Annotated in this window: 46 protein-coding genes, 1 tRNA gene and 1 pseudogene; 16 read left to right on the plus strand and 32 right to left on the minus strand. The window is 69.3% G+C overall.

What is annotated here, in order from left to right; genetic code table 11:
- Window positions 1–360: 360 nt before the first annotated feature.
- The 4 genes from Ahu01nite_RS10180 to Ahu01nite_RS10195 form a co-directional block, all read right to left on the minus strand.
- Window positions 361–1587 (minus strand): M48 family metalloprotease, encoded by a 1227-nt coding sequence (locus Ahu01nite_RS10180; RefSeq protein WP_239158759.1) that lies wholly within the window; start codon window positions 1585–1587, stop codon window positions 361–363.
- Window positions 1588–1733: 146 nt separating this feature from the next.
- Window positions 1734–2957 carry a threonine ammonia-lyase gene (gene ilvA / locus Ahu01nite_RS10185; protein WP_203836219.1) on the minus strand — a complete coding sequence of 408 codons (1224 nt, stop codon included), beginning with the start codon at window positions 2955–2957 and terminating at the stop codon, window positions 1734–1736.
- Between the two features lie 42 nt (window positions 2958–2999).
- The gene (locus tag Ahu01nite_RS10190) at window positions 3000–4361 is read right to left on the minus strand and encodes an amidase (protein WP_203836220.1); all 1362 of its coding nucleotides are present in this window, start codon (window positions 4359–4361) and stop codon (window positions 3000–3002) included.
- 31 nt (window positions 4362–4392) lie between these two features.
- The gene (locus Ahu01nite_RS10195; RefSeq protein ID WP_203836221.1) at window positions 4393–5544 is read right to left on the minus strand and encodes a cystathionine gamma-synthase; all 1152 of its coding nucleotides are present in this window, start codon (window positions 5542–5544) and stop codon (window positions 4393–4395) included.
- A 24-nt stretch (window positions 5545–5568) separates the two neighbouring features.
- Between Ahu01nite_RS10195 and Ahu01nite_RS10200 the strand changes: the two genes are divergently transcribed.
- Window positions 5569–6030 carry an HIT family protein gene (locus Ahu01nite_RS10200; RefSeq protein WP_203836222.1) on the plus strand — a complete coding sequence of 154 codons (462 nt, stop codon included), beginning with the start codon at window positions 5569–5571 and terminating at the stop codon, window positions 6028–6030.
- 11 nt (window positions 6031–6041) lie between these two features.
- The gene (gene msrA / locus Ahu01nite_RS10205; RefSeq protein ID WP_203836260.1) at window positions 6042–6695 is read left to right on the plus strand and encodes a peptide-methionine (S)-S-oxide reductase MsrA; all 654 of its coding nucleotides are present in this window, start codon (window positions 6042–6044) and stop codon (window positions 6693–6695) included.
- On the opposite strand, the gene Ahu01nite_RS50320 is transcribed toward msrA, so the two are convergent.
- Both Ahu01nite_RS50320 and Ahu01nite_RS10215 read right to left on the minus strand, forming a co-directional pair.
- The gene (locus Ahu01nite_RS50320) at window positions 6696–6908 is read right to left on the minus strand and encodes a hypothetical protein (RefSeq protein WP_239158760.1); all 213 of its coding nucleotides are present in this window, start codon (window positions 6906–6908) and stop codon (window positions 6696–6698) included.
- A gap of 121 nt (window positions 6909–7029) precedes the next feature.
- Window positions 7030–7404: a hypothetical protein gene (locus tag Ahu01nite_RS10215; RefSeq protein WP_203836224.1), complete on the minus strand. Its 375-nt coding sequence runs from the start codon at window positions 7402–7404 to the stop codon at window positions 7030–7032.
- Window positions 7405–7626: 222 nt separating this feature from the next.
- Here Ahu01nite_RS10215 and Ahu01nite_RS10220 point away from each other — a divergent pair, with 222 nt between their 5' ends.
- The 3 genes and pseudogenes from Ahu01nite_RS10220 (at window position 7627) to Ahu01nite_RS10230 (ending at window position 8773) form a co-directional block, all read left to right on the plus strand.
- Window positions 7627–7791 carry a hypothetical protein gene (locus Ahu01nite_RS10220; RefSeq protein ID WP_203836225.1) on the plus strand — a complete coding sequence of 55 codons (165 nt, stop codon included), beginning with the start codon at window positions 7627–7629 and terminating at the stop codon, window positions 7789–7791.
- A gap of 10 nt (window positions 7792–7801) precedes the next feature.
- Window positions 7802–8351 (plus strand): annotated as a pseudogene (locus Ahu01nite_RS10225) (hypothetical protein).
- A gap of 98 nt (window positions 8352–8449) precedes the next feature.
- A complete protein-coding gene (locus Ahu01nite_RS10230; protein ID WP_203836226.1) occupies window positions 8450–8773 on the plus strand; it encodes a hypothetical protein in 324 nt (107 codons plus the stop codon).
- Between the two features lie 161 nt (window positions 8774–8934).
- Here the strand turns inward: Ahu01nite_RS10230 and Ahu01nite_RS10235 are convergent, their stop codons facing one another.
- On the minus strand, window positions 8935–9117 hold the full coding sequence (locus Ahu01nite_RS10235) for a hypothetical protein (RefSeq protein WP_203836227.1): 183 nt from the start codon (window positions 9115–9117) through the stop codon (window positions 8935–8937).
- A gap of 80 nt (window positions 9118–9197) precedes the next feature.
- On the opposite strand from Ahu01nite_RS10235, the gene Ahu01nite_RS10240 reads away from it, so the two are divergent.
- From Ahu01nite_RS10240 to Ahu01nite_RS10260, 5 genes are all read left to right on the plus strand, one after another.
- Complete coding sequence (locus Ahu01nite_RS10240) at window positions 9198–10619, plus strand: CYTH and CHAD domain-containing protein (RefSeq protein WP_203836228.1); 1422 nt, start codon at window positions 9198–9200, stop codon at window positions 10617–10619.
- 76 nt (window positions 10620–10695) lie between these two features.
- Window positions 10696–11649: a polyphosphate kinase 2 gene (gene ppk2 / locus Ahu01nite_RS10245; protein ID WP_203836229.1), complete on the plus strand. Its 954-nt coding sequence runs from the start codon at window positions 10696–10698 to the stop codon at window positions 11647–11649.
- A gap of 289 nt (window positions 11650–11938) precedes the next feature.
- Window positions 11939–12868, plus strand: a complete 930-nt coding sequence (locus Ahu01nite_RS10250) for a ribonuclease Z (protein WP_203836230.1) — start codon at window positions 11939–11941, stop codon at window positions 12866–12868.
- On the plus strand, window positions 12840–13361 hold the full coding sequence (locus tag Ahu01nite_RS10255) for a GNAT family N-acetyltransferase (protein ID WP_203836231.1): 522 nt from the start codon (window positions 12840–12842) through the stop codon (window positions 13359–13361). The genes Ahu01nite_RS10250 and Ahu01nite_RS10255 overlap by 29 nt, the downstream gene beginning before the upstream one ends.
- A 176-nt stretch (window positions 13362–13537) precedes the next feature.
- Window positions 13538–16282: an AfsR/SARP family transcriptional regulator gene (locus Ahu01nite_RS10260; protein ID WP_203836232.1), complete on the plus strand. Its 2745-nt coding sequence runs from the start codon at window positions 13538–13540 to the stop codon at window positions 16280–16282.
- A gap of 266 nt (window positions 16283–16548) precedes the next feature.
- Here the strand turns inward: Ahu01nite_RS10260 and Ahu01nite_RS10265 are convergent, their stop codons facing one another.
- The 3 genes from Ahu01nite_RS10265 to Ahu01nite_RS10275 all read right to left on the minus strand — a co-directional run bounded on the left by Ahu01nite_RS10265 (window position 16549) and on the right by Ahu01nite_RS10275 (window position 18746).
- Entirely contained in the window at window positions 16549–16824 is a 276-nt protein-coding gene (locus Ahu01nite_RS10265; protein WP_203836233.1) for a hypothetical protein, read from the minus strand.
- A gap of 156 nt (window positions 16825–16980) precedes the next feature.
- A complete protein-coding gene (locus tag Ahu01nite_RS10270; protein WP_203836234.1) occupies window positions 16981–18339 on the minus strand; it encodes a cystathionine beta-synthase in 1359 nt (452 codons plus the stop codon).
- Window positions 18340–18389: 50 nt separating this feature from the next.
- The gene (locus Ahu01nite_RS10275) at window positions 18390–18746 is read right to left on the minus strand and encodes a YkvA family protein (protein WP_203836235.1); all 357 of its coding nucleotides are present in this window, start codon (window positions 18744–18746) and stop codon (window positions 18390–18392) included.
- Window positions 18747–18915: 169 nt separating this feature from the next.
- Between Ahu01nite_RS10275 and Ahu01nite_RS10280 the strand changes: the two genes are divergently transcribed.
- The 3 genes from Ahu01nite_RS10280 (at window position 18916) to Ahu01nite_RS10290 (ending at window position 22515) form a co-directional block, all read left to right on the plus strand.
- Entirely contained in the window at window positions 18916–20091 is a 1176-nt protein-coding gene (locus Ahu01nite_RS10280) for an SGNH/GDSL hydrolase family protein (protein WP_239158761.1), read from the plus strand.
- Window positions 20092–20278: 187 nt separating this feature from the next.
- Window positions 20279–21085: an SGNH/GDSL hydrolase family protein gene (locus Ahu01nite_RS10285; RefSeq protein ID WP_203836236.1), complete on the plus strand. Its 807-nt coding sequence runs from the start codon at window positions 20279–20281 to the stop codon at window positions 21083–21085.
- 185 nt (window positions 21086–21270) lie between these two features.
- A complete protein-coding gene (locus Ahu01nite_RS10290) occupies window positions 21271–22515 on the plus strand; it encodes an acetyl-CoA C-acetyltransferase (RefSeq protein WP_203836237.1) in 1245 nt (414 codons plus the stop codon).
- Between the two features lie 105 nt (window positions 22516–22620).
- On the opposite strand, the gene Ahu01nite_RS10295 is transcribed toward Ahu01nite_RS10290, so the two are convergent.
- From Ahu01nite_RS10295 to Ahu01nite_RS10310, 4 genes are all read right to left on the minus strand, one after another.
- Window positions 22621–23220: an HAD family hydrolase gene (locus tag Ahu01nite_RS10295; RefSeq protein ID WP_203836238.1), complete on the minus strand. Its 600-nt coding sequence runs from the start codon at window positions 23218–23220 to the stop codon at window positions 22621–22623.
- A gap of 105 nt (window positions 23221–23325) precedes the next feature.
- Window positions 23326–23643, minus strand: coding sequence for a hypothetical protein (locus Ahu01nite_RS10300; protein WP_203836239.1), 318 nt, complete (start codon window positions 23641–23643; stop codon window positions 23326–23328).
- A 59-nt stretch (window positions 23644–23702) separates the two neighbouring features.
- The gene (locus Ahu01nite_RS10305; protein ID WP_203836240.1) at window positions 23703–24521 is read right to left on the minus strand and encodes a Bax inhibitor-1/YccA family protein; all 819 of its coding nucleotides are present in this window, start codon (window positions 24519–24521) and stop codon (window positions 23703–23705) included.
- Window positions 24522–24603: 82 nt separating this feature from the next.
- The gene (locus Ahu01nite_RS10310; protein ID WP_203836241.1) at window positions 24604–25587 is read right to left on the minus strand and encodes a small ribosomal subunit Rsm22 family protein; all 984 of its coding nucleotides are present in this window, start codon (window positions 25585–25587) and stop codon (window positions 24604–24606) included.
- A 74-nt stretch (window positions 25588–25661) separates the two neighbouring features.
- On the opposite strand from Ahu01nite_RS10310, the gene Ahu01nite_RS10315 reads away from it, so the two are divergent.
- Window positions 25662–26987 (plus strand): ATP-binding protein, encoded by a 1326-nt coding sequence (locus tag Ahu01nite_RS10315; protein ID WP_203836242.1) that lies wholly within the window; start codon window positions 25662–25664, stop codon window positions 26985–26987.
- Between the two features lie 27 nt (window positions 26988–27014).
- On the opposite strand, the gene Ahu01nite_RS10320 is transcribed toward Ahu01nite_RS10315, so the two are convergent.
- The 17 genes from Ahu01nite_RS10320 to eno form a co-directional block, all read right to left on the minus strand.
- Window positions 27015–27098: transfer RNA gene (locus Ahu01nite_RS10320), tRNA-Leu, on the minus strand.
- A gap of 76 nt (window positions 27099–27174) precedes the next feature.
- Window positions 27175–28524: an NAD(P)/FAD-dependent oxidoreductase gene (locus Ahu01nite_RS10325; RefSeq protein WP_203836243.1), complete on the minus strand. Its 1350-nt coding sequence runs from the start codon at window positions 28522–28524 to the stop codon at window positions 27175–27177.
- A 126-nt stretch (window positions 28525–28650) separates the two neighbouring features.
- A complete protein-coding gene (locus Ahu01nite_RS10330) occupies window positions 28651–29214 on the minus strand; it encodes a hypothetical protein (protein WP_203836244.1) in 564 nt (187 codons plus the stop codon).
- A 1-nt stretch (window position 29215) separates the two neighbouring features.
- On the minus strand, window positions 29216–30550 hold the full coding sequence (locus tag Ahu01nite_RS10335) for a DUF58 domain-containing protein (protein ID WP_203836262.1): 1335 nt from the start codon (window positions 30548–30550) through the stop codon (window positions 29216–29218).
- 32 nt (window positions 30551–30582) lie between these two features.
- A complete protein-coding gene (locus Ahu01nite_RS10340; RefSeq protein ID WP_203836263.1) occupies window positions 30583–31569 on the minus strand; it encodes an AAA family ATPase in 987 nt (328 codons plus the stop codon).
- A 37-nt stretch (window positions 31570–31606) separates the two neighbouring features.
- Window positions 31607–32212: a hypothetical protein gene (locus Ahu01nite_RS10345; RefSeq protein ID WP_203836245.1), complete on the minus strand. Its 606-nt coding sequence runs from the start codon at window positions 32210–32212 to the stop codon at window positions 31607–31609.
- Complete coding sequence (locus Ahu01nite_RS10350; protein ID WP_203836246.1) at window positions 32209–32907, minus strand: DUF4129 domain-containing protein; 699 nt, start codon at window positions 32905–32907, stop codon at window positions 32209–32211. Before Ahu01nite_RS10350 ends, Ahu01nite_RS10345 begins: the two co-directional genes overlap by 4 nt.
- Before the next feature lie 58 nt (window positions 32908–32965).
- Entirely contained in the window at window positions 32966–33703 is a 738-nt protein-coding gene (locus Ahu01nite_RS10355; RefSeq protein ID WP_203836247.1) for a uracil-DNA glycosylase, read from the minus strand.
- Between the two features lie 26 nt (window positions 33704–33729).
- Entirely contained in the window at window positions 33730–34686 is a 957-nt protein-coding gene (locus tag Ahu01nite_RS10360) for an HAAS signaling domain-containing protein (RefSeq protein ID WP_203836248.1), read from the minus strand.
- Window positions 34683–35012: a PadR family transcriptional regulator gene (locus Ahu01nite_RS10365; RefSeq protein WP_203836249.1), complete on the minus strand. Its 330-nt coding sequence runs from the start codon at window positions 35010–35012 to the stop codon at window positions 34683–34685. Before Ahu01nite_RS10365 ends, Ahu01nite_RS10360 begins: the two co-directional genes overlap by 4 nt.
- A gap of 55 nt (window positions 35013–35067) precedes the next feature.
- The gene (locus Ahu01nite_RS10370) at window positions 35068–35226 is read right to left on the minus strand and encodes a hypothetical protein (RefSeq protein ID WP_203836250.1); all 159 of its coding nucleotides are present in this window, start codon (window positions 35224–35226) and stop codon (window positions 35068–35070) included.
- Entirely contained in the window at window positions 35216–35797 is a 582-nt protein-coding gene (locus tag Ahu01nite_RS10375; protein WP_203836251.1) for an RNA polymerase sigma factor, read from the minus strand. Before Ahu01nite_RS10375 ends, Ahu01nite_RS10370 begins: the two co-directional genes overlap by 11 nt.
- A 513-nt stretch (window positions 35798–36310) precedes the next feature.
- A complete protein-coding gene (locus Ahu01nite_RS10380; RefSeq protein ID WP_203836252.1) occupies window positions 36311–37243 on the minus strand; it encodes a Ppx/GppA phosphatase family protein in 933 nt (310 codons plus the stop codon).
- Between the two features lie 9 nt (window positions 37244–37252).
- The gene (locus tag Ahu01nite_RS10385) at window positions 37253–37747 is read right to left on the minus strand and encodes an amino-acid N-acetyltransferase (RefSeq protein WP_203836264.1); all 495 of its coding nucleotides are present in this window, start codon (window positions 37745–37747) and stop codon (window positions 37253–37255) included.
- A gap of 8 nt (window positions 37748–37755) precedes the next feature.
- On the minus strand, window positions 37756–38256 hold the full coding sequence (locus Ahu01nite_RS10390; RefSeq protein ID WP_203836253.1) for a DUF501 domain-containing protein: 501 nt from the start codon (window positions 38254–38256) through the stop codon (window positions 37756–37758).
- Window positions 38257–38880: an FtsB family cell division protein gene (locus Ahu01nite_RS10395; RefSeq protein WP_203836254.1), complete on the minus strand. Its 624-nt coding sequence runs from the start codon at window positions 38878–38880 to the stop codon at window positions 38257–38259. It abuts the gene before it with no gap.
- 110 nt (window positions 38881–38990) lie between these two features.
- Window positions 38991–40274, minus strand: a complete 1284-nt coding sequence (gene eno / locus Ahu01nite_RS10400; RefSeq protein ID WP_203836255.1) for a phosphopyruvate hydratase — start codon at window positions 40272–40274, stop codon at window positions 38991–38993.
- A 167-nt stretch (window positions 40275–40441) separates the two neighbouring features.
- Between eno and Ahu01nite_RS10405 the strand changes: the two genes are divergently transcribed.
- A complete protein-coding gene (locus tag Ahu01nite_RS10405) occupies window positions 40442–41059 on the plus strand; it encodes a hypothetical protein (protein ID WP_203836256.1) in 618 nt (205 codons plus the stop codon).
- Window positions 41060–41103: 44 nt separating this feature from the next.
- Complete coding sequence (locus tag Ahu01nite_RS10410) at window positions 41104–41775, plus strand: hypothetical protein (RefSeq protein WP_203836257.1); 672 nt, start codon at window positions 41104–41106, stop codon at window positions 41773–41775.
- On the opposite strand, the gene Ahu01nite_RS10415 is transcribed toward Ahu01nite_RS10410, so the two are convergent.
- Window positions 41753–42017 (minus strand): hypothetical protein (locus Ahu01nite_RS10415; RefSeq protein ID WP_203836258.1); only part of this gene is annotated, 265 nt, incomplete at its 5' end. The two genes, Ahu01nite_RS10410 and Ahu01nite_RS10415, sit on opposite strands and share 23 nt — an antisense overlap.

Consider the following 42017-nt stretch of genomic DNA (forward strand, 5'->3'; position numbering starts at 1 on the left):
AAGGGACCCCGGCTGCGGTTGGGCCGACATGGGTGACAGGACCGGGCCGGCACGGGTGACAGGACCGGCTAAGGGACCCCGGCTGCGGTTAGGCCGACATGGGGTGACAGGACCGCGCCGGCTTGGGTGACAGGGCCGGCTAAGGGGTCCCGGCTGCGGTTGGGCTGGGCTGGGGCGGGCTGAGAACTTGGAGAGTATTGCGGGCGGGCCGGCCAACGACAGAGGGCCCGCTGACGGCGGGGCCCTCAGACTGGTCGGTCAGATCGAGGCGCAGAGCGACGGTATCTGCGACGCCGCACCCGCCGTCCCAGCAGGCCACCAGCTTTCGCCAGTGGTGCGAGAACGCGCTGAGACCGAGGGTCAGAAAGCCTGAACGGCGAGTTCACGGCGGATCTGTTCCGCTATGGGGTCCAGTTCGGTGTCGATGCGGGCGGATCGGGGTTCCGTCAGGGTGACAGCGGCGGGGTGGGCGGGGCGGCGTTGGAGCATTGCCGCGCGCATTCCGGTCGGTGGGTGGGAGGCGAAGAGGGACACCTCGTCGCGGCGGCTGAGCTGGCGCAGCAGGGGCAGGCGCGGGGCCGAGCTGGTCCGGGCTTCGGCTGCCGCGGCTTTCCAGGCCGGGAGGCCACGCCTGGCCCTGGCCTCCCGGGTGATCACCGTTTCGAGGGAGTCGTGGAGCAGGAGCGTGTCGAACAGGGTGGCTGCCGCCGCGGTGCCGGCGGCTCGGGCGGCGAGTTCGTCGGCGAGGTATTCGGCACGTTGGGAGTCGCGGAGGCCGAGCCAGACCACGAGCAGGTGGAGCAGGAAGACGATGCGCGAGAAGAACCATTGGATCGCGGCGACCACGATTTCGAGCACGGTCGTGGCGGTGCCACTTTCGCGGGTCAGCGCGGAGAGTTTGCCGAGGGTGGTCAGTGCCATGTGGACCAGGGGGCCGCGGCGGATGTCGCCGTTGGCGAAATGGCCCAGCTCGTGGCCGATGAGCGCGACCTTTTCCTGATCGGTCAGGGCTGACCAGAGCGGCAGACCGAGGACCAGGACCCGGTGGCGGCGCAGGCCGATGGTGGTCGTGTAGGCGCCGAGGGAATCGTCCACCCCGATGATGTGGGGTTGCGGTGCTCCGATGGCTTCGGCGACGTGGGTGACGAGGGCGGCGAGTTCTGAGGATTCGGGGAGCTCGTGAATCTCGGAGGGTAGGCCGCCGAGGCGGGGGCGCAATGCGATGGCCAGGGCGAGCAGGGCCACTCCCGGCAGGATGGTGAGTTTCGGGAAGTCGTACGTGATCAGCCAGATCCCGCACACCGCAAGCGCTGCCACAAAGAGCAACAACACCACAGCAACAACCATGATGAGTACGCGCGGAGCAGTCCACTTCCGCGCGTCGAGCGGCCGTTGCACGAGAGCCGCGAATTCGCGTTCGGTCAGGCGCCACGCGGTTCGGTGGGTGGCACGGTCAACCCACAGCCAGCCGAGCTCGGGGCGGCGGCGGTCCGGTTCGAAACGGCCGAGGTTCCATTCGCAGGCGGGGCACCAGGGTTCGGCGCCCCGCATCGACACCGTTTCTTCGCTGCATTCCTGGCAGTTCACGACGCGAGATCATGCCCGAAAACCGTCGCGCACGCTGCCCCGCGAAGTCAGCGCACGCCGCCCCGCGAAGTCAGCGCACGCCGCCCCGCGAAAACAGCACGCGATGCCCCGCGAAATCAGCGCGCGCTGCCCGGAAAACAACCTGCTCAGGGCGTACCTGAAAGGGGGGTGACCAGGTAGCCGGAGTCCCGGAGGGAGCCGATCAGGGTGTTGGTGTGGTCCGGGCCGCGGGTTTCGACGGAGAGCTGGACCTCGACCTCGCCGAAGTTGAGGTGCGGGTTGTGCCTGGTGTGGACGATGTCGACGATGTTGACGCGGTGGCGGGCGATCTCCGAGAGCAGGCCGGCGAGCTGGCCCGGTTTGTCGCCGGTGCGGACCGAGAGGCGGACGAAGCGGCCCGCCGAGGCGAGGCCGTGCTCGATGACGCGCATCAGGAGCAGGGGGTCGATGTTGCCGCCCGAGAGGATCGCCACCACCGGGGGCTTGAGGTCGATCTTGCCGGTGAGCAGGGCCGCGACCGCCGCGCCGCCGGCCGGTTCGACGACCATCTTGTGCCGTTCGAGCAGGACGAGCAGGGCTGCCGAGAGGTCCTCGTCGGTGACGGTGACGATCTCGTCGACGAGTTCGTTGACGTGGGCAAAGGTCAGGTCGCCGGGGCGCATCACGGCGATACCGTCCGCGATGGTGGCCGATTCCGTGAGCGTGACGGGGGCGCCCGCCGACAGTGACGGTGGGTAGGCGGCGCAGCCGGCGGCCTGGACGCCGATGATGCGTACGTCCGGCTTGAGGGCCTTGGCCGCGACCGCTACGCCGGAGATCAGGCCGCCGCCGCCGACCGCGGTGATGATGGTGCCGACGTCGGGGCGCTGCTCGAGGATTTCGAGGCCGACGGTGCCCTGACCTGCGATGACGTCGTGGTGGTCGAACGGGTGGATGAGGATCGCGCCGGTGCGGTCGGCGAATTCGCGGGCGGCGGCCAGCGAGTCGTCGACGGACGTCCCCGCGTACTCGATGGCGGCGCCGTAGCCCTTGGTCGCCGTGACCTTGGGCAGCGGCGCGCCCTCCGGCATGAAGACTGTGGCCTGCGCGCCGAGCAGGCCCGCCGCGAGCGCGACGCCCTGGGCGTGGTTGCCGGCGCTCGCCGCGACCACCCCACGGGCCCGCTCGGCGTCGGTGAGCCGGGAAATCCTCGTGTACGCGCCGCGCACCTTGTACGAACCGGCACGCTGCTGGTTCTCGCACTTGAGGTACGCGGGCATGCCGAGGACGGTGCTGACCGGCACCGAGTGCTCGAGCGGGGTGGTCTTCACGACGTCGCCCAGCACCTTGCGGGCCGCCTCGACGTCGGCGAGCGAAAGCAGGTCACTCATGAGGGAGATCGTCGCACCCGTTCGGTGATCTTGAAAAGTGGATCAGACGAATGCCTGCCGGGTCCACGGCCGGGCGACCTCCAGCTGCCCCGCGATCGAGAGCAGGAGCAGCTCCGAATCCGGCGGGCCGATCAGCTGCACGCCGACGGGCAGTCCGTCCGGGCGCAGGCCCATCGGCACCACGATCGCGGGCAGACCTGCCACATTCCATGGCGCGGCGTACGGGGCGTAGCTGACGTTCGTCCGCATGTTGGCGAGCCAGCTGCCGCTCGCATGCCCGCCGGCCGGTGGCGGTGAGGCTGCCAGGGCCGGGGTGAGCAGCACGTCGATGCCGTTCTCCTCGAAGAACGCGATGCTCTTGGCGCGCCACGCGTCACGCGGGCCCTGCCTCGCCCAGCCTCGGTTCCAGGCAAGCTTGCCCAGGCGGATGTGCCGCCGGGTGCGGGGCTGCAACTTCGACAGATCAAGGCCTTGAGACTCACGGTACGCGCACGCGAACCAGGTCATCAGCCCCGACAACCCCAGCGACGTGGTGTAGTCGGGCTCTGCCTTCACCGTGTCGTGTCCCGCGTCCACGAGCAGCTTCGCGGCCGTCGACACCGCTTCACGGTTCGGCTCGTCCGGGCGTACACCCTGGACCGGAGAGCGCAGGCCGACGCCCACCCGCAGCCTTTCCGGCGGGGTTAGTTTTGCCGGGGAGCGACCGGCGAGAACGCTGAAGCCGAGCGCCGCGTCGGCGACGGTGGTCGCCAGGATGCCGTGCTCGACCAGCCCGAGCCAGTCCTCGCGACCCAGGTCGACCGGGATGACGCCGCGGCCCGGCTTGAGCCCGATCAGGCCGCAGTTGGCCGCCGGGATGCGCACCGAGCCGAGACCGTCGTTGCCGTGCGCGATCGGCACCAGACCGGCCGCGACCGCGGCGGCCGCACCACCGGACGAGCCGCCCGGGGTGCGGTCCAGCGACCACGGGTTACGCGTGGCCTCGTCGGGGTCGTCCGTGGTCGCCCACAACCCCATCTCGGGCATGCGGGTAACGCCGACCACGACGGCGCCCGCGCCCCGGAGCCGGCGGACAACCTCGTGGTCGTCCTCGGCGATCCCCGTGCGCGCCGCAGCCGAGCCGTGCCAGGTCGGCAGGCCGGCGACCGGCGTGTTCTCCTTGACCGCGACCGGCACCCCGGCCAGCGGCAGGTTCGCCAGATCCTCCTGCTCGTCGACCTTCTCGGCCTCGACGATCGCCTCCGTCGCGCGCACGACCCGGAACGCCGACAGCGCCGGGTCGGAGATCGCGATCTGCTCCAGGTGGTCGGCGACCACCTGGGTGGCCGTCGTGTCGCCGCGACGGACAGCACGGGAGATCTGCTTCGCCGTGGCACCCACCCACGTGGTCGCCAGGTTTTCCATGGCCCGTCTCCGCCTGTGGTCTCTAGTAGATCTAACCGAGCGCCTGCTCGAGGTCGGTGAGCAGATCGTCAGCGGTTTCGATGCCGACAGACAGTCGCACGAGATCGGCGGGGACTTCAAGCGGTGAGCCCGCCGCGCTGAGGTGTGTCATCTGCCCGGGGTGCTCGATGAGCGATTCGACGCCGCCCAGCGACTCCGCGAGGACGAAGAGCTTTGTCCGGTTGCAGATGTCGATGGCCTGCTCACGGCCACCCTTCGCCCGGAACGAGATCATGCCGCCGAAGCGCGACATCTGCTTCGCCGCGATCTCGTGTCCGGGATGCGACTCAAGACCGGGATACAGGACCTCGACGACCTTCGCGTGGCTCTGCAGGAAACCGACGATCCGCTCCGCGTTGTCACAGTGCCGATCCATCCGTACGCCGAGAGTCTTGATCCCCCGCAACGTCAACCACGCGTCGAACGGCCCATTGATGGCGCCCATCGCGTTCTGGTGGAAAGCGAGCTGCTCCCCGAGCCCGTCCTCGGCGGTGACCAGCGCGCCGCCGACCACGTCGGAGTGCCCGCCGAGGTACTTCGTCGTCGAGTGGATCACCACATCGGCGCCCAGCCCGAGCGGCTGCTGCAGGTACGGCGAGGCGAACGTGTTGTCGACCGCGAGCACCGCGTCGTACTCGTGGGCCAGCCCGGCCAGCGCCGCGATGTCCGCGATGTTGAGCAGCGGATTCGTCGGCGTCTCGGCCCAGATCATCCGCGTCTTGCCGGGCCGGAACGCCGCCCGGACCGCGTCGAGATCGCCCAGCGGCGCGGCGGTCCAGTCCAGCCCCCAGTTCTCGGCGACCTTGCTGAACAGCCGGAACGTGCCGCCGTACGCGTCGTCCGGGATCACGACGTGGTCACCGGGCCGGCACAGCGTCCGCAGCAGGGCGTCCTCGGCGGCGAGCCCGCTCGCGAACGCGAGGCCCCGGCGGCCACCCTCGATCGCGGCCAGGCACTCCTGCAGCGCGTCACGGGTCGGGTTCCCCGATCGGCTGTACTCGTATCCCAGCCGCGGCGAGCCGACAGCGTCCTGGGCGAACGTGCTCGTCTGGTAGATCGGCGGCACGACAGATCCGGTCCGCGGGTCCGGTTCCTGCCCCGCGTGGATGGCCAGAGTGTCGAAGCCGTACTCATTACCCGTCATGAGGGGCAAGGCTAGTCTGCGCAGATGGCCGCATGCCTCTTCTGTGGGATCGTGGCGGGCACGGTTCCCGCGTTCAAGGTCGTGGACACCCCGGACGGGGTGGGCTTCCTCGACGTACGCCCAGTCTTCAAAGGCCACGTCCTGCTCGTCCCCCGCCCCCACGTGTCGCAACTCACCGACCTGCCCGCGGACCTTCTGCCCGGCTTCTTCACCCTCGTGCAGCGCGTCGCCGGAGCGGTGCCCCAGGCTCTGGGCGCGCAGGGCACGTTCGTGGCGAACAACAACGTCGTGTCGCAGTCGCAGCCACACCTGCACTTCCACGTCGTCCCCCGGACAAAGGGTGACGGACTACGCGGTTTCTTCTGGCCGCGCACCAAATACACCTCCGACGACGAGGCCCTTTCCTATGCGGCTCGCATCGGCTCGGCGCTCGCCTCGTCGTCGGGTAAGGATGACGAGGGGGTTGTTGTTACACCGAGCGGATGAAGGGAGTCACCGTGTTCCTGCGGTACAAGAAGCTCGAGCTGCCCACCCCCGACAAGGCCCTCCCGGGACGCTTGATCGAGATCCCGGTGGCCGACACGCACACGGTGCTCGGAACCCCTCTGAAGGGCCCCTGGCCGGCCGGCCTCGAGACGGCTGTGTTCGGCATGGGCTGCTTCTGGGGCGCCGAGCGCATCTTCTGGGAGATCCCCGGCGTCTACTCGACCTCAGCCGGGTACGCGGGCGGCTTCACCGAGAACCCGACCTACGAGGAGACCTGCTCCGGCTCCACCGGCCACACCGAGGTCGTCCAGGTCGTCTACGACCCCGCCGAGGTCACCTACGAAACCCTCCTCAAGGCCTTCTGGGAGAACCACAACCCCACCCAGGGCATGCGCCAGGGCAACGACAAGGGCACGCAGTACCGCTCGGCGATCTACACCACCACGCCCGCACAGGCCGAGATCGCCCAGGACAGCCTGGAGGCCTTCCAGCCGATCGTGAAGAACGCCGGCCACGGCGCGATCACGACGGAGATCAAGCCGCTCGGCGCGTACTACTACGCCGAGAACTACCACCAGCAGTACCTGGACAAGAACCCCGGCGGCTATTGCAACCACGGCCCCAACGGCATGACCTGCCCCATCGGCGTCGCCAAGACCGCCTGATCAGTCGGTCACCTTCGGGTGGGACGGGCTTGCTGTAACCACCCAGACGATGCGGCTGTCCGGATCGGGGCAGTACCAGATCCGGCTTCCCGCGGTTACCTCGTACTGCCAGCGCTCCAGTGTTTTACCGCCGACTTCGTGCGAAGCAAGTTTTCCGCGAAGACGATGCTGCCGCGCCGGGTTCTCCGGCGCGGTAGGTCGCTCCGTCAGCACGATCCATGCTTCCCAAGTATTCGATCGTGCCGTCTGACACAACTGCTCCCAGCCCTTAGCCGCTTCTGAGGTCGCGAAGCGCGCCTCCCAGCCGCCAGGCCGCCCGGGAGGGGCTACGCGGTCACCGCGCTTGGGCGACATCTTCGTCCTCTTCTACCGGCGCCGGCACCGGGCCGTAGTCTCCCGTCAGCGGCGTCGTGAGCTCCGCGAGGAGCTTCGGGTCGGCATAGACAGCGGCGGTGGCCCGCCATTCCCTGACCGTCTGGGCAAGGACTGACCACTGACCCAGCTCCGCAGAGATCCGCGCCGACTTCGTGAAGTCAGTCACGAACTGAGGAAGCTCATCCTCGGGTAGCAGCGTGAGCCACGGAAACTCCTCCGCCAAGGCCTCGACCGCGGCCGCAGTCGGCAGGTGGGCGAGGATGTTGCGAAGCGCTCGAGCGGCGGCGAAGGCTCCCTCACCGGCGGCATTCGCCCGGTCCTCGCGCATCAGCAAGAGTGATGCACCGTCCCTGCGTCGCACCCGCACGTCACCCGAGTCCGCCAGGGCAGCGACACCCTTGGGGTCACGCTGCAGCTCGCTCCATTGCACTTCCCGGGTTCCACTCACAGCTCAATACTGAACTTTTTCAGAACTCGCCGCAACCCGGTCATCCACGCACCCGAACGCCGACCCGGCCCGAACACGGACAGCAGGATCGTTGATTACTGCCGCACGGTGCTCATTGAGGCCACCAAGCCGGATGACCTGCATGGATACCTCGATCGGGCGACGCTGGTCCGGCTATGGCCGATGTTGTGGCTCCCGGCAGACCTGCGCAGCACCTGGGAACGGCGTTTCCCCGAGCTGGGGCCGACGGGAACGGGTTCGGCAGCCGCGTAGGGTCCGGGGCATGGATCCCAGGCATCGACGCTTGGCCGCGATCGCTCTCGAGGCCGCGGGCGGGGAGCATGGACTCGCGCTGGCCGGCGGTTATGCGGTTCGAATGCAAGGCATGGGTGGCTGTCGATGCACGAGCGGAGACCTTCGCCCGGCTTCTTGTCACCCGCGACGACGAGCCCGGAGCAGCTCCGCAAAAGGTGGAGCTCGCCGCTGACTGGCGTGCGCATGCCCCCGTTTCGCTGGATATCGGGGCCAGTGTTGCACCCCGATGATGCTGTCGGCAACAAGATGGCAGCCCTCTATGGCCGTGCCCTTCCGCGCGATTTTCTCGACATCGAAGCGGTCCTGCTGAGCGGGAAGTACACCAGAGAAGACTTGTGCGGCTGGCCGAGGCGGCCGACTCCGGGTTTGACCGGCAGATGTTCGCTGCGGCGCTCGGGGCCCTGCAGCAGATCAGCGATACCGCGTTTGCCGCTTACGGCGTGGAGCAAGCCGCTGCCGGCGTGATGCGGGAACGGTTTTCTGAATGGCGGGGTGAGCTGCTCGGAGCGGTGGGGTAATCCATGTGGGTGGAAAAGATCGACAGCTGACGAAGCGTGATCACACACTGGAAGAACAGGGCGTTTCGGGAGGTCGGGTCGGTCGGAGGTGGGGATTGATGCCCAGGTTCCATAGTGCTGAGGAGCATGCTGCCTGGATTGTTGCTGAGGCGCTGATCGAGCAGGCCCGGGCGATGATGCACCAGGCGGAGAGCGCGCTGGAGAAGTGGCGGGTGGGGAAGGCGCTCACTTTGGAGCAGTGTGCGCGGAAAGGGATCAGCCAGACCGATGCCGAGATTCGGTGGTCCGAGACGGTGAATGCTCGGAATGCTTTGAGTGACAACAGTTTTCATGTGTCGCTGGCGACCATGTATTACGGGGCGGCGGCGGCTGAATACTCGCGGGCCCATTATTTGCATACGCGTTATGGCACGCGGATCTAGCGAAGAGAAAAGCGCCGCTTCGACCGGGGCGGCGGTCTTGGCGGCGCTTCTCGTCGGCTGCGAAGTCCGGCGCCCGCACGGGGGACGGGAACCGGGGCTTCGGGTGCCTGTTGTCCAGTGTGCAAGATCAGGCTGAGAAAACGCTGAGGCGAAGCACCGGATCAGCTGGGAGTCGGCGGTGGGTCCGCGGGGGCCGGGTCTGCCGGGGCGGTGGTGGCCGGCGGGCGGGCTGCGGCGTCGGTCTGGGCGGGGCCGGGGCCGGAGAGGGTGAGGCCGAGGACGGCGCCGGCGCTGAGCAGGCCGAGCCCGGCCAGGGACACCTTGCGGCGTTCGGGTTCGTTCACGCGATCCAATATGACGGGCGGGGCTGTGCGTTGGCTGAGACGCTGGAGTAAATCCCGTCGAGATCGGTAAGACTGTCTCTATGCAGACGGCGACGGAGACCGAACGTAAGTATGACGTTCCCGCCGGTTTCATCCTGCCCGATCTCACGGGCGCGGTGGCCAGCCTCGGCGAGGCGGAGGTCCACGACCTGGATGCGACCTATTTTGACACCGCGGATCTCCGGCTCGCCCGTAACAAGCACACGTTGCGCAGACGGACCGGTGGCAACGATGCGGGGTGGCATCTCAAGACGCCGGGGACCGGGTCCAGCCGTAAAGAGCATCAGATGCCGTTGGACGATGAGAACGTCGTGCCTGCCGAGCTGACCGGGATTGTGCGCTCGATTGTGCGTACCCGTGAATTGAAGCCTGTGGCCCGGCTCCGCACGCACCGGATCGAGACGCCGCTGCGGGACGGTGACGGCCGCACGCTGGCTCTGGTCGCGCAGGACGAGGTCGGTGCCGAGACCGACGCGGGTGAGCAGCGCTGGCAGGAGCTCGAGGTCGAGCTGGTCGACGGGGGCCCCGAGCTGCTCGATGCCGTCGAGGAGTTGCTGCGGGCCGCGGGCGCCACCCCGGCTGCCGGGCCGTCCAAGCTGGCCCGGGCGCTCGACGACCGGCTCAGGAAGATCAACCGCAAACCCAAGAAGCTCAACCCCGTCCTCGGGTACGCACGGGAGCAGCGCGACACCATCGCGGAGCAGGACGCCGCGGTGCGCGAGGTGGAGCCGGAGGCCGTGCACAAGATGAGGGTCGCCACCCGCCGACTGCGGAGCACCCTGAAGACGTTCAAGGCCTCGTTCAACCAGGAGCGCGCGGAGCCGCTGAAGGACGAGTTGAAGTGGCTCGCCGACAGTCTCGGCGCCGTCCGGGACGCGCAGGTGCTCTCGCAGAAGCTGGGCAGGGCCGCGGAGCCGTTCCCCACCGTTGCCCAGGAGCTGCGGGACAGGTTCGCCATCGCGGTCGAGCAGGGCAAACAGCAGCTCCACACCGATCTTGACTCGGACCGCTACCTGGCCCTGCTGGACGCGATCGACGACCTCGTCGACGACGCGGTGACGAAGGGGATCGAGGACGCGGGGGCGCTGGGGCGGGCCGCCAAGGCGCTGCGCAAGGCGGATCAGCTGCTCGACGAGGCGACCGCGGACGACGGCGAGCTGCACGAGGCCCGCAAGAAGTACAAGCAGGCCCGGTACGCCGTGGAGGTCTTCGCCGAGGACGCGGGGAAGCCCGGCAGGCAGCTGGTGAAAGGTCTGACCGAGCTGCAGGACGTGCTCGGCGCGCATCAGGATTCGGTGGTCGCGCGGGAGGTGCTGCAGGACGCGGCGTGGGAGCGGCCGAACGCGTTCGACTACGGCATCCTCTTCGCCCGTCAGGAGCAGGTGGGCGAGGAGACCCGGCTCGGACTGTCCGAGGTGACCGAGAAGTCCCGGAAGGGGAGCCTTCGCGCGTGGCTCAGTTGATCGTTAACCCTGCGTCCATGTTTCGGTCACCTCTTGCGAGTTGGGGTGTCGCGGCGACTGGGTAAGAACCTTGTTCATGCAGGCCGAGGAGCACCAGTTCGACGATGAGTTGACCACCCCGCCCTACTCGGGGCCGATCGCCGAGCTCGGCGGCTACCGGGTCTCCGACAACGATGACGACGACCCGGTGCTGATCAACGCGGACGGCAGCGCCGTGGACACCTGGCGCGAGGACTATCCGTACGACGAGCGCATGCCGCGGATGCAGTACGACCACGACAAGCGGCTGCTGCAGATCGAGCTGCTCAAGCTGCAGAACTGGTGCAAGACCACCGGCGAGCGGATGGTGATCCTCTTCGAGGGCCGTGACGCCGCGGGCAAGGGCGGCACCATCAAGCGCTTCATGGAGCACCTGAATCCGCGCGGCTCGAAGGTGGTGGCGCTGGAGAAGCCGAACGAGCGCGAGAGCAGCGAGTGGTACTTCCAGCGTTACGTCCAGCACCTGCCCGCCGCCGGCGAGATCGTGCTCTTCGACCGGTCCTGGTACAACCGGGCGGGTGTCGAGCGGGTGATGGGCTTCTGCACCCGAGCCGAGTATCTCGAGTTCATGCGCCAGGCCCCTGACCTGGAACGGATGCTCGTCCGCTCCGGCATTCACCTGGTCAAGTTCTGGTTCTCGGTCTCTCAGGGTGAGCAGCGCACCCGGTTCGCGATCCGGCAGGTCGACCCGGTCCGGCAGTGGAAGCTCTCGAAGATGGATCTCGAGTCGCTGGACAAGTGGGGCGACTACACCGAGGCCAAGGAGGCGATGTTCTTCTACACGGACACCGCCGACGCGCCGTGGACCGTCGTGAAGAGCAACGACAAGAAGCGGGCCCGGATCGAAGCCATGCGCTACGTGCTCGACCGCTTCGACTACACCGGCAAGGACACGGACATCGTCCGCACCCCCGATCCGCAGATCGTGGGCCCCGCGTCGCTGGCCGTGGAGGGCACCGAGATGTCCCCGCGCGTATTCCCGCGGCTGTAGTGACCTTAAAAGCGTTGTCGCCGAGCCCCTCGCGTGGTTAACGTAGCCGTACACGTGAAGGGAGGTGGTCCGAAGTTGCATAGCATCGGGACTCGTGAGGTGGCTGTCCGCTAGCCGCTGTCCTCGACAGCTTCGAAAGTTCGTGTAGTACGTCGAGACCGTGTGGCAGCGGTTCGGCGAGCACCAGGCAGCCACCCGACCCCCGGGGATCCGGCCTTGTCCGACCGGACCACCCGCTCGTGAGAGCGTGTGGAAGTCCCCGGGGGTCGCCTTAATTTCGGGACAGAAAATGCGCGAGCTGACGATTCTGGGCACGGCCAGTCAGGTGCCCACGCGGCATCGCAACCACAACGGCTATCAGCTGCGCTGGGACGACGAGGTGATCCTCTTCGACCCGGGTGAGGGCACCCAGCGCCAGATGCTGATGGCCGGGCTCGCCGTAACCCCGCTCACCCGCATCTGCATCACACATTTCCACGGCGACCATTCTCTTGGGCTGCCCGGCATCATCCAGCGCATCTCCCTGGACAAGGTGCCGCACCCCGTCCGGGTGCATTTCCCGGCCGGCGGGCGTGAATACCTCGACCGGCTGTGGCACGCCACCAGCTTCTACGACGTCGCCGATCTGCGGCCCGAGCCGGTCGGGCCGGGTTTCCGGGTCGAGACCTCCGCGGGCACGCTCACGGCGCTGCCGCTGCGGCATTCCATCGAGACGTACGGCTACCGCCTGGTCGAGCCCGATGGACGGCGCATGGTGGCGGCGCTGCTCTCGGCGTACGGAATAAGCGGTCCCGCCGTGGGTGAGTTGCAGCGGACCGGGCGATCCGGCCGCGTCTCCCTCGACGACGTGAGCGTGCCCCGCCCGGGCCAGAAGTTCGCGTTCGTCATGGACACCGGGCTGTGCGACAGCGTTTTCGCCCTGGCGGAGGGCGCCGACCTGCTCGTGATCGAGTCGACGTTCCTGGCCGAGGACGCAGCGATGGCCGCTGAGGTCGGCCACCTGACCGCAGGCCAGGCCGCGTCGGTGGCACGGCAGTCGGGGGCGCGCACGCTGGTGCTGACCCACTTCTCCCAACGGTACGCAGACAGCACGCGTTTCCTCGACGAAGCGCGCGCGGAATTCGACGGCGACATCGTGCTCGCGGAAGACTTGATGCGGGTGAAAGTCCCCCCGCGTCTAAGTTTGTCCCATGAGCCTGCTTCTGCGTCCCGTAACTGACGACGATCTGCTGGGCATCGGCGACCTGCACTACCGGTCACGGGCATCGGCCTACGCGGACATTCTCACGCCCGAGGCGCTGACCTTCGGCTCGCCGGCGGCGCTCGGTGAATGGTGGACCGAGCGGTGGAAATGGGAGGCCGACAACCACCGGATGACCGTCGCGATCGCGGGCGGGCGGCTCGCCGGGTTCACCTATCTGGGTCCGAGCGAGCAGGACGGGACCGGTGAACTGGGCGCTATCCACGCCGACCCCGATTTTGTGGGGAAAGGGGTCGGACGGGCGTTGATGGTGGACGCGCTGGGTGCGCTCACGGCGTACGGAAATCGGGCAGTGCTCTGGGTTCTGGAAGGCAACGCACGGGCCCGCACCTTTTATGAAAAGGGTGGGTGGGCAGCGGACGGCACCACCCGCGTGGAACCGATCGGCGCCGAGCCGGTGCTGCAGATGCGTTATTCGCGAAGCGTGGGGCCCGGGGCCGGACCGGCCTGAGGGGGCGTAATGGCCGGTCCGGCCTGGGGCGGGGACCGGCCGGTACCCCCCGATTGTCGCGTCGCCTTGTGGGGCGAGCAACGCACACGCACCGGCCGATCACCCGGCGAGCTAGCTAATCCGGCGGCGCCACAGATTTTTCATAGGGCGGCACGGAGAGATAGGTTTCGCTGATCATGATCAGAGACGGGGGCCGGCGCGGACGAGGGTTCTGGGTGCTCGGACCCGTCGAGGCGAGGGGGCCGGAGTCGGCCATCGCGTTCGGTGGTGAACGGGCCCGGAGCCTGCTGGCCTGCCTGCTGCTCAACGCCGGGCGGGTGGTCTCGGTCGAGCAGCTCATCGACGCCGTGTGGGACGACCAGCCACCGGCCGGCGCGCGGATCCAGGTGCAGAACAGGGTCTCGACGCTGCGCAACAGGCTGCGCGAGGGCGGGCTCGGCGACGAGGTGATCCTGCGCCACTCCCCCGGATATCTGCTGCGGCTCGACGACATCCCGTTCGACCTGGCCGCGTTCGACGCGGGTGTGGCGCGTGCCGAGGAGCTGGGCGCCGCCGGGCGGATCGCCGACGCGAGCGCCGAGCTGGCCACCGCCCTGGAGTTGTGGCACGGTCCGGCGCTGAGCGGGCTCGACACCGCGTACCTGCGGACCGCCGCACAGAACCTCGAGGAACGACACCTGCGGGCGCTGGAGACCCGGTTCGGCTGGGAGCTCGATCTCGGCCGGCCCACGGAGGTCGTCGACGACCTGGCCATGCTGGTCGATCAGCATCCGTTCCGGGAACGCTTCGTCGAGTTGCTGATGCTCGCGCTGACCGGGGCCGGGCGGCGGTCGGAGGCTGTCGACGCGTACCAGAATCTGCGCAAACGACTCGCCGCCGAGCTGGGCCTCGATCCCGGAGTGGCCGTGCAGCGGGTTTTCCGGACCGTCCTCAACGGGCCGGTCACCGCGTCGGGCAACCGCCGGCCCGCACCCGCCCAGCTGCCCGCCGACCTGCCCTTCGCCGGCCGCACCCAGCAGCTGGGCGAACTGGACGCACTGCTGAGCGCCCGGTCCTGTGTGGTCATCACCGGCACCGCGGGGGTAGGCAAGTCCGCGCTCGCCGTGCATTGGGCCCGGCGGGTCGCGAGCCGCTTCCCCGACGGCCAGCTCTACGTAGGACTCCGGGGCTTCTCCACCCGCGGTCAGCCACTGCCGGCCGAGGAGGCGCTGCTCGGGTTTCTCGACGCGCTGGAGGTCCCGCCCGAGGACATCCCCGCCACGCACCAGGGCCGGATCGGGCTCTACCGCAGCCTGCTGGCCGGGCGGCGGATGCTGATCCTGCTCGACGACGCCCACGACGCCGACCAGGTGCGCGACCTGCTGCCCGGCGCACCCGGCAGCCTCGCCGTGGTGACCAGCCGCGACCCGCTCGCCGGGCTGGTGGTGAGCGAGGGCGCCGCGCAGCTGGCATTGCGGCTGCTCGACCCGGCCGAGGCCCGCGTCCTGCTCGCCCAGCGGATCGGTGCGGACCGGCTCGACGCGGAACCATCGGCGGTCAGCGCACTGATCGAGGAGTGCAGCCGGCTGCCGCTCGCCCTCGCCGTCGCGGCGGCCCGCGCGGCGAGCAGCACTTCGCTGGCTTCCTACGTGGATCGGCTGCGCGCGGCCCGGGGGACGCTGGACGCGTTCGCCATGAGCGATCGGGCCACCGACGTGCGGGGCGTGTTCGCGTTGTCGTACCGCACGCTCAGCCCGGATGCGGCGCGGCTGTTCCGGCTGCTGCACCTGCGGATCGGCGGCTCGATCTCCGCGGCGGCGGCATCTGCGCTGCACCGCTCGTCCCTGGACGAATTGGTGGATGCGCACCTGGTCTCCCGCATCGGGGACGATCACTACACGACGCATGACCTGCTGCATGTGTACGCCGGCGAACTGGCTCGTGAAACCGACACCGAGGCCGACCGGACCGCTGCCTGGCACCGCCTGCTCGACCACTACCTGCACAGCGCGGCCGCCGCCGACCGGATGATCTTCCCGGCCCGGCAGCGGATCGACCTGGGCCCGCCCGCCGACGAGTGCGGGCCGGAGGAGTTCGCCACCGATACGGGTGCGACGGCCTGGTTCGCCCGCGAATACCCGGTCCTGCTGGAAGCCGTCCGGTTGGCTGCGGAGACCGGGGAGTTCCGGCGGGCCTGGGAGCTCGCGTGGGCGCTGACCACCTATCTGATGCGCAGCGGGCACTGGCACGAGTGGGCCGGCGCGCATCGCATCGGGCTGACCGCGGCGCAGCGTGGTGACGACCTGGCAGCCCAGGCGCGCAGCCACCGTGACCTGGCCAACGCGTCCATCCGGCTACGCAGCTACGACGCCGCGCGGGCGAATCTGCAGGCAGCGCTGGACATCTACGAGCAGACCGGCGACCTGGACGCCATGGGCCGCACCTTCGGCGGGATGGGTTGGGTCGAGGAACGGGTCGAGCGCTACCCCGAGGCCCTGGCGCTGGCCGAACGCAAACTCGAGCTGGTGACCCGGGCCGGGCTCACCGGCCAGCTTCCCGGCGCCTACAACAACCTTGGGTGGTACAAGGCGCTCGTCGGCGAATACGAGGAGGCGATCGACCTCTGCAAGCGGGGTCTCGAGCTCTACCTCGCGCAGGACGACAAGTTCGGGGAGACCTACACCCGGAGCAGCCTCGGCTACGCGCTGCTGCATGCCGGGCGGCACGACGAGGCGATCACGCAGTACCGGACGGCAATCGACCTGGGCGTCGAACTCGGTGACAAGTCCGCACAGGGTGACGGCCTGCATCGGCTGGGCGACGCGCACGCCGCGGCGGGCCGGACCACGGCCGCCCGGGAAAACTGGCGGCGGGCGCTGTCCGTTCTTGATGAGATCGACCCGAAGGAGGCCGAGACCGTGCGCGGGAAGCTGGCCTTCTAGCAGGTTGGAGGGCGGAAGTGCGTGACCGAGTGAATGCGGGGGAACCTGTGGTCACGCACTCCCGCCTACCGCGCCCGCCCGAACCGGTTGCTGCGCCTGGCCGGAGGCGCCGACCGGCGGAGGCGTGCCGGTCGGTCGGTTCTGGGCGGGTCCGGGGTGCGGGACACCGGCGCGCTGGCGGGGCTACGCACGGCATCACCGCGGGTAGGCGTCGATCCGGAGGCTCTTGCCGGGGGACGGTCGAGCCACGTGGACGACGCCCGTCGTCAGGTCCGGCGTCTGCGTTTGTCGTCCTGCATGTTGGGCAGGTCGCGCATGCTGTTGAGGTCATGGCGGACCGTCCAGGCCTCGCGCCACGGGCGCCGGGAGGCCAGGTCGGCACGCTCGGCTATCCGGCGTGGCGCGCAGGGCCAGCGCCATCCACACCAGACACAGTTGCCGTCATGCCCGGCTTCAGAGTGCCGCCCGAGCATCCGCTGGGCGTCCTGCCAGAGCAGGCGGTCCACAACACCGGCCGGCGCGGACTGGTCGACGATGACCATTTCTCCTCAAACCTCCCCGATGCGTCGCTGGTGTTCCTACCCATACAACGCCCGGCAGCCCCACGCCGATCGGACTGAGTGTGCGACCTCGACAACTATCAGTGACGACCGATGCCCGCCACGGTGATCGGCAAGGATCTGCCGATCACCGTGCCTTCAGCTGAGGTGGGCCAGGAGATCCTGGCGGGTGAGGACGCCGGCGGGCTTGCCGTCGACCAGCACCATCGCCGCGTCGGACTTCTCCAGCAGGGCGACAGCCTCGCTGACGGGCTGACCGCCACCGATCATCGGGAGCGGCTCGCCCATGTGGCGCTCGATCGTGTCGTGCAGGTGGGCCTGACCGGTGAACAGGGCGTCAAGCAGCGCCTTCTCCGCGATGGAGCCGGCCACCTCACCCGTCACGACCGGGGGCTCCGCCTTGAGGACGGGGAGCTGGCTGACGCCGTACTCGCGCATGTAGTCGATCGCGTCGCGGACCGTCTCGGTCGGGTGGACGTGCACGAGCGGGGGCATCGAGCCGCTCTTCGAGGCCAGCGCCGCCGACACCGTGGGCGTGCCGTCGGTGGCCGAGAGGAAGCCGTACCGTGCCATCCAGCCGTCGTTGAAGATCTTGGAAAGATAGCCGCGGCCGCCGTCCGGGAGCAGCACCACGATCACGTCGTCGGGGCCGGCCTTGCGGGCGACCTCGAGCGCCGCGACCACGGCCATGCCGCAGCTGCCGCCGACCAGCAGGCCCTCCTCGCGGGCCAGGCGGCGGGTCATCTCGAACGAGTCCGAGTCGGACACCTCGATGACGCCGTCGCTGATGTCCCGGTCATAGGTGGTCGGCCAGAAGTCCTCACCGACGCCCTCGACGAGGTACGGCCGGCCGGTGCCCCCGGAGTAGACGGAGCCCTCCGGGTCAGCGCCGATGACCTCGACCGTGCCCTGCTCCTTCAGATACTTCCCGACGCCGCTGATCGTGCCGCCGGTTCCCATGCCCGCGACGAAGTGGGTGATCCGGCCCTCGGTCTGCTTCCAGATCTCGGGGCCGGTCTCCTCATAGTGCGAGCGCGGGTTTGCCGGGTTGCTGTACTGGTCGGGCTTCCAGGCACCCGGGATCTCGCGGGTCAGCCGGTCGGAGACGTTGTAGTACGACCGCGGGTCCTCAGGGGCAACTGCAGTCGGACAGACAACAACCTCCGCACCGTACGCCCGGAGCACGTTCTGCTTGTCCTCGCTGACCTTGTCGGGGCAGACGAAGACGCAGCGATAGCCCCGCAGCTGAGCCACCAGGGCGAGCCCCACACCCGTGTTGCCGCTGGTGGGCTCGACGATCGTCCCACCCGGTTTGAGCAGGCCCGCCTTCTCGGCGTCCTCCACCATCCGCAGGGCGATGCGGTCCTTCACCGACCCGCCCGGATTGAAGTACTCCACCTTGGCCAGAACCGTCGCCGCGATGCCCTCGGTGACGCTACGCAGCCGGACGAGGGGGGTGTCCCCGATGATCTCGACGACGTTGTCGTAATACCGCACGTCAGTGTGCCCTTCTCCGTGCCGACCTTATGGTCAGGTCAGCCTACGGGTCAGGGACGCACCGTCCCGGGTAGGACCGCATCTCGATGCTTCTCCCACTCCAGGAAACGCTCGGTCTCACTGAGCACACTGCCCGCGAGCCACGTGATCATGACGGCGTCGTCAGCGAGCCCGACGACGAACAGGAAGGCCTCGGGCACAAAATCCAGGGGCGAGATGACGTACGCCGTAGCAGCGGCCATCATCGCCACCCGCATCCCGCCGTCGTACTCCCGGCGGGCCGTAGCCTTGATCATCCGCGGCACCGCAGCCAGCCGGGTGCTCAGCGAGGGACCACCCCGCGCGCCCGACATCAACTGCTTGGCGAGCGCGGTGAACGCAGCGGTCCGACGCAACGTTCTAGCCATGTTGTCCCCTTTCGCTGCTTCCAGCATGACGGGCGCGCGCTACATCCGCGCGTTCGGCTGCGGGTCATATTTCTGTCGCACTGTCGCGTTACGTTTAAAGACTCCAGGTACCCCCTGGAGCCGGGTCGCAAGCGGCGAGGGAGGGTGAGAGTTGCAGAAGGTGCGCACTTTGACAGCGGAGGATCGGCGGAGGATCAGACTCGCCGGTCAGGTCGCGGGCGGGGTCACCGGCGCCGCAGCCGGAATCACCCTGCTCTCGGCGGGCGTGCTGCTACGCCAGGCAGCCGGGGCACGACGCATCATTCCCATGGCCGAAGCGCCCCCACCCCGTGGCGACGGACTCTACGGGCCGAAATTCCCCGGCAGGGCGCTGAGCATGGTCATCCTCGGCGACTCGTCGGCAGCCGGCTACGGCGTGCACCGCCCCCGCGAGACGCCGGGCGCACTGCTGGCCACCGGTGTGTCACGCCGTCTGCGCCGCCCGGTCCGCCTGCACCGGCTCGCCGTGGTCGGCGCGGTCTCCGCGGCCCTCACCCACCAGGTCGACGCCGCCCTCGAATACGAGCCCGAAGTCGCGGTCATCATCATCGGCGGCAACGACGTCACCCACGTGTCGGCGCGCGCCGCAGCCGTCCGCCACCTGGGCGACGCTGTCCGTCGCCTGCGCGCCACCGGCTGCAAGGTCGTCGTCGGCACCTGCCCCGACATGGGAGCCGTTCAGCCGATCAAGCCGCCGCTGCGCTGGCTGGCCCGCTCCTGGAGCCGCCAGCTCGCGGCCGACCAGACCGTCGCCGTGGTCGAGGCCGGCGGCTGGGCGGTCTCCCTGGTCGACCTCCTCGCCCCCGCCTTCGTCGCCGACCCGGTCCGCATGTTCGGCTCGGACCACTTCCACCCCTCCGTCGAGGGCTACGCCCGCGCCGCCGCCGTCATCATGCCCACCCTGATGGCGGTGCTCGGCGAGGACGACCGCACCCCGGCCCCCGGCACCGAAACCGTCCGCTCCCTGCCCGAAGCCGCTCAGGAAGCGGTCCGCACGGCCGGCACCGAGGTCAGCGCCGTGCAGGTCAACGGTCGCGAGCACGGCCCGGCCGGGCGCTGGGCCCAGCTCCGCCGCCACCCCTGGTTCGGCGAACCCCGCCTCTGGTTCGGCCACCGGACACCCTTCACCGACTCTTCATCGACCGGATCCCCCACGCCCGGCCCGGCCCCCGCATCATCGGAACCAACCCCCGACGCCCGGGCACACATCGCCAGCCGCCGGGGTACTCGTGTTACCCGTGGGTCGGGCCGGTCCGCCTCCGGGGCCGTAGGCTGGACACCGGAGGATCATCAGACGACCGACTGACCCACCCGGTCTCTCGGCTCGGACAACGGCCGGACCCATCACCCGGCCATTTTGCACAACGCCGGTGCATTTGACCGGCCAGGCCGGAGCTTTCTGACCGGCTATTGGGATACGGCCGGGGCGTGCGACCCGGTCCTTGGATTCGGCGTGGTTGTCGGCCAGGCCGGCACCGACGGCAGGAGGCGACATGACGGGTCTGACGGGACGAGTTGGCAGAACCGCGGCCACGACCCTGTTCGCCTCGGCGGTGGGCGGTGCCGCCCTGCTGGTGGGCGAGGTGATCGCCGCTCGGAGCCGCCGCTACGCGAAGCCGACCATGGGCCTTGCCCTGCGTACCTCGATGGGTCCCTCCGGCGCCCCCACCCTGCGCCTGGTCCTGCTCGGCGACTCGGCGGCGATCGGCGTCGGCGTGGAATGGCTCTCCGAAACTGTCGGCGGCCAGCTCGCCCGCCTCCTCGCCGAGGGAACCCCGGAAACCGGCCCCCGCCACGTCCTGCTCTCCAGCGTCGGCGTGGCCGGCTCCCGCTCCAGCGACCTGGCAACCCAGGTCGCCCGCGCCCTGCTCGGCGACCGCCCCGACGTGGCCGTGGTCCTGATCGGCGCCAACGACGCCACGGGACTGCGCAGCCCCGAGGACTCCGCGGACCACCTCGGCATCGCCGTCCGCCGCCTCTGCGACGCGGGCGTCCAGGTGGTCGTCGGCACCTGCCCCGACCTGGGCGCATCCCGCTCGATGGCCCAGCCGCTGCGCCAGGTGACGGGCTGGCTCGGCCGCCGTATGTCGAAGGCCCAGATCATCGCGGTGGAGGGCGCCGGCGGCACGGTGGTCGACCTCGCCGAGGAAACCGGCGCGGTCTTCCGCGCCGACGCGGGCACCCTCTGCTACGACGGCTTCCACCCCTCAGCGGACGGCTACCGGGTCTGGGCCCATGCCCTCTACCCTGCCGTCTTCGACGCAGCCCAGGCCGCTGGCCGCCGCTCCATCCAGGAATAGCCCCAAACCCGGCGGCACTGCAATACCGCCTCACCGCGTCCCACCACCCGCCGCCGCGCGGCTCACCCCGTGCGGGCGCAACCCACCCGTGCGGGCGGCGCGCGGAGGGTGGGCGAAAAATCCGACATTTGGGTGTGACGAAGTGGCGCTTCCCCGCTAAGTTACCGGCGCGTTAACGTGGGCTCATGCCGGAAGCTGTCATTGTTGCCACTGCCCGCTCCCCGATCGGGCGTGCCCACAAGGGCTCGCTGCGGGAGCTTCGTCCCGATGATCTCGCAGCCACGATTGTCGATGCCGCGCTCAACAAGGTGCCGCAGCTCGACCGGACCCTGATCGAGGATCTCTATCTCGGGTGCGGGCTTCCCGGTGGGGAGCAGGGCTTCAACATGGGCCGCGTGGTCGCGGTGAAGCTCGGGCTCGACGGGCTGCCCGGCGCGACCGTGACGCGTTACTGCTCGTCCTCGCTGCAGACGACCCGGATGGCGTTCCACGCGATCAAGGCCGGCGAGGGCGACATCTTCGTGTCGGCCGGGGTCGAGACCGTTTCCCGGTTCGCCCGGGGCAGCTCCGACGGGCTGCCGTCGGCCGCGCAGGAGCTGGTCGGTGGCAGCTGGGGCAACCCGGGGTTCGCCGCGGCCACCGCGCGCACCGCCGAGTATGCGCAGGGCGGCAAGACCTGGCACGACCCGCGGCAGGACGGCGAGTTGCCCGACGTCTACGTCGCGATGGGGCAGACCGCGGAAAACCTGGCCCAGATCAAGAACGTCAGCCGCGCGGACATGGACGAGTTCGGGGTCCGCAGCCAGAACCTCGCCGAGAAGGCGATCGCCGACGGCTTCTGGCAGCGGGAGATCACCCCGGTGACCCTGCCGGACGGCACCGTGGTCTCCGCCGACGACGGTCCCCGGGCCGGCGTGACCATCGAGGCGGTTTCCGGTCTCAAGCCGGTGTTCCGCCCCGACGGCCGGGTCACGGCGGGCAACTGCTGCCCGCTCAACGACGGCGCTGCCGCCGTGGTGATCATGAGTGACACCAAGGCTCGCGAGCTGGGCATCACGCCGCTGGCCCGGATCGTCTCGACCGGCGTCACCGCGCTCTCGCCCGAGATCATGGGCCTCGGGCCCGTGGAGGCTTCCCGGCAGGCGCTCGCCCGCGCCGGCATGACCATCGACGACGTCGACCTGGTGGAGATCAACGAGGCGTTCGCCGCCCAGGTGATCCCCTCCTACCGTGAGCTCGGCATCCCGATCGACAAGCTGAACGTCAACGGCGGCGCGATCGCCGTGGGCCACCCGTTCGGCATGACCGGCGCCCGCATCACCGGCACCCTGCTCAACGCCCTGGACTGGCGCGACAAGTCCATCGGCCTCGAGACCATGTGCGTCGGCGGCGGCCAGGGCATGGCGATGGTCCTCGAGCGCCTCAGCTAGTCGCGGTTCTTCCGCCGGGCCTGGCTGCCGAGGAGGGCGCCGGGCCCGGCGGTTCACGTCGCGCGAGGCCCGGCGGTCACGTAGCGCGACGATTTAGGCGGCTGTTCAGCTGTCATGAAGGAATTCCTCGATCCGGGCGATGGTCAGCTCGTTGTCCTCGAAGAGAACGGCCTGCAGGCCCGACGCGCGGGCGGCCTCGATGTTGGGTGCGTGATCGTCCACGAAGAGGCAGTCGGCCGGGGCCGTTGCCAGCCGCTCGCAGGCCGCGGTGAAGGCAGCCGGGTCGGGCTTCTCGACGCCGATCTCGTGCGAGTAGAGAATTTCGTCGACGAGCGAGCTGAACCCGTACGCTGCGTCCTCTCGCTCTCTTGCACCCACGAAGCTGTTGCTGAGGATCCCCAGCCGGCACCGCCCCTGCAGCCCCCGCACATATGTGATCAGCTCTTCGTTGCCGGTGCCGAGGTATTGCTCCCAGAGGTCCGCCATGAACGGGCCGGGATCGATGCCGAGCTCGTCACCGATCCGGCGGGAGACCTCCGCCTCGGTGACGGTGCCGATGCTGCCCGCGTGCCACAGGCCGGCGAAGCGGGTGTTCAGGTCGCCGGCGGGGAGGCCGAGCCGGTGCTCCCAGCGTTCACCCCAGCCGGTCGCCGGGGTGATTTCCAGGACGCCACCGATGTCGAGGATCAGAGCTCGTTTCGTCATGATCACGACCCTCAGGCTTTCCCCAAGGGAAAGGTCAAGAGCTTCACGAGGGTCCCAAGGTGAAGGTGAAGAGCTTCTGAGGGCCCCTGGGGGAAGGTCGAGAGCTCAGAGGGCTGCGCGCACCGACGTGATCGCGGTGGTGGCCTCGGTCAGCGATTCCGGGGATGGGGTCGCGGCGAGCAGGTCGTCGGACATCACGCGGAGCTGGTCGGGGAGGATCATGTCGTGCTCGCGGGGCACCGGGTGGTGCGGGCGGTGTTCCGCGTCGGCGCCGAGGTCGGCCAGGCGCTGGACGAGGGTGTGGACGAGGTCGGCACGGGTGCCGGGCGCGGCGGCGGCGACACGCGACCAGCGACCGGTTTCCCAGTGACCGACCTGGGCGAGCAGTCGCTGGACGGCGGCTTGGAAATCGTCGGCACTCACGCCGAAACCCTACCCGGCCCGCAGTAGAGCGGGCCGGGTGGCGAATGGGCGTCGAAGGCTCAGTCGTCGCCGCTCTGCAGGAAGCTGAGCAGGCGCAGGATCTCGAGGTAGAGCCAGATCAGGCCGACCAGGATGCCGAACGCCGCCGTCCAGGAGTAGCGCTGGGGCAGGCCCATGCGGACCGCCTGCTCGATCTCGTCGAAGTTCAGGATGAAGCTGAGCGAGGCGACCACGATGCAGACCAGACTGAAGATGATGCCCAGGGCGCCGTTGTCGCGCAGGCCGGTGTGAACGCCGAAGAGGGAGAGCACGAAGTTGATCAGCATGACGGCGAAGAGGCCGCCCATGACCGCGATCAGGCCTCGGGTGAACTTGGGCGTCGCGCGGATCACCCGGGCGCGGTAGAGCGCCGCCATCAGGAAGAAGACGCCGAAGGTGGCGATCACCGCCTGCAGGACGATGCCCGAGTAGAAGTTGTTGAAGGCCTCGCTGACCAGGCCGACGAAGGCACCTTCGACCACGGCGTACGCGACGACGAGGGCCGGGTTGGCCACGCGCATGAACGAGATGACGAAGCCGAGCACCAGGCCGACGACCGCGGCACCGATCCAGGCGATGCTGGAGAGGCTGTCGGGGATGAGGTTCCAGGCCGCGACGGCGGAGACGCCGGTGATGCCGAGCAGCGTCACGGTCTTGACCACGACGTCGTCGATGGTCATGGGTCGCACGGACGGCGGGGCGGCGGGATAGCCGGGCGCCGATGCGTACGGCTGACCGTAACCCGGCTGGGCGGGCGGCCCGTAGGGTCCGTATCCGGCCCCGCGTTCCCGCTCAGCCGCCTGGCCGAGGCGCGAGAGCACCGGGTTCGATGTCTTCACTTGGAACAGCCTCCCTGAGGTTGTGGCACGTCCGTGGATCGTGCTTTTACCAAGGGTAAGCGCACTATCGACGCGGTTCAGGCTACGGAAGCTGTGAAGGGGCTGAAAACCAGTCGTCGCCCCACTCGACATCCCGCGCCACGCGGTAGAGATCACCGGCTTTCTTCGAGACGACCTGCGTGCGTACGCTGCCGTCCGCATCGCAGAGCTGCATCGTCACCATGCCCTTGCGAAACTGGGGGTGGCGCAGAACACGCCCGTCCGGCGGATGGAGCACCGGGGCGGGAGCGCCCGCAACGAAGGAGAACTTTTCGTCCTCATGTCCGAGTTGGGCGTTCTTCAACCTGCGGTGCAGGGCGCTGCGGTTGACCCGGGCCGAAAAATGGCACCAGTCGCCGCGCGTGGCGGTCAGCGGGCAAGCCCCCTGGTGCGGGCACGGCGCGACGATGGCCAGCCCGTGATCGAGCATCGCCTGGCGGGCGTCGAGGATGCGGGCGTACCCGGCCGGCGTACCCGGCTCGATCACCAACAGCAGACCGGAAGCCGCCCGCATCGCCCGGCCCAGCAGCTCGGTCCGCGCTTTTTCGCCGAGCTCACCGAGCACGTAGGAGATGGTGACGAGGTCCGCGGCGGGCAGCTCCCCCGCCGCCTCGGCCTGCCACTGCTGCCAGGCGGCCTGCGGAAGAAGCCGGCGCCCCACCGCCAGGGCCTCTTTGACCTGGTCCAGCACGGTGACTTCCGCCAGATCCGGAAAGGCATCGGTCGCGGCCCAGGCGGCCGCACCGGTCCCGCCCCCGACATCAAGCTGAGTGCGCGGCTCAAACGTGGGGTACGCCCGGACGACCTGCTCCAGCGCCGTCCGCACAGCGGCAAAAGTCGCAGGCATCCTGTACGCGGCATACGCGGCCACATCCGTATCGGTGGCCAAAATCGGCGCGGTCGCGGGCTTACCCGACCGATAGGCCTCGATCAGCCGCTCCACGGACGACGACATCCGGTCCTCGGAAGCGCGTCCGGACTCGGCCACTAGCCCGGCACGAAGGTCGGAAGGCAACTCAAAGCTCACGCTGCGCGATCCTAGGCTATCGAGATCCGGTAGTTGAGGCCGCTCCAATTTTAGTAGCTTGGGGTTCTCCAATTTTGGTAGTTTGGGGTTCTCCAATTTTGGTACTTGAAGCGTGGGAGGCAAGCGGGATGGAGTCGCTCACCGGGATCGCGACGCGACGCGTTTCCGCTCAGCTCGTTGACTTGCTGCACGTGGAGCCGGTCATTGCCCTGCATGGCCCGCGCTCCGTCGGCAAATCCACGGTGCTGAACGCCATCGCCGAAGCCCGGCAGGTGCCCGTCCTGGATCTGGACGATCTCGGCACTCGTGATGCCGTGACAGCCAACCCGCAGACCGCCGTCGCGACGCCGGGCCTACTGTGCATCGACGAGTATCAGCACGTCCCGCAGATCCTCGACGCGCTGAAGGCCCGCCTCAATCGCGAAGGCACCTTGGCCGGCACCGCCGTACTCACCGGGTCGACCCGGCAGGACGCGCTGCCCCGGACAGCCCAGGCGCTGACCGGCCGGCTACACACCATGACCATCTGGCCGCTGTCACAGGGTGAGATCAACGGTCAGACCGAAGACTTTCTGCCGACGCTACGAGCAGACCCTGAGGCCATGGTCGCGGCTCGGCCAACCTCGGGAACCACTCGCAAGGAATATGTGGACCGGCTCTGCGCTGGAGGATTCCCTCTGGCACTACGCCGCAGCGGCACGGCAAGGGACCGGTGGTTCGACGACTACATTCGTCAGTCTCTGGAGCGGGATGCCATCGAGCTCGTCCGGGTCCGCCAACGCGCGATGCTCCGCGAGCTGCTGGATCGCCTCGCGGGACGCACCGGGCAGGTGCTGAACCTGGCCAACGCATCCCAGGGCCTGACCGGTGAACGCAGGACAATCGAGGAATACGTCCGCCTCCTCGAAGACCTCTTCCTCATCGACCGATTGCCGGCCTGGGGCAAGACGCTGCGCGTGCGAGCCGCGGCATCGCCGAAAGTGCATGTCGTCGATTCCGGAGTGGCCGCTCGGCTCATGCGGGTCACGCCCACCAGGCTCGCCACTCTCGATCCGACGGCCCTGTCGGAGTTCGGCCACCTACTCGAGACTTTCGTCGTCGGTGAACTCCGCAAGCAGGTCTCATGGCTGGATGAGCGGGCCGCCACCGGGCACTGGCGTACCCACGACGGCGATGAGGTCGACTACGTCATCGAGTTCGACGACGGCCGGGTGCTCGCTTTTGAGGTCAAGGCGAACGAACGCGTCAGCGGCAACGACCTCAAAGGCCTCCGCAAGTTACGCGACACTCTTGGTGACAGATTCATCGCCGGAGTGGCCTTGAGCACCGGACTGCGCTCGTATACCTACGAGGATCGCATCCACGTCATGCCCGTCGACCGGCTCTGGACGCCCACCTGAGGAGGGGCCCACCTGAGGAGGGGCCTGTGCCCGGGGCGGGTCTCGAACCCGCACGCCTTTTTGGGGCAGCCGCTTTTAAGGCGGCCGTGTCTGCCGTTCCACCACCCGGGCCGGAGTGCTGTAAGCCACCGTAGCGGGTGGTGCCCGCCCGGCAAGAAGCCGGACGGGCACAAATGCTACATCGCTGTCAGCGGGTGGCGGACGCGACCGGCTTGTCGTCGGTCAGCGGGGGCGTGACGTCCGTGAACTCCTCGCGGGGCTGGTGGAGCTGGCCCAGGGAGACCGTTTCGCGCTTGAGGACCGAGGCCAGGGCCCAGTCGGCGACGACGCGGACCTTGCGGTTGAAGGACGGGATGTGGCCCACGTGGTAGAGCCGGTGCATCATCCAGGCCGGCCAGCCCTTGACCTTGATGCCGTAGACGTTGGCGACGCCCTTGTGCAGGCCGAGGCTTGCGACGCTGCCGAGGTATTTGTGCTTGTACTCCTTGGGGGTGCCGCCGTAGACGACCTTGCGGATGTTGTCCGCGAGGACCGCTGCCTGACGCACCGCGTGCTGGGCGCTCGGGGAGCACCAGCCGCCCGGGTTGGTCAGGTCGGGGACCTGGGCGCAGTCGCCGGCGGACCAGGCGCCGTCGAGGACCTTGCCGTCCTCGTCGACGACCTGCAGGGTGGGCAGGCAGTTGACGTGACCGCGCGGGCCGAGCGGGAGGTCGGTCTGCTCGAGCATCGGGGACGGCTTGACGCCGGCCGTCCACACGATGGTCTCGGCGCGGAACACCTCACCGTCGGAGAGGTGGACCTCACCGTCGACACAGGACTTCATGATGGTCTCGAGGCGGATGTCGATGTTGCGCTTGCGCAGCTGGCGAGCCGCGTAGGCACCCATCTGCGGGCCGACCTCGGGGAGGATCTTGTTGGCCGCCTCGACCAGGATGAAGCGGACCTCCTCCTGCTTGAGCTCGGGGTAATACTTGAGGCTGTCGCGGACGACGTCCTCCATCTCGCCCAGCGCCTCGGCACCGGCGAAGCCACCGCCGACGAAGAGGAACGTCAGCGACGCCTTGCGGATCTCGGGATCCGGGGTCACGGCGGCGACGTCGAGCCGGTCGAGAATGTGGTTGCGCAGGTAGATGGCCTCACCGATGGTCTTGAGGCCGATGCCGTGCTCGCGCAGACCGGGAATCGGGAGGGTGCGCGAGACGGAGCCGGGCGCGACCACGATGTGGTCGTACTCGATCTCCGTGACCGGGCCCTCGATCGGCTGCACGGTCACCGTCTTGCGGGCGTGCTCGACCTTGGTGACCTCGCCCGCGACGATCCGGCAGCGCTTGAGCTCGCGGCGCAGCGGAACCACCGAGTGGCGGGGCGAGATGTTGCCCGCAGCAGCCTCCGGAAGGAACGGCTGATACGTCATGTGGGGCTGGGGGTCGATGACAATGACCTCAGCCCGGCGCGAGTTGAGCTTCCTCGACAGGCGGAGGGCCGTGTACAGGCCGACGTGCCCTGCCCCTACCACCACGATGCGTTGCGGGTTCACGTATTGATTGTCGCGCCCCGACCGGTCCCATGCCTCGTTGTGTGACCAAGGACAACCCTTGACGGCACGCGGCGTAACGCTCGGATTTCAGATCCGTGTCGACGACTACCCAGCGCGCGGAAACGGTTACGTACGGCGCAACATGCGGGCCAGGACCATGGTCGCGCCGACCGCCGCGGCGAGCCCCACGAGGGTCGCGACGAGGAACGCTCCCCCGGCCAACTCCGAGGTCAGGCCCAGGACGATCACCGTCAGGACAGCCGATCCGAGCACCACCAGGGCGGCCCGGACCAGCCAGGACGTGAGGACGTCCACGTTGACCATGGCGTCGTAGGGAAGGACCGCTGCGAGGGCCGCCAGGGTGTGCCCGACGTACGTCAGCGTGGCGATCGCGAGCACCCGCCACAGCGCCACGCGGGCGTCGTAGTAGGTGGTGTCCGCGATCCAGCCGCCCACGACGACCAGGACGGCGAACGTGGTGCCCCGGCCGCGCGGCGCGAACGCCGGGTAGACCGCCACCACGGCGAGGATGGCGAGATAGCGGCTGATCACCAGCGACACGGGCCAGGCGACCGTCAGCGCACCGAAGAAGACAAGGGCGATGGCTGCGCGTACGAGCAGCGGCAGAATCGTCGCCCGCGCCACCGCTGTCCGTGCCCGCCCCGCCCGTTGCGTGATCCCTCCGGCCATGTCAGCGCCCCCGGGGTGCGGAGGCGAGCCGCGAGACGTCACGCAGCACCAGGTCGAGGCTGCCTGCACCGGCCCACTCGACCACGGGTACGCCGTGCTCGCGGAGCCTGCCGAGCACGTTCTCGCGTTCCATGCGCCAGAGCCGGGTGGCCAGCGGCGTCCATGGGCCACGCTGCGGCGGCGCGGCGCCCTCGGGCAGGGTGTCCACGGCGACGGTGAAGCGGCCGGACTGGACCAGCCCGGCGAGCATGTCGGCGGCCCGCGGGTCGACCAGTGGGGTCAGCACCACGACAAGCGCGTCGGAGGAAACGTTGTGGGCGGCGAAGACGTGCTCGGCCGGCGCGCGGTCGCCCCGCTCGGCCCGCACGTCGAGCAGCCACTCGAGAACGGTCAGATACTGCCGGCGACCGGTCGCGCCACGCAGCCGGCGGGCGGATCCGCCGTACTCGGCCAGCGAGACCCGGTCCCCGCGTTGCAGGTAGTGCTCCGCGATGGCGGCGGCCGCGCGTACGGTCGTGTCGAGCACTGACGCCTTGCCTTTCACACCACCGGATTCCCCCGCCTCGCCGAGCACGTCGAGCAGGAGGAGAACCTCCGCGTCGCGGTCGGAGAGCGTGGAGGCGACGTGCAGATCACGCGTACGCAGAGAAACTCGCCAGTCGATGCGCCGCAGCCTGTCCCCGGGCGCGAACGGGCGCACACCGGCCAGCTCCCCGCCCTCGCCGGGCCGGCGTGAACGGTGGTTACCGACCAGACCGGCCGCCGCGGGCATCGCCTCGGTGGCGGCGAACGGCTCGGTCTCCGGGTAGACCCGCACGCCCTTGGCTGGGATCACCACCGGACGACAGGCCAGCAACCCGCCGCACGCCGCGACCCGGGCCGCCGCAGGACCCACGGACTGCCGGCCCCAGCGCGTCGCCCGGCCACTCAGGTCGACCGCCGTCCAGCCGTCGGGTGCGACCGTGATCGCGTGCGGGCGGTCGGCGTCCTCGAGTTTGAGCCACGGGGAGGTACGCGTACGCACCACCACGAGGTCGTAATTGATCACGTCGGGGTTCGCCACCGTGAGGCCCGCCTCGACCTCGCCGCCCTCGACGATGTGCTCCTCCTCGGCCGAGATGGTCAGCTCGGGTGCGGAGCGTGGCATCCGGCGCAGCCCGACGGCCGCCCCGATCGCGAACGGCGCGGCGAGCAGCACGAGGTCGACCCGGCCGAGGGCCACGCCGAGCACCAGCAGCAGCCCGGTGAGCAGGACCGTACGCCCGAGGGCCCGGGTGGGCACCCAGACCGGCGGCGCCCAGCTCTCCTCGGCCCCGGCCGCCCCGGTCGGGGGCACGGCGGCCCGCAGCGTCGGCGATTCGGTCCCGGTCACTGCTCGGCGTATCCGCCCGCGTACGTCGGCAGCGCGCCGCTGGCCGGCGCTGCGACGTTCTGCAGCACCTCCTGGACCACGAAGGCCGGGTCGACCCGGCGCAGCCACATCTCCGGCCGCAGCGTGAGCCGGTGCGCCAGGGCCGGCACCGCGACGTCCTTGACGTCCTCGGGCACCACGTAGTCGCGGCCGGACATGACAGCGCGGGCCCGGGCCAGCAGCAGGAGTGCCAGCGAACCACGCGGGGAGGCGCCGACCAGCGTGGCGGAGTGCTCGCGGGTCGCCGCGGTCAGCTCCACGATGTAGCGGCCGATCGAGTCCTCGACCTGCACCGTCTCCAGCGCCGCCTGCATCGCCTGCAGGGTGTGGGAGTTGACCACGGGGGTCAGCTGCGACTCCTCCTGGCGGCGCGACATGCGCCGGCGCAGGACCTCCCACTCCTCGTCGGCGGTGGGATAGCCGAACGAGACGCGCAGCAGGAACCGGTCGAGCTGGGCCTCGGGCAGCGGGTACGTGCCTTCGTACTCGATGGGGTTGGCGGTGGCCAGCACGTGGAACGGCGGGTCCAGCCGGTAGGTGACACCCTCGACCGAGACCTGCTTCTCCTGCATCGCCTCGAGCAGCGCCGACTGGGTCTTCGGCGGCGTCCGGTTGATCTCGTCGGCCAGCAGCATGTTCGTGAAGACCGGGCCGGCCCGGAACGCGAAGTCGCCCTTGCGCTGGTCGTAGAGGAAGGAGCCGGTCACGTCCGCCGGCAATAGGTCCGGGGTGAACTGCAACCGCCGGAAGTCCAGCCCGAGCGCCTGCGCGAAGCAGCGGGCGGTCAGCGTCTTGCCCAGGCCGGGCAGGTCCTCCAGCAGCACGTGCCCGCCGGCCAGGATCCCGGCCAGCACCAGCTCGAGGGAGTCCCGCTTGCCGACCACCACGCTGCCGACCGAGTCGAGGACCGCGCCGGCCAGGCGGCCCACCTCGTAGGGCGCCATCGCCTCCACGCTCGAGTCCGTCACCGATCCACCCTTCTCAGATCCGTTCCAAGGCGTCGACGAATGCCGACAGATCCCGGGGCTTCGGCGCACGCCGGCCCGGTTCGTTCAGCAGCTGCCACAACTGCTCGCCCATCAGCTCCCGCGCGCGCCCGGGATCCGATTCGCGGGTGAATCCGTGCCGCAGCCGCAGCCGTTCGTCCGCCATCTCCGAGAGCGCGGGCAGGACGATACGCGAAAAACGGTCGGCGTCGTTCTGCGACCAGTCGAGTTGCTGCTCCCAGCGGCGTACGCCCACGCGCAGGAGGTCGCCGGACGCCCAGAGATAGTCACCGGATTCCTCGCCGCCCCGCGCTCGCCGGCGGGGAGGCACCGGCGGGGCCACTTCGGACACCGCGAACATCAGCAGCCGCAATGCCACGAAAGCGACCACGATCAGCAGCACCGAGATCTTGATGCCCTGCGAACGCGACACCGCGATGGTGATGACGGTGGCCGTGCCGATGAGCAGAAGGTTGCCAAGGATCTGGCTGACCCGGACGCGGCGCTTCTCGACCGGGTTGGGCGGCGGCTCCTCAACGGTGTACCGCTCGTCGGCGGCACCGAAGAGATCGGCGAGGCCGCCGTCGGCGTCGAGGCTCATGCGGAAACCCCCGCTCCCAGGTCGGTACGGAGCCGTTCGAGCGCCGCGCGGGCCTGCTGGCGCATCTGGTCATCCACCGTGTGCGTCGCGTAACGGGCCTGCCGGTAGACGTGTGCGAACGGGGTCAGCACCGCCGTGTCGAGGTTCTGCTCGTTCAGCAGCCGCGCGACCAGGTCGGTAGGGCTGTCGCCGGCGTGGCGCGGTGTCCCGGCTGCGGCGGCGGCCTGCTCCAGGCGCACCCAGCAGGCGATGACGGCGCGACGCGGATCCCGGTCGGCGTCGGTGAGCTCCTGCAGGCCCGCGTCAACCGCGGCCACGATGTCCTCGGCAGCGCGCGCATTGGAGCGCGGCGACGCCCGCTTGCCCTTGCGGGGTCCCCGCCGCCGCGCGACGTCCCGCAACAGCGCGACGGTCACGAGAACGAGCACGGCGGCCAGCGCGACGCCGATGACGATCCACGCGACCGTGCCGACCCAGTCGGGCAGCCCGGCGGCGGCCTCCACCGGGCGGGGTGCCTTGCTGGCGATCGGCTCCGGGGACGGCGGGAGCAACGGCGCCAGCGGCGCCTCCGGCTCGGCGTCCGGGTTGAAGCGCTCGAGCTGCGGCGCCGAACGGGTCGCGGCCAGGGCGGCGAGACAGAGCAGCGCGAGGACGGCGGCCAGCGGCCACCAGCGTCGCAATGCGGCTAGATCCAATGCTCAGGTCCCTGATAGTGGCGAGGTTCGGGCGGCGGGGAAAATCCGGTGGCCCGAATCATGCCAGGCCCGCGAGGCGTTTCGCACTGCCGAACACGTCGTCGAGCATCGCGGGGGTCAACCGGCCGGTGAAAGTGTTCTGCTGGGACACGTGGTAGCTGCCCAGCAGATCGGGCCCGCCGGGCAGCACGACGTGGGCGCCGTGGGTGAAGCGGGGGCGGGGAATCGGGGGGCTCACGGCGTACACATGCCTGAGAACCGGCCACCACGCGGCCCAGGCGAAGGCACCCAGGGCGACCACGACGCGCAGGGTCGGTCTGATGAGTGAGACCTCGCGATGCAGCCAGGGTGCGCAGGTGTCGCGCTCGACCGGCAGCGGCTTGTTGTCCGGCGGGGCGCAGCGGACGGCCGCGAAGATCCGGGTGTGCGCGAGGGTCAGGCCGTCGTCCGCGCTGACGCTGGTCGGCTGATTGGCCAGCCCGGCGCGGTGCAGCGCGGCGAAGAGGACGTCGCCGGAGCGGTCACCCGTGAAGATGCGGCCGGTGCGGTTGCCGCCGTGCGCCGCGGGGGCCAGACCCAGGATCGCGATCTCGGCGTCGCCCGGGCCGTACCCGGGGATGGGCCGGCCCCAGTAGGTCTGGTCGCGGAAGGCGGCACGCTTCGTGGCCGCGACTTCCTCACGCCAGGTAACCAGGCGCGGGCAGGCGAAACAATCCGCGATGTCCGCGTCGAGCACGCTCAGTTGCGGCGCTGCGGCCGCTCGGGCGCTGACTTCCTCAGGGGTACGGGTGGGCACGCGATCAGCTTCGCACCCCCTGTCACCTACTTGCTGGGCGACGGGCTGGGCTTGCCCGGCGACGGGCTGGGCTCGCCCCCTCCACTTGCGGACGGGCTGACGCTCGGGGCGTCGGAGGCGTCCGGCATCCGGAACGGCGCCTTGCTCGCACAGTACGGGTAGACGCCCTGCGGCGCGTCGATGTAGGTCCCCTCGTCGTCATAGCAGTAGGCGTTGCCGAGGTGGATCGGCTGGCCGTTCTGGTCAAGCAGCCGCGCGCCGGTCACCAGCCGCCCCTGCGCGTCATAGACGAACACGTCCTCGACCTGACTGTACGGATTGTCGTAGGACGTGACGTTCGAGTAGTACGAGTCGCGGGTGTAGCCGTCGGCCTGGGTGAACCCGGCGAGCGCGACGATCACGAGCACGAACGACGTGCCGTAGAGGACGGCCTTCGGCCAGGTCGACAGCCGGAACGAGCGCCGCCCGAGCCAGATCGACCCGAGGATCCCGGCGGCGAGCAGGATCAGCGCCACCGCGTCGCTGCCGCCGATCCGGGGCAGCAGACCGATCGGCTGGTCGCCGCCGTCGAGGATCTCAGCGACCACCATCGCCGCGAGATAGCCGCGCAGCACCCACCAGGCGGGGCGCAGCAGCCGGCCGAAATCGCTGGCCCGCTCGTAGCCGAGCACGCCACCCACCTTCACATCCGCTGTGCGCAGGACCGGCATGACCTGGTCGCGCAGCTCGATCAGCGGGTTGGGACGCGTCGGCGGATCGGGGAACCCGCCGACGAACGGGGCCGTGCCGCGCAGCTCGGCCGCGTAGGCCTCCGGACTGCCCACCCGGTCGGTGAGCGGCCCCTCGCCGTCGGCCATGACCTCGGTCAGATGCTCGGTGAGGTCCTCGAGCAACTCGTCGCGCTGCGCCTCGGGCAGATCGCCGAGCGCCGCCCGGACCGCGAAAACGTACGCGGTGATCTCGTCCTGAGCCGTCGAATTCACGCCGTCCCCCGCTCGTGAAGCAGATCGTCCATCGTAGATGCGAAGCCTTGCCACACTTTGCCCGACCGCTGCAACTCCGCCCGGCCGGCGGGATTGAGCGAGTAGTACTTACGGTGCGGCCCCTCGTCACTGGGCACCACGTAGGTGGTCAGCAGCCCGCCGTTGTAGAGCCGCCGCAACGTGCCGTAGACGCTGGCATCCCCGACGTCACCCAGCCCCGCCGTGCGCAACCGGCGCAGGATGTCGTAGCCGTAGCCGTCCTCGTCCCGCAGCGCGGCCAGCACGGCTAGGTCGAGGACGCCCTTGAGCAGCTGCGTCGTATCCACGCGATGCACACTACTGCGCGATGCGAAGTAGTGTCAAAGAGGAAGTACCCCGACCTCACGGTGCTTCCTCTTCCGACGTGGAAGGGAGAGTGGAGTCGACCTCGCGCAGCAGATCGCGCAGCGATCCATCAACGTCGACATCCTTGTCCAAGGATTTCAGCGCGGACGCGGACACCCGTTCCAGGATTTGATCGAGCTCGTGGTCACGGTCCATCACATCCCTCCTTCTTCTCAGAACAGGCCTCGTGCTTTTCAGAGCTGGCCCCGTGCTTTTCAAAGCTGGCCCCGTGCCGCATGAGCTTCTGCTGCAAGGCCCGGCGCGCGTGACTCAGATTGGTCCTGACCGTCTCGGGCCGCTTACCGATCGCGGCGGCAATCTCAGCCGGTTCGAAACCGTCGATCGTCCAGGCCATCACCTCACGCTGTGCCGGTGGGAGGGATTTCACCAGGTCCAGGACATAGCTGGTCTCTTGATCGAAGCTGAACGGCGCCGCCGCGGCCGCCTCGATCCGCCGGGCCGTGAACTCCCGCCGCATCCGGGCCCGGTCACCGCTACGGCCCCTGAGGAAGATGCCGCGTGCAGCCTTACGCACGAAGGCGTGGGGGTACTGAATCTCGGACCACTTGATCAACGCTGCCTTCATGGCCTCCTGCGCAACGTCCTGCGCCTCCTCGAGGATGGCTCCGAGTCCGATCACGAACCGGATCAGGCGCGTGTAGTCCTGCCTGTAAAAACTCTTGAACTCGGTCAGATCCGTTGCGTTGTCCTGGACGTCATCGGCCACGGCCTGTGCCTCTTTCTTACGTAAAAGCCCGGTTGACGGGTAGGAAGCGCGTTCATCGAGGGCTCTCTTTCATCCAGCGGGCCGGAATTTCCGGCGTGCGTGCGTCCAGCAGGCACCGCGCACGGTCGTCGTTCGGGACGACGGCCATGCCCACTGTCTGTGTCTCACTCGGTGAGTACAGCGGAATCCCGCTACGTGCAAGGAGCGGCAAGTTTCTTTCGGACACACGGCATGGGGGTCTCAGCCTCTCGGGGCCAGCCTGTGGATGACCACCAGGCAGAGCGCTGCCGCAGTGGCTATGGCCGTGATGAGGCATGAACCGGATATCACGTAGGCGGCCGGTACTCCGGTCAGCGCCGCGTTCGTGAGTAAGACCACTGTCTCGGCTTCGTCTCGTCCGTCCGGAACGTCGATCCGCTGATTCTCGGGCACGCTGCAGCCTCCCTCTCGGTGAGCCGTGTCAGCTCTCCGGAAGGTGAGTGCGGGTGGTGAACCGGGCGTGCAAACTCGGGATCAGGCGAGGGAGAAGGCGATCCCGTCGAGGATGTCGTGCTCGCTGGCGATGACGGAGGTCTGGCCGGAGCGCTCCATGATGATGCGCAGGATCAGTGCGCCGGCGCCGATGACGTCGGCCCGGCCGGGGTGCATCACCGACAGCTCGAGGCGGTCGGCGACGGTTGAGCCGAGGAGGTCGTTTGTCACCCGGGCCACGTCGTCGTACGCGATGCGGGCGTGGTGGATCTGTTCGGAGTCGTACTCGGCGAGGTTGAGGGCGAGCGCCGCCACGGTGGTGACCGACCCGGCCAGGCCGACCAGGCTCACCGCGTCCTTGCCGGAGACCGCGCGCAGGGCCTCGTCGACCGCGGCGGTGATGTCCTGCTCGGCGGCCGCGATCTCGGCCTCGGTCGGCGGGTCGCTGTGCAGGTGGCGCTCGGTCATCCGGACGCAGCCGATGTCCATGGAGATCGCGTTCCGGACGCCGGTGTCGCCGACGACGAACTCGGTCGAGCCGCCGCCGATGTCCACCACCAGGTAGGGCGCCTGCGCGTCGAGGCCGGTGACCGCGCCCGCGAAGGAGAGCAGCGCCTCCTCCTCGCCGGTGATCACCTGGGGCTCGACGCCCAACACCGAGCGCACCATCGCGCGGAAGTCCTCCGCGTTGGAGGCGTCGCGGGAGGCCGAGGTGGCGCACATGCGGACCCGGTCGACGCCGAGCTCGGCAATCTCGGCCGCATAACCGATGAGGGCCTTGCGGGTGCGCTCGATGGCCTCCGGGGCCAGCTCGCCGGTGCGGTCCACGCCCTCGCCCAGCCGGACGATCTCCATCCGCCGGGCGACGTCGGTGAGCGTCGGCATCGTCCCGTCGGGGGCGGAGAGGTCGCCGCTCACGTCAGCGATCAGCAGACGGATCGAGTTGGTTCCGCAGTCGATGGCAGCGACCCGCACGTGGCTCTCCTAGAGATGTAGCAGCATCCGCTTGTTGCCGAGCGTATTCGGCTTGACCCGTTCCAGGTCAAGGAACTCGGCGACACCCTCGTCGTACGAGCGGAGCAGCTGCTCGTAGACCGTGTGCGGGACCGGCGCGCCGTCGATCTCGGTGAAGCCGAACGAGCCGAAGAAGCGGGTCTCGAACGTGAGGCAGAAGACGCGGGCCACGCCGAGCAGGCGGGCCTGATCGATCAGCTCGGCGACGAGCCGGTGGCCGATCCGCAGGCCGCGGCAGGCCGGGTCGACGGCCACCGTGCGGATCTCCGCCAGGTCCTCCCACATCACGTGCAGGGCGCCGCAGCCCACCACGCGGTCGTCGTCGGTGACGGCGACCCAGAACTCCTGGACGCTCTCGTAGAGCGTGACCGTGGCCTTGCTGAGCAGCCGGCGATCCGCTGTGTACGTGTCGACGAGCGCACGGATCGCCCGGACGTCCGAGGTGCGCGCCCGGCGGATCTCCACCTGCACGGTCACTCGGTCTCCAGATGCACGCAGGCACCGTCGGCCCACCAGGGCTCGATCGCCGCGCGGACCTCGTCGCCGAACGGGTTGACCCCGGGGCCGGCGGCGAGCGCGTGACCGAGCTGGACGTGCAGGCACTTCACCCGGTCGGGCATGCCACCGACGGAGACCTTCGCGATCTCCGGGACGTGGCCGAGCGCCTCGCGGCGGGCCAGATAGTCCTCGTGCGCGGCCTGGTAGCGCTTGGCGAGCTCGGGATCGGTGGAGAGCCGCTCCTGCATCTCGCGCATGACCCCGGCGGACTCGAGCCGGCTGCACGCCGCCGTGGCCCGCGGGCAGGTCAGATAGAAGGTGGTCGGGAACGGGGTGCCGTCATCGAGGCGGGGCTCGGTCTCCACGACGTCCGGATTGCCGCACGGACAGCGGTGGGCGACGGCACGGGTGCCTCGGGGACGGCGGCCGAGCTGCTCGGCGACGATCTCGAGATCGGTCTCGGAAGGAGTCGTCATCTACTTTCGGGATTCTGCATTGGCTGCTGCGACACTTCCCCACAGTGTGTCGTACCACCGGCCGGGCTCGGACGTCGCGGTCCTGGTTCCGTCGCGTTCGGCGCCGGTCGGGTCGTCGAACACGACCAGCGGCACCTCGCCCGGCTTCACATACATCAGCCGGTCACGGGCCTGGCTGCGGACATACTCGTCGTCCTGCCACTTGTCCGCCTCCTCCTGCAGCCCCTTGATCGTCGACTCCTGCAGGGCCTGGTCGGCCTGGATCTGAGCGATCTGGGATTCCTGCGCGAGATAGACGCGGACCGGGTAGGTGTAGGCGAGAGCGAGCACCACGAGAACGGAGATCAGAACGGTCGCCCGGGCGGTGAACGCCTTGGGCCGGGTCGCGACGGTGCGCTTGGTGGCACCGGACGCGGCCGCGCGGCGGGCTGCCGCCGGTCTGCTGCTGGATCTGTTGACGCTGCCGGTGCTGCGGGCCGACGGCATGTGCCGGGGCTCGATGCGCGTCGGCACGGTGTCACGGGTGCGCGAAGGACGGGCGCCGTTACGAACGCCCGGACGCCCCGCATAGCCGGTGGAGCGGCGCGACGGCCCCTGTCCACTCGGACTGCGGCGCTGCGTCATCCCTGCCCTCCCCCGGCACTCGCCAAAAGACCATGGAGTTGCGGCACCTGTCCCTGGACACTATGCCCAGTAAACGGGGAGCCACAACTCCATGATCTCGTGACAGAGCGTTACGCGGAGCGGTAACGCGGGAACGCGCCTGCCCCGGCGTAGCGGGCGGCGTCGCCCAGCTCCTCCTCGATGCGCAGGAGCTGGTTGTACTTCGCGACCCGGTCCGAACGCGCCGGAGCACCGGTCTTGATCTGGCCGCTGCCGACGGCAACTGCCAGGTCGGCGATGGTGACGTCCTCGGTCTCGCCGGACCGGTGGCTCATCATCGTCTTGAAGCCGGCCCGGTGCGCGAGGTCCACCGCGTCGAGCGTCTCGGTGAGCGAACCGATCTGGTTGACCTTCACCAGAACCGCGTTGGCGGCGCTCTCGGCGATGCCCCGGCCGATTCGAGTGGGGTTCGTCACGAAGAGGTCGTCGCCGACGATCTGAATCTTGTTACCGAGCTGTGCGGTCATCGCCGACCAGCCGGCCCAGTCCTCCTCCGACAGCGGGTCCTCGATGGAGACGATCGGGTACGCCTCGGCGAGCTTGGCGTAGTAGTTGATCATTTCCTCGGTCGACTTCGGCGAGCCCTCGAAGACGTACGCGCCGTCCTTGTAGAACTCGGTCGCGGCGACGTCCATCGCGAGCACGATGTCCGTACCCAGAGTGAAGCCGGCAGCCGCGACGGCCTCGCCGATCAGGTCCAGGGCGGCGGCGTTGGTCGGCAGGTTGGGGGCGAAGCCACCCTCGTCGCCGAGGCCCGTCGAGAGGCCCTTCTTCTTCAGCACCGACTTGAGCGCGTGGTAGACCTCCGCGCCGGTGCGCAGCGCCTCGCGGAAGCTGGCCGCACCGATCGGCGCGATCATGAATTCCTGCACGTCGACGTTCGAGTCGGCGTGCGCCCCGCCGTTGAGGATGTTCATCATCGGCACGGGCAGCAGGTGCGCGTTGGGGCCGCCGACATAGCGGAACAGCGGCAGCTCGGAGCTCTGCGCGGCGGCCTTGGCGACCGCGAGCGAGACGCCCAGGATCGCGTTGGCGCCCAGCTCCGACTTGTCGGCCGTGCCGTCCAGGTCGAGCATCTTCTCGTCGATCAGGCGCTGCTCGCTGGCCTCATAGCCGATCAGCTCGTCAGCGATCTTGTCCTCGACGTTGCTGACCGCCTGCTCGACACCCTTGCCGAGGTAGCGGCCCTTGTCGCCGTCACGCAGCTCGATCGCCTCGAAGGCGCCGGTGGAGGCGCCGGACGGGACCGCGGCACGGCCGATGGTCCCGTCGTCGAGCCCGACCTCGACCTCGACGGTCGGATTTCCCCGTGAGTCGAGGATTTCCCGGGCGACGATCGCTTCAATGGTGGCCATCTGTCGTGTCGCTCCCTATTAGTTAGAAACTTTGAGCACGAGTCTGAGGGTATAGACCTCGGATGAGCGGGGTGCTGGGGGCTCATGAACTTCCCAGAACACTTGCGCCGTTCTTGAGCGACAGGGGGCTCATGGCGGGTTCCGCCGGGCCGATGTCCCTGGTCGCTATGACTACTCTCGCGCAGCTCCCCGATGCCGGCTCGTACGTCGAGATGACCGCCTCCGACGAGCAGGCCGCCCGTGTCCGTGTGGTTCACGCCGGTGGCGTGGGCCTGACCCTCTCCACGCCGCTCGCGGCCGTGCCCCGGGTGGGCTCGTCCGTCACGCTGCGCTGGTCGGCGGCCCCGCGTGGCAGGTTCGCCCTGCCGTGCGCGGTCGTCGAGGTCGAGGAGAACCGGGTAGAGGTCCTGCCCGCCGGTGAGGCCCACGTCGAACAGCAGCGCCACTTCGTCCGCGGTGGCGGCGGCGAGCAGATCATCCTGCGCCGCGACGGCTGGATCGACGCCCACGGCTGGGTCCGCGACATCAGCGAGCACAGCGCCCGTGCCCACTTCGAGGGCACAAACGTGGTCGAGGGCGAGGACCTGCGGCTCTGGATCCAGCTCGGCAGCGAGATCATCAACGTGCCGGCCACCGCCTCCCGGGTCGCGATGCTCCCCCAGCAGGTGCCACCGGGCCCGATGTCGGTCGAGATCGTGGCCGTCTTCGACTCCGGCGAATCCCAGGCCCGGCTCATCCGCCGCTACGTCATGCGCCAGCAGCTGCTCAGCCGCAGCCGCGCCTGACAACTCGTTTGCGCCGGGTTGCGGGCATCGGCAAAGGTGGGGCCGTGCCCTCATTACGCCTGCGTTGCGCAGCGGTTGCGCTTGTCGCCCTCGTCGCCCTGCCGGGCTGTTCGGATCTGGACAAAGCGTCGGCTTCCGGGCTGAGCCGCAACGACCTGGTGGCCGATCTCGCGGCTCAGCTCGCCGGCACGGGAGACCTGACCTTCGAGGCGACCTATCAGCTCACCGGGGGCAAGACCGGGACAATCGCACAGGTACGCGAACCGGCCGGCACCGCGTACGTCTACCCGGGCGGCAAGGTGCTCGTCACCGCGGCGGCGATCACCTCGTGCACCACCACGCCCGGCCCGGTGACCTGCACGTTGACCGCACCCGCCACCGCGACGAGCCCACCGCCCGCCGCCATCTTCCGCGGTGCCACCAACGCCGGCATGGTGATGCCCGACGCGGTGCAGACAGCCCTCAACCGAGCCTCGCTGGACCCGGACATTTCGATCACGCAGCGTGACACAACGATCGCCGGACGACACGCCACGTGCGTCAAGCTCGACGGCTTCGACACCTGCATCACCACCGACGGCCTGCTCGGCAGCTTCACCGGCCTGCTCGGCGCGGGCCGGGCCGACGTGGCGATGACGCATTATTCGGAGCAGGTCTCCGCCGACACGTTCGAGCTCCCCGCCGGCGCGAAAATCATCGACCACCGAAAGAACTGAGCACCGCCCACACCTCCGAGGGCTCCTCCTCCAGGGTGAAATGCCCCGCACGCGGAATCCGGACACCACGGACATCAGCCAACCCCGCCGCCCGGAACCCCGCCAGGTAGCGATCAAGATCCCCGCCCTCTTTCTCCCCGCGCACGTAGAGCAAAGACGTCTCCACCCGCCGCACGTCGAAAGCGGCAGCTGCGGAAGCCGGACGGACGCCCGGGGCTGCGGCCGCGGAGCCCGGCGCCGCG

Source organism: Winogradskya humida (genome assembly GCF_016862215.1).
GTDB lineage: Bacteria > Actinomycetota > Actinomycetes > Mycobacteriales > Micromonosporaceae > Actinoplanes > Actinoplanes humidus.

Excerpts from the sequence above, each read along its gene's own strand:
- Ahu01nite_RS10290 (WP_203836237.1), top strand. The coding sequence starts at position 21,271 with ATGCCGGAAGCTGTCATTGTTGCCACTGCCCGCTCCCCGATCGGGCGT.
- Ahu01nite_RS10370 (WP_203836250.1), bottom strand. The coding sequence starts at position 35,226 with ATGGACCGTGACCACGAGCTCGATCAAATCCTGGAACGGGTGTCCGCG.
- Ahu01nite_RS10395 (WP_203836254.1), bottom strand. The coding sequence starts at position 38,880 with ATGACGCAGCGCCGCAGTCCGAGTGGACAGGGGCCGTCGCGCCGCTCC.
- ppk2 (WP_203836229.1), top strand. The coding sequence starts at position 10,696 with ATGCAGGCCGAGGAGCACCAGTTCGACGATGAGTTGACCACCCCGCCC.
- Ahu01nite_RS10390 (WP_203836253.1), bottom strand. The coding sequence starts at position 38,256 with ATGACGACTCCTTCCGAGACCGATCTCGAGATCGTCGCCGAGCAGCTC.
- Ahu01nite_RS10240 (WP_203836228.1), top strand. The coding sequence starts at position 9,198 with ATGCAGACGGCGACGGAGACCGAACGTAAGTATGACGTTCCCGCCGGT.
- Ahu01nite_RS10275 (WP_203836235.1), bottom strand. The coding sequence starts at position 18,746 with ATGGCTAGAACGTTGCGTCGGACCGCTGCGTTCACCGCGCTCGCCAAG.
- Ahu01nite_RS10200 (WP_203836222.1), top strand. The coding sequence starts at position 5,569 with ATGGCCGCATGCCTCTTCTGTGGGATCGTGGCGGGCACGGTTCCCGCG.
- Ahu01nite_RS10295 (WP_203836238.1), bottom strand. The coding sequence starts at position 23,220 with ATGACGAAACGAGCTCTGATCCTCGACATCGGTGGCGTCCTGGAAATC.
- ilvA (WP_203836219.1), bottom strand. The coding sequence starts at position 2,957 with ATGAGTGACCTGCTTTCGCTCGCCGACGTCGAGGCGGCCCGCAAGGTG.
- eno (WP_203836255.1), bottom strand. The coding sequence starts at position 40,274 with ATGGCCACCATTGAAGCGATCGTCGCCCGGGAAATCCTCGACTCACGG.
- Ahu01nite_RS10285 (WP_203836236.1), top strand. The coding sequence starts at position 20,279 with ATGACGGGTCTGACGGGACGAGTTGGCAGAACCGCGGCCACGACCCTG.
- Ahu01nite_RS10250 (WP_203836230.1), top strand. The coding sequence starts at position 11,939 with ATGCGCGAGCTGACGATTCTGGGCACGGCCAGTCAGGTGCCCACGCGG.
- Ahu01nite_RS10345 (WP_203836245.1), bottom strand. The coding sequence starts at position 32,212 with ATGAGCCTCGACGCCGACGGCGGCCTCGCCGATCTCTTCGGTGCCGCC.
- Ahu01nite_RS10255 (WP_203836231.1), top strand. The coding sequence starts at position 12,840 with ATGAGCCTGCTTCTGCGTCCCGTAACTGACGACGATCTGCTGGGCATC.
- Ahu01nite_RS10190 (WP_203836220.1), bottom strand. The coding sequence starts at position 4,361 with ATGGAAAACCTGGCGACCACGTGGGTGGGTGCCACGGCGAAGCAGATC.
- Ahu01nite_RS10230 (WP_203836226.1), top strand. The coding sequence starts at position 8,450 with ATGCCCAGGTTCCATAGTGCTGAGGAGCATGCTGCCTGGATTGTTGCT.
- Ahu01nite_RS10265 (WP_203836233.1), bottom strand. The coding sequence starts at position 16,824 with ATGGTCATCGTCGACCAGTCCGCGCCGGCCGGTGTTGTGGACCGCCTG.
- Ahu01nite_RS10195 (WP_203836221.1), bottom strand. The coding sequence starts at position 5,544 with ATGACGGGTAATGAGTACGGCTTCGACACTCTGGCCATCCACGCGGGG.
- Ahu01nite_RS10330 (WP_203836244.1), bottom strand. The coding sequence starts at position 29,214 with ATGGCCGGAGGGATCACGCAACGGGCGGGGCGGGCACGGACAGCGGTG.
- Ahu01nite_RS10260 (WP_203836232.1), top strand. The coding sequence starts at position 13,538 with ATGATCAGAGACGGGGGCCGGCGCGGACGAGGGTTCTGGGTGCTCGGA.
- Ahu01nite_RS10405 (WP_203836256.1), top strand. The coding sequence starts at position 40,442 with ATGACTACTCTCGCGCAGCTCCCCGATGCCGGCTCGTACGTCGAGATG.
- Ahu01nite_RS10340 (WP_203836263.1), bottom strand. The coding sequence starts at position 31,569 with ATGGCGCCCTACGAGGTGGGCCGCCTGGCCGGCGCGGTCCTCGACTCG.